The organism is Thermodesulfobacteriota bacterium (assembly GCA_040755095.1).
Lineage (GTDB): Bacteria > Desulfobacterota > Desulfobulbia > Desulfobulbales > JBFMBH01 > JBFMBH01.
Window position 1 is genome coordinate 1 of sequence record JBFMBH010000001.1, and the last position, 57,671, is coordinate 57,671.

33 protein-coding genes are annotated in these 57,671 nt (G+C 68.5%); 26 read left to right on the top strand and 7 right to left on the bottom strand.

The annotated features are described in order from the left end of the window. The 21 genes from AB1634_00005 to AB1634_00105 form a co-directional block, all read left to right on the top strand. Positions 1 to 3,989: PKD domain-containing protein (locus AB1634_00005; GenBank protein ID MEW6217899.1), on the top strand; the 3,989-nt coding region annotated here is incomplete at its 5' end. Positions 3,990 to 4,327: 338 nt separating this feature from the next. Next, positions 4,328 to 5,539 (top strand): hypothetical protein, encoded by a 1,212-nt coding sequence (locus AB1634_00010; GenBank protein ID MEW6217900.1) that lies wholly within the window; start codon positions 4,328 to 4,330, stop codon positions 5,537 to 5,539. A 279-nt stretch (positions 5,540 to 5,818) separates the two neighbouring features. After that, the gene (locus tag AB1634_00015) at positions 5,819 to 6,682 is read left to right on the top strand and encodes a PHP domain-containing protein (protein MEW6217901.1); all 864 of its coding nucleotides are present in this window, start codon (positions 5,819 to 5,821) and stop codon (positions 6,680 to 6,682) included. 109 nt (positions 6,683 to 6,791) lie between these two features. Then, positions 6,792 to 8,180, top strand: coding sequence for a sigma-54 dependent transcriptional regulator (locus tag AB1634_00020; protein ID MEW6217902.1), 1,389 nt, complete (start codon positions 6,792 to 6,794; stop codon positions 8,178 to 8,180). A gap of 13 nt (positions 8,181 to 8,193) precedes the next feature. Next, positions 8,194 to 9,063, top strand: coding sequence for an Hpt domain-containing protein (locus tag AB1634_00025; GenBank protein ID MEW6217903.1), 870 nt, complete (start codon positions 8,194 to 8,196; stop codon positions 9,061 to 9,063). A gap of 479 nt (positions 9,064 to 9,542) precedes the next feature. Then, positions 9,543 to 11,984, top strand: coding sequence for a multicopper oxidase domain-containing protein (locus tag AB1634_00030; protein MEW6217904.1), 2,442 nt, complete (start codon positions 9,543 to 9,545; stop codon positions 11,982 to 11,984). 11 nt (positions 11,985 to 11,995) lie between these two features. Further along, complete coding sequence (locus AB1634_00035; protein MEW6217905.1) at positions 11,996 to 12,586, top strand: cohesin domain-containing protein; 591 nt, start codon at positions 11,996 to 11,998, stop codon at positions 12,584 to 12,586. Between the two features lie 203 nt (positions 12,587 to 12,789). Beyond that, the gene (locus AB1634_00040) at positions 12,790 to 13,647 is read left to right on the top strand and encodes a protein-glutamate O-methyltransferase CheR (GenBank protein ID MEW6217906.1); all 858 of its coding nucleotides are present in this window, start codon (positions 12,790 to 12,792) and stop codon (positions 13,645 to 13,647) included. 2 nt (positions 13,648 to 13,649) lie between these two features. Beyond that, complete coding sequence (locus AB1634_00045; GenBank protein MEW6217907.1) at positions 13,650 to 14,765, top strand: chemotaxis response regulator protein-glutamate methylesterase; 1,116 nt, start codon at positions 13,650 to 13,652, stop codon at positions 14,763 to 14,765. Next, positions 14,762 to 17,122: a chemotaxis protein CheA gene (locus AB1634_00050; protein ID MEW6217908.1), complete on the top strand. Its 2,361-nt coding sequence runs from the start codon at positions 14,762 to 14,764 to the stop codon at positions 17,120 to 17,122. The genes AB1634_00045 and AB1634_00050 overlap by 4 nt, the downstream gene beginning before the upstream one ends. A 3-nt stretch (positions 17,123 to 17,125) precedes the next feature. Further along, a complete protein-coding gene (locus AB1634_00055) occupies positions 17,126 to 21,541 on the top strand; it encodes a response regulator (protein MEW6217909.1) in 4,416 nt (1,471 codons plus the stop codon). A 3-nt stretch (positions 21,542 to 21,544) separates the two neighbouring features. After that, positions 21,545 to 21,961: a response regulator gene (locus AB1634_00060; GenBank protein MEW6217910.1), complete on the top strand. Its 417-nt coding sequence runs from the start codon at positions 21,545 to 21,547 to the stop codon at positions 21,959 to 21,961. After that, complete coding sequence (locus tag AB1634_00065) at positions 21,954 to 22,445, top strand: chemotaxis protein CheD (GenBank protein MEW6217911.1); 492 nt, start codon at positions 21,954 to 21,956, stop codon at positions 22,443 to 22,445. The genes AB1634_00060 and AB1634_00065 overlap by 8 nt, the downstream gene beginning before the upstream one ends. Positions 22,446 to 22,459: 14 nt before the next feature. After that, a complete protein-coding gene (locus tag AB1634_00070) occupies positions 22,460 to 23,332 on the top strand; it encodes an HDOD domain-containing protein (protein MEW6217912.1) in 873 nt (290 codons plus the stop codon). Then, positions 23,329 to 23,724 (top strand): response regulator, encoded by a 396-nt coding sequence (locus tag AB1634_00075; protein MEW6217913.1) that lies wholly within the window; start codon positions 23,329 to 23,331, stop codon positions 23,722 to 23,724. Before AB1634_00070 ends, AB1634_00075 begins: the two co-directional genes overlap by 4 nt. Continuing rightward, on the top strand, positions 23,714 to 24,196 hold the full coding sequence (locus tag AB1634_00080; GenBank protein MEW6217914.1) for a chemotaxis protein CheX: 483 nt from the start codon (positions 23,714 to 23,716) through the stop codon (positions 24,194 to 24,196). Before AB1634_00075 ends, AB1634_00080 begins: the two co-directional genes overlap by 11 nt. A gap of 137 nt (positions 24,197 to 24,333) precedes the next feature. Then, positions 24,334 to 24,858, top strand: coding sequence for a chemotaxis protein CheW (locus tag AB1634_00085; protein ID MEW6217915.1), 525 nt, complete (start codon positions 24,334 to 24,336; stop codon positions 24,856 to 24,858). Positions 24,859 to 24,907: 49 nt separating this feature from the next. Continuing rightward, positions 24,908 to 27,130, top strand: coding sequence for a methyl-accepting chemotaxis protein (locus AB1634_00090; protein ID MEW6217916.1), 2,223 nt, complete (start codon positions 24,908 to 24,910; stop codon positions 27,128 to 27,130). A gap of 146 nt (positions 27,131 to 27,276) precedes the next feature. Continuing rightward, positions 27,277 to 27,660, top strand: coding sequence for a DUF948 domain-containing protein (locus tag AB1634_00095; GenBank protein ID MEW6217917.1), 384 nt, complete (start codon positions 27,277 to 27,279; stop codon positions 27,658 to 27,660). Between the two features lie 55 nt (positions 27,661 to 27,715). Further along, positions 27,716 to 28,105, top strand: a complete 390-nt coding sequence (locus tag AB1634_00100) for a YtxH domain-containing protein (GenBank protein ID MEW6217918.1) — start codon at positions 27,716 to 27,718, stop codon at positions 28,103 to 28,105. 82 nt (positions 28,106 to 28,187) lie between these two features. Further along, complete coding sequence (locus AB1634_00105; protein MEW6217919.1) at positions 28,188 to 29,387, top strand: hypothetical protein; 1,200 nt, start codon at positions 28,188 to 28,190, stop codon at positions 29,385 to 29,387. Positions 29,388 to 30,303: 916 nt separating this feature from the next. On the opposite strand, the gene AB1634_00110 is transcribed toward AB1634_00105, so the two are convergent. Continuing rightward, positions 30,304 to 31,131 (bottom strand): NAD(+)/NADH kinase, encoded by an 828-nt coding sequence (locus AB1634_00110; GenBank protein MEW6217920.1) that lies wholly within the window; start codon positions 31,129 to 31,131, stop codon positions 30,304 to 30,306. Positions 31,132 to 31,143: 12 nt separating this feature from the next. Further along, complete coding sequence (gene proC, locus AB1634_00115; protein MEW6217921.1) at positions 31,144 to 31,968, bottom strand: pyrroline-5-carboxylate reductase; 825 nt, start codon at positions 31,966 to 31,968, stop codon at positions 31,144 to 31,146. A 478-nt stretch (positions 31,969 to 32,446) separates the two neighbouring features. Between proC and AB1634_00120 the strand changes: the two genes are divergently transcribed. The 3 genes from AB1634_00120 (at position 32,447) to AB1634_00130 (ending at position 47,710) form a co-directional block, all read left to right on the top strand. Next, a complete protein-coding gene (locus AB1634_00120; GenBank protein ID MEW6217922.1) occupies positions 32,447 to 35,068 on the top strand; it encodes a hypothetical protein in 2,622 nt (873 codons plus the stop codon). A gap of 61 nt (positions 35,069 to 35,129) precedes the next feature. Next, positions 35,130 to 39,404 carry a hypothetical protein gene (locus AB1634_00125; GenBank protein MEW6217923.1) on the top strand — a complete coding sequence of 1,425 codons (4,275 nt, stop codon included), beginning with the start codon at positions 35,130 to 35,132 and terminating at the stop codon, positions 39,402 to 39,404. Between the two features lie 164 nt (positions 39,405 to 39,568). Beyond that, a complete protein-coding gene (locus AB1634_00130) occupies positions 39,569 to 47,710 on the top strand; it encodes a DUF2341 domain-containing protein (GenBank protein MEW6217924.1) in 8,142 nt (2,713 codons plus the stop codon). A gap of 129 nt (positions 47,711 to 47,839) precedes the next feature. Here AB1634_00130 and lpxC read toward each other — a convergent pair whose 3' ends face one another. The 3 genes from lpxC to AB1634_00145 all read right to left on the bottom strand — a co-directional run bounded on the left by lpxC (position 47,840) and on the right by AB1634_00145 (position 51,350). Beyond that, the gene (lpxC, locus tag AB1634_00135; protein MEW6217925.1) at positions 47,840 to 48,784 is read right to left on the bottom strand and encodes a UDP-3-O-acyl-N-acetylglucosamine deacetylase; all 945 of its coding nucleotides are present in this window, start codon (positions 48,782 to 48,784) and stop codon (positions 47,840 to 47,842) included. A gap of 248 nt (positions 48,785 to 49,032) precedes the next feature. After that, positions 49,033 to 50,073 (bottom strand): tetraacyldisaccharide 4'-kinase, encoded by a 1,041-nt coding sequence (lpxK, locus tag AB1634_00140; protein ID MEW6217926.1) that lies wholly within the window; start codon positions 50,071 to 50,073, stop codon positions 49,033 to 49,035. Next, on the bottom strand, positions 50,070 to 51,350 hold the full coding sequence (locus AB1634_00145; protein MEW6217927.1) for a glycosyltransferase N-terminal domain-containing protein: 1,281 nt from the start codon (positions 51,348 to 51,350) through the stop codon (positions 50,070 to 50,072). The genes lpxK and AB1634_00145 overlap by 4 nt, the downstream gene beginning before the upstream one ends. Here AB1634_00145 and AB1634_00150 point away from each other — a divergent pair. Beyond that, positions 51,349 to 52,152 (top strand): 16S rRNA (uracil(1498)-N(3))-methyltransferase, encoded by an 804-nt coding sequence (locus AB1634_00150; protein ID MEW6217928.1) that lies wholly within the window; start codon positions 51,349 to 51,351, stop codon positions 52,150 to 52,152. The two genes, AB1634_00145 and AB1634_00150, sit on opposite strands and share 2 nt — an antisense overlap. On the opposite strand, the gene murJ is transcribed toward AB1634_00150, so the two are convergent. Further along, a complete protein-coding gene (gene murJ, locus AB1634_00155) occupies positions 52,100 to 53,698 on the bottom strand; it encodes a murein biosynthesis integral membrane protein MurJ (GenBank protein ID MEW6217929.1) in 1,599 nt (532 codons plus the stop codon). The two genes, AB1634_00150 and murJ, sit on opposite strands and share 53 nt — an antisense overlap. Positions 53,699 to 54,057: 359 nt before the next feature. Here murJ and fusA point away from each other — a divergent pair, with 359 nt between their 5' ends. Next, positions 54,058 to 56,136, top strand: a complete 2,079-nt coding sequence (fusA, locus tag AB1634_00160; GenBank protein MEW6217930.1) for an elongation factor G — start codon at positions 54,058 to 54,060, stop codon at positions 56,134 to 56,136. A 100-nt stretch (positions 56,137 to 56,236) separates the two neighbouring features. Here the strand turns inward: fusA and purM are convergent, their stop codons facing one another. Further along, a complete protein-coding gene (gene purM / locus AB1634_00165) occupies positions 56,237 to 57,289 on the bottom strand; it encodes a phosphoribosylformylglycinamidine cyclo-ligase (protein MEW6217931.1) in 1,053 nt (350 codons plus the stop codon). Positions 57,290 to 57,671: the final 382 nt, after the last annotated feature.

A 57,671-nucleotide genomic window follows, 5' to 3' on the forward strand; every position in this document is an offset into this window, starting at 1 on the left:
TGCCGGGCTACGAAACGAAGGCCTACAGCCTCACCCTGGCGGCCAACACCCTGACCGAGGTCGGCCAGGTGGCGCTGGCGCCGGCGGGTAGCGCCGGCCCCTTGCCGGATCTGGCCATCGCCGGCCTGGAGATGAGCGGGGTGGCCCAGGATCCGCACACCCTGAGCCTGAGCGGCACGCTGGCGGTCTTCGTCACCAACCAGGGCGAGGGCGCGGCCCAGCCCTTTGTGGATGCTGCGGCCTTCTCGGACAGCAATCGCAACGGCCTCTATGACCCGGCCGTTGATCTCCTCCTGGGCCGGGCCAGCACCGTCATGGCGCTGTTGCCCGGCGCCGAGATGCTGGTCAACATCCCGGTCACCGGCAGCCTGCCCTACCGGGATGCGCCGATCCTGGTCTGGGTGGACAGCCTGGGGGCCGTTGCCGAGACGGACGAGGGCAACAACGCCCGCTCCTCCGGCGCTTGCGCCGCCGATGCCACGCCGGGCGTGGACCTGACCCTGGCCCGCCCGGAGCTGGTCGACCACCAGTCATCCCTGAGCCTGTCGGTGCGGGTGGGCAATGCCGGCGCAGCCACGGCATCGACGAGCACGGTAGCGGTGTACGAAGGCGATCCGGCTGTTGGCGGCATCCTGCTCGCCACGGTGTCAGTGCCGGCCCTGGCGGCGGACAGCTTCCTGGATGTCCTTCTGCCAGAAATGGCCGGCATCACCGGCGGCGCTGCCATCCATGCCGTGGTGGACCCGGACGGCCTGGTGGACGAATGCCGGGAGGACAACAACCAGATCTCGGTGCCGGCACCGGCCGTGTATCCGGATCTGACCGCAAGCGATCTCGCAATCACGGATAACGGCCTCGGTACGCCGTTCACCCTGAGCTGCCGGATCGGCAATGGCGGCAACATCCCGTCCCCGGACCAGATCCTGGTGGCGGTCTACAACGGCGATCCCTATGCCGGCGGCATCCTCCTGGGCACCACCGTCATCGGACCAGTGGCCCCGGGGGCCACGGTCACGGCCCAACTGCCGACCGCCGGGGCCATCGCCACCGGGGATCTCCTTTCCGCTGTGGTGGATGCGGACGACCGGCTGACCGAGCACACCGAGTGCAACAACCTGACCCAGGCCACGGCACCCGGTGGCGGCCGGGGGGCGATCACCGTCGCCACCGATGCGGCCCAGTACGGCCCCCGGTCGCCGGTGCAGCTTTTCGCCCAGGTCACCAGCACCAGTGCCCTGGCCGCCACCTTTGCCGCCGAACTGACCATCGAGGACGCTGGCGGCACGGTCCTGGCCACCTTCCCCGGCCAGGCCACCGGGGCGCTGGCCCCGGGCGCTGCCGCGCTCCTTTCCGCCGCCTGGGAGACCGCCGACCTTCTGGCCGGCAGCTACCGGGTGCGGGGCCGGCTCGTCGATGGCCAGGGCCAGGACATCCACGAGGCCGTCGCCGCCTTTGCCATCAGCCATGCCCAGGCGGACGAGCCCCAGGTGTCCCTGCGGATTGCGACGGACCGGACCGTCTACGGGGCCAACGACACCGTGCGACTGGAGAGCCTGGTCCAGAACCTGACCACCAACCGGGTGATCGATGCAGCCAGCCTGCGGCTCCGGATCGAGGACCAGAGCAGCCAGCAGGTCTTTGCCGACAGCCGCGATCTGGGCCAGCTGGTGCCGGGGGCCATGATCACCAGCACCTCGCTCTGTTCCGGCCAGGCCATGGCAGGCGGCTCCTACCTCGTCTTGGCCGAGGTGGTGGCCGGGGCTGCGCAGACGATTCTGGCCAGTGACCAGGCCCAGTACGAGGTGCGAATCCCCCCGACCCAGTCCCTGGCGGCCCAGGCCGCGGTGCTCCATCCCCTCTTGGCACCCGGGGCTGCCCAGGAAAGCGTGGTCACCATCACCAACACCGGCAGTCTGCCCGTGAGCGGCCTGGCCCTCCGGCAGTTCCTGGCCGCCATCGACGGCCAGACCAGAATCGGCACCCGAACGGCGGTCCTGGATCTGGCCGCCGGCCAGTCCCAGACCCTGACCGAGACCTTTGCCACCGCAGGACTGGCCAGCGGCGAGTACGACTTCGTGCTGCAGGCCTTGCTCGACGGCAACTGGGTGACCCTGGCCTTTGCCCCCTTCCACATCAACCGCCGGCCGGTGGCCCATGCCGGCCCGGATCAGCATGTCTTCATCGGTGATCTGGCCTTCCTGGACGGCTCGGCCAGCACCGACGCGGACGGCGAGGCCCTGGGCTATCTCTGGCGCATCCTGGCCGCGCCCCTGGACAGCTTAAGCCAGCTGTCCGACCCCACGGCTGCGATGCCGACCCTGGCCATCGACCGCCACGGCGCCTACCTCCTCCAGCTGGTGGTGGGGGACGGCCACGAAGAGAGCGCGCCGGATACGGTGCTCCTCACGGTGGGCAACGTCCGGCCGGTGGCTCATGCCGGGCCAGACCAGCCGGTCTTCATCGGCGACACCGTCATTCTCGACGGCTCGGCCAGCAGCGACGTGGACGGCGACGGCCTCAGCTATCAGTGGACGATCCTCGAGGCGCCGGCCGGAAGTCTCAGCACCCTTGCGGATCCCACGGCAGCCATGCCGTCTCTCATCATCGATCGCCACGGCGAGTACCGCATCGGGCTCACGGTCCAGGATGGGATCGACGCCAGCGAGCCGGATACCGTGCTGCTGACCGTGGGCAATGTGCCGCCGGTGGCCCATGCCGGTCCGGATCAGGAGATCGGAAGCGACCTCGCGGTCCTGGACGGCACGGCCAGCCGCGATGCGGACGGCGATGCCCTCACCTGCTCCTGGAGCATCCTCCATCAACCGGCGGACAGCACCGCGCTCCTCTCCGACCCGGCCGCGGCCCAGCCAACCCTCTTCGTCGATCAGCCCGGCCAGTACATCCTGCAGCTCATCGTCCACGACGGCTACGAGCCCAGCGAGCCGGATACGGTGGTCCTGGATGTGGTGAACATCCGGCCCCAGGCCGAGGCTGGACCCGACCGGACGGTGATGGCCGGCGAGACGGTGCCCCTGGACGGCACCGCCAGCCAGGACGCCAATGGCGATCCCCTGTCGTACCGCTGGAGCATCACCAGCCGGCCGGCCAACAGCGTGGCGGCCCTTGCTGATCCGGCCGCCGCCCAGCCGAGCTTCACCCCGGACCTTGAGGGGGTCTACATCGTCCAGCTGATCGTCAGCGACGGCCTTCTGGACAGCCCGCCGGACACCACGACCATCGCCGTCGCCAACCGGCCGCCGGCCCTGGAGCCGATCACGGCCATCCTGGATCCGGTGGCGGTCCAGACCCAGGTCTGCGCCAGCGCCGTCTTCCATGACCCGGGTGAAGAGGACCTGCCGGCCGCGGTCTGGGACTGGGACGATGGCACCGTTACGGACGGCCTCTTCAGCACGAGCGATGGCGCCGACACCGTGGCCGGCTGCCACAGCTATGCCGCGGCCGGGGTCTACACCCTGGCCCTGACCCTGACCGACGATGACGGCGCCACCGCCCAGGCCGTCTTCCAGTACGTGGTGGTCTACGACCCGGAGGCCGGCTTTGTCACCGGCGGCGGCTGGATCGCCTCGCCGGCCGGCGCCTATGCCCTGGACCCGACCCTGACCGGCAAGGCCAGCTTCGGCTTCACGGCCAGATACCACCGGGGCGCCACAGTGCCCACAGGCCAGACGGAATTCCAGTTCAGGGTGGCGGGGCTCAACTTCCACAGCACCAGCTACGACTGGCTGGTGGTGGCCGGTGCCAAGGCGAAATACAAGGGAGACGGCGCCATCAACAGCGCCGGCGGCTTCGGCTTCCTCTTGACCGCCACCGACGGCCAGCTCGCTGGCGGCGGCGGGGTGGATACCTTCCGGATGAAGATCTGGGACAAGGCCACCGGCACGGTCATCTACGACAACCAGCCCGGCGAGGCCGACGATGCCGAGGCCACGACCGCGCTGGGCGGCGGCAGCATCGTCATCCACCGGTAGCCGGTAGCCGGCCGGCGACCGCCTACCGGCGGGACCGCAACAGGGGCGGGGCACAGGTCCTATGACTTCCATGGACCCATGGACCCATGGGACGTATAGGACCTATAGGACTTATGGGAGGCCACCATGGCCAACTTCCGGCGTTGTACCCATTCGGGTGCGCCCGGCGCATGGCAACCCACGAATCCTATGATTCTCATAGCTCCCATAGCTCTCCTGGGCGCACGGGACTTATGGGACCTCTCCATCGGCCACCAGAGCGGACTTCCGGCGTTGCATCCATTCGGGTGCGGCCGGCGCATGGCAACTCTCAAGCGGCATCACAAGGAAGAACGGCGATGACTCGTTTCATGCGGACTGGCCTGGTGGTCCTGTCAACAGTGTGCAGCCTTGCGGTCTGTCCACCCGGGCTGCGGGCGGAGCTGCTGGTGGCGCCGGGGTATGCGCTGGAGGTGGTGGCCCAGGCGCCGCCGTGGCTCTGGATCGCGGACCTGACGTTCAGTCCCGCCGGCCGGCTGGTCTACTCGGTGGGGGCCGCGTCCCGGGTGCCCTGCGACAGCTACATCGGCATGATCGAGGACGACGGCACGCCGGGGGTCTTTGCCGAGCCCTGCATCGACAACCCGATCTCGGTGGCCTTCAAGGAGATGACCGGCGAGCTGCTCTTCTTTGCCGAGGGCGCGGGCTACAGCGACTACCTCTACAGCATCCCCTTTGGCGGCACCAATGCCGATCTGGCCCTCCTGGCCAGGACGTTCGTCCTGAACCGGGATCTGGTGGCAGATACGCAAGGCAACCTCTTTTTGGCCGACATCTATCGCGGCGCCATCTTCAAGATCGACCCCTACAGCCGGGTGACCATTTTTGCCGGCGGCACGTCCAACCAGGGGGACGGGTTCCATCTGGATATTGACGCCAACGACGTCCTCTACTTCACGGATGCGGTGGCGGGCAATGTCTACACGATCACCCCCGGCGGTCAGATGAGCCTCCTCACCGCCGCCTTCGAGGCCCCCAACGCCATCGCCGTGGACCCGGAGCACATGGTCTATGTCTCCGATGGCCTTACCGTCTATACCCTGTCGCCAGCCGGCGAGATCGCCACCCTGGCCACCGGGGAAAAGGTCACTGCGCTTGCGGACGGGCCGGATGGGGCGATCTATGCCCTGACCATCGGCAGCACCATCTACCGCATCGTGGCCGATCCCTGTGGCGCCTTGGCCATCGAGGATTTCCACGGCGAGCCAGCCCGGTTCAACCCCCTGCCCCTGGCCGGCCAGCGCGTTCACCTCGCCGCCACCATCCTTGCCCCGGCCGACCAGCCGGTCTCCTGGAGCCTGGTGGTCAACGGGCAGACGGTGGCTGCGGGCACGGGGCCGGAGGTGCAGGCCGCCTGGGACGGCCGGATTGGGGAAGGCGTCCATGACCTGGTCCTGACCGCCACCACCCAGGACGGCGCCTGCCAGGCGGAAAAGACCTTGCAGGCGGCGATCGAATGGCAGGACGACTGCCGGCTGGCGGTGTCCTTTCTGCCTGACGTTGCGCCCTGAAGACCGGGGGCCATCACCGACACCATTCTCCGCACTCCTGCCGCGTTCGCCACCGGGAGGGCCCAACTGGTCAATTCCAGCGCGCTCCCCCCGCCGCCACGCTGCCCCGGCAAGGAACCCGCCCGCCGCCTGTCCAGGCCCCCCCGCAAAAAACATATCCGCCCCAGCCGCGGCCTTTTCCGGCCCGTCGAAAGGACACCGCTGAACGGCACAGACCTTGAGGTGTCCCTGCCCGGGATTGGGTTTGACAGCCAGCCGCTGTCCGGCTACTTATGCCCCATGCCCGGCGTCGATCTCCATCTCCATTCCACGTGCTCGGACGGCACCCTCACCCCGGCGGCCCTGGTCGCCCTGGCCCGGGAGGAAGGGCTTGCTGCGGCCAGTGTCACCGACCACGACTCGGTGGCCGGGGTGGCGGCAGCTTTGGCCGCCGGCCAGCTGCTGGGTGTGGAGGTGCTCTCCGGGGTGGAGATCGGCAGCAGCCAGGATGGCGTCCCCTTCCACCTGCTGGGCTATGGCTTTCGCCCGGAGGACCCGGGTCTTCAGGCCCGGCTGGCCCAGCTGCAGGAGGGCCGGCAGCAGCGCAACCTGGCCATCATCGAGCGGCTGGCGGGCCTGGGCATCGGCATTCGCCTGGAAGAGCTGCAGGCAGAGGCGGCCGGCGGCCAGATCGGCCGGCCGCACTTCGCCCGCCTGCTCCAGGCCAAAGGCCATGTCCGGTCCGCGCAGGAGGCCTTCCACCGCCTGCTGGGCCGGGGCCGGCCGGCCTACGCCAGCCGCTTCCGCTTCCCGGCCGCCGAGGCGATCGCCTTTCTCCAGGCGGCTGGCGGCATCGCGGTCCTGGCCCACCCGGGCTCAATCGGCCTGGCCTCCTTCCGGCGCCTGGAGCGCTTCGTGGGCAAGCTGGCGGCCGCCGGTCTCGATGGCCTGGAGGCGTACTATCCGGATCACGATCCGGCCATGGCCGGGCGCCTGGTGCGTCTTGCCACCAGCTGCCGCCTGGTGGTGACCGGTGGCTCGGACTTCCACGGGGCGGCGCGGCCCCAGGCCGCCATGGGGCGGGTGGGCGGCAAGACCCTGGTGCCCGAGGCGGTCATGGGTCCGATCCGGGAACGCTTGACGCGGCGCCGTCGGTCCGGCTAACCTTTGCGGGCACCCCCGACCCGTTCAGTCCGACGTCCCTGTCCTCCCTCGGCGCAGGCGCCATCCTGGCCCCAACGGCAGGGGCTTACCCCCACGAAGCTCTTGGCCCATGCACACGGTTCTCATCGTCGACGACGAGCCCAACTACCGGCTGATCCTGGCCGAGCTGCTGCGGGACGAGGGCTTCGAGGTCCTGACCGCGGCCAGCGGTGAGGCAGCCCTGGGGGTGGCCCGGGAGGCGGACCTGGACATGGTGGTCACCGACATGCGCATGCCGGGCATGGACGGCATCGACCTCATGAAGGCCATCAAGTCCATGGACCGGGATCTGCCGGTGATGATCATGACGGCCTTCGGCGAGGTGGACAAGGCCGTGGAGGCCATGCGCGCCGGCGCCTACCACTACCTGGTCAAGCCCTTCAAGAACGACGAGCTGGTGGTCAACGTCCGGAAGGCCATCGAGCTGTTCGGCCTGGTGCGGGAGAACCGGCGGCTCTTGGCCGAGCTGCGGGATCGGTACGGCTTCGCCAACCTGGTGGGCAAGACCCCGGCCATGCTGGCGGTCTATCACCTGATCGAGAAGGTGGCGCCCACCCCGGCCACCGTGCTCATCACCGGCGAATCCGGCACCGGCAAGGAGCTGGTGGCCCGGGCCATCCATTTCCACAGCAACCGCAAGGACGCCCCCTTTGTCTCGGTCAACTGCGCCGCCCTGGCCGACTCCCTCCTGGAGTCCGAGCTGTTCGGCCACGAAAAGGGGGCCTTCACCGGCGCCGTGGCCTTGCGCAAGGGCCGCTTCGAGCTGGCGGACTCCGGCACCCTGTTCCTGGACGAGGTGGGCGATATGTCGGCGGCCCTGCAGACCAAGCTCTTGCGGGCGCTCCAGGAGCGCTCCTTCGAGCGGGTGGGGGGCACGAGGAGCCTGACCGTGGACGTGCGGGTGGTGGCGGCCACCAACAAGGACCTCAAGGACGAAGTGGGACGGGGCAGCTTCCGGGAGGATCTCTACTACCGCCTCAATGTGGTGCACATCCAGCTGCCGCCGCTGCGGGAGCGGGCCGACGACATCCCTTTGCTGGTGGCCCATCTTCTGGCCAAGCACACCAGGATCATGGGCCGGCCGGGGCTTACGGTGGCGCCGGAGGCGTTGCGCTACCTGATGAGCCTGCCCTGGGAGGGCAATGTCCGGGAGCTGGAGAACACGGTGGAGCGGGCGGTCATCCTGGCCTCCGGCAGCACCATCCAGAAGGAGGACCTGCAGCCGGCGGGCGGCGAGGCGCCGCCCCGCTCGGACTGGTCGGCTGGCCCCGACCTGGACCGGCTCCTGCCCAGCCATGTCCCGCTGCCGGACGTCCTGGCCACCGTGGAGGAGCACCTCATCCGGCGGGCCCTGGCCAACGCCGGTCAGGTGCAGGCCCATGCCGCCCACGAGCTGGGTATCGCCAAGAGCCTGCTCCAATACAAGATGAAGAAGTACGGCATCGCCAAGCGCAGTTGAGCCGAGGATACCCATGGACGCCGAGATCTTCCGCGAAGAGGCCAGCGAGCTTCTGGACGACATCGAGGAGACCCTCATGGAGCTGCGGGAGGCGTCTCCGGTGCCGGAGCAGCTCAACCGGCTGTTCCGGGCCTTCCACACCATCAAGGGGTCGGGGGCCATGTTCGGCTTCGACGGGGTAGCCGCCTTCACCCACGACGTGGAATCGGCCATCGACGCAGTGCGCCAGGGCACCTGCCCCTTTTCCCCCCCGCTGCTCGATCTCCTGCTCGCCAGCCGGGACCAGATCCTGCGCCTGATCGACGAGGGCGCAAAGCCCAGCCCTGCCACCGCGGCCGAGGGCGCACGCCTGCGGGAGGCCCTCATTGCCTGGCGCCAGCCGGCCGCCGCCGCCCCGCCCTCCAAGCCGGCACCGCCTTCTTTGCCGGCCGCAGCCCCGGCCCCGGCCGTCTCGGCGGCGCCTGCACCGGTGGTGCCGGCGGCCCCTGGCGTCCGGCCGTTGCGCATGCTGGTGGTGGAGGACGAGTTCGTCAGCCGGTATCTGCTCCAGGAGTTCCTGGGCCGCTACGGGGTGAGCCACGTGGCGGTGGACGGCTACGAGGCCATCCTGGCCTTCAAGGCCGCCCACACCGAAAAGAGGCCCTACGACTTGGTCTGCCTGGACATCATGATGCCGGGTCTGGACGGCCGGGAAGTAGCCAAGGAGATGCGCCGCCTGGAGACCGAGCTGGTGGCTGCCGCCCCCTGCCGCATCGTCATGACCACGGCGGTCAGCGACAGCGACATCGTCCTCGACATGTTCCAAAGCCAGCTGTGCGACGCCTACATGGTAAAGCCCATCAACTTCCCCCGCCTCGCCGAGCTCATCGACCGCTTCTTCTGATCGCGCCGGCCAGGGTCACCCCTGGCAGCCACCCCTGCCCGCTCTTCCTTGGTCCCACCGTCCTGCCAGGTTGGACGTCCGTCCTGCCCCACAGGAACGCTCACGCCCCCCCAAATGCTACCCTGCTGCCCTGCCGGGCCGGTCCGGGCCAGGCCCGGGCCCGGCAACTCGTTCTCAAGAGCCAACGGCCACCATGGCGGTTTTTCGGCCGTCACGCCGCTCAATCGGATGCGTCGATGCGTGGGATGGGTGGAGGCGACAGCCGCAACCCAGCACCCGGCCGGGGCGAGATGGGTTGCGCTGCGCTCCACCCATCTACCCTGCTGCCTCTTTTTTTGCCGCCCGGGCTCATCGCCCTGCCAGGCACCGATCTTGCTTCGAGGCTCTGGCAGGATCGACGGCGGTTCACGGCGTTGGAGACGAGCCGCCGGGCAGCACAGCAACCCACACTCAACCTGAATCGGGGAGGCAAGACGGTTATGAGAACAAGACGTGGCTATTGGCAGATGTTGCTGGCCGTCAGTCTGGCGGCCGCCAGCGCGGCGCCGGGCCAGGCGGCGCCGTTGCCCGGGGGAAGCCTTGACCCCCAATCCATCCCCAAGTACGTGATCCCGCTCGTCATCCCGCCGGAGCTGCCGCCGAGCAGCGTCCAGCCGGGCGCCCCGGCCGCCGACTACAACATTGCGGTCCGGCAGTTCCAGCAGCAGATCCTGCCCGGCGGCATCTGGAACACGGTCAACGGCCGCGGCGACACCTTTGCCCCCACCACCGTGTGGAGCTATGGCCGGGCGGAAGACACCCCACCGGCCGTGGCACCGGTTCCCGGCACCACCTTCAACTACCCGGCCTTCACCGTGGAGGCCACCTCAGGTGTGCCGACCACCGTGCGCTGGATCAATGGCCTGGTGGACGCCAACGGCGGCTACCTGCCCCATCTCCTGCCCGTGGACCAGACCCTGCACTGGGCCAACCCGCCCCAGGACTGCATCGACGGCACCCCCCGCACCGACTGCCGGGGCCAGAGCAGCGCACCCTACACCGGGCCGGTGCCCATCGTTACCCATGTGCACGGCGCCCACGTCGGACCGGAAAGCGACGGCTATCCCGAGGCCTGGTGGCTGCCGGCAGCGAACAACATCCCGGCCGGCTATGCCACCCAAGGGGGCTTTTTTGACCAGTACGACCGCACCAACGCGGTGCCCGGATCCGCCTATTTCGGCTACCCCAACGATCAGCCCGCCACCACCATCTGGTACCACGACCATGCCCTGGGCATGACCCGGCTGAACGTCGTGGCCGGCCCTGCCGGCTTCTGGCTCATCCGCGGCGGCCTCTACGGGGATGCCTTCGTCCTCGACGCAGCCAGCGGCCTGCCGGCGGTGCTGCCGGGACCGGCGCCGGTCAACGGCGCAGGAGACCCCAACTTCGACGGCGCGCACCGGGCCACCATCCGCGAGATCCCCATCGCCATCCAGGACCGGGCCTTCAACGCCGACGGCTCGCTGTTCTATCCCGACAACCGCGCCTTCTTTGAAGGCCTGGATCCGGCTTCCCTCAACATCCCCTTCATCCCGGACCCGGCCTCGGACGTCTCCCCGATCTGGAACCCGGAGGTCTTCTTCAACACCATGGTGGTGAACGGCACCACCTGGCCGGCCCTGGAGGTGGCGCCGGCCAGATACCGCTTCCGGCTGCTCAACGGCTGCACCGCGCGCTTTCTCAACCTGGCGCTCATCCTGCAAACCCCGGAGGGCGGCGAGCTGCCCTTCTTCCAGATCGGCGCCGAGCAGGGGTTTCTCCCCGCCGTGGTGCGGATCCAGACCGGCACCAGCACCGTCTATGACGGCACACCCGGCGGCACGGTGGTGCCGGTTCCCTCGGCTGACCAGGCCCTCCTGATGGCCCCCGCCGAACGGGCCGACGTGATCGTCGATTTCTCGGCCCTGCCGGACGGCACCCGGGTGCGGATGATCAACACCGGGCCGGATGCGCCGTTCGGCGGCTTCCCGGCCGATCCGGTGGCCGACCCGGCCACCACCGGCCAGGTCATGGAGTTTGTGGTGCGCAACAGCCTGCTGCAGCCTGGAGACGCCACCACCACCGCTCCGGAGGACCTGCTTCTGCCGGCGGAGCCCCCTCTGGGACTGGCGGCGACCACCCGGCAGCTGTCCCTCAACGAAATGGATTCCGCGCAGGTCTGCGTGACCGTGGACCCGGCCACCGGGGCCATCACCGCCGTGCCCGGGGACATTCCCCCCTGCTTTTCCGCCGGCGCGTTCCCCTTCGGACCCCGGGAGGCCACCCTGGGGACGGTCATGGCGGGCGGCATGGCCATGCCGATGATGTGGATGGACGCGGTCACCGAGGCGCCGCGCCTGGGGGACACCGAGGTCTGGGAGCTCTATAACCTCACCATGGACGCCCATCCCATCCACCTGCACCTGGTGCGCTTCGAGACCATCGAGCGTCAGGCCCTGGCCGTGGACCCGGCCACCATGATGCCGATGGCGATGGCGGATCCCATGAGCGCCCCGGTGCCGGCATTGCCCCACGAAGAAGGCTTCAAGGACACGGTGGTGGCCTATCCCGGCGAGGTGACCCGGATCAAGGCCAGGTTCGATGTCTCCGGCCTTTTTGTCTGGCATTGCCACATCGTCGATCACGAGGACAACGAGATGATGCGGCCCTATGTGGTCCGGCGGACGGCGGACATCAACAGCAACGGCTGTGTGGACCGGGACGACCTCATCGCTCTCATGCAGGCCATGCGCAGCAGCCTGCCGGCCCACGCCCGGATCGAGTACGACCTCAACGACGACGGCAGCCTCGATATCGTCGATGCCCGGTACCTGGTGGCCCGATTCACCCGACCGCGCGGCCAGCGGTGCGCGGCGCCGGCCATGCCGGTCAAAATGCGCTAACGGGGTGCCTGATGATGAAAAGATTCCTTGCAATCATCGTATTGGGGATAGCACTCCTGGCCACCGGCGCAGCCGGCGCCAGCACCCTCAGCCTGGATCCGGTGCTGAGTGAGACCGTGGTCGGTGGCCCGGTGGACTTCAGCGTCCACATCGCCGGCCTGGGCACCGGCCTGCCGCCCTCCCTGGGCGCCTTCAGCTTCCGTCTGGTCTATGATCCGGCCCTTCTGGCCTTCGACAGCGTCGTCTTCGGCAGCGCCCTGGGCGATCCGGGCCTGGGCGAAAGCCTCCAGCTGGTGGACGCCAGCCTGCCGGGCAGCGTGCTGGCGGAGAGCCTGTCCCTGCTCTCACCGGCCGAGCTGGATCTGGGCCAGCCGGGCGCCTTCACCCTGGCGAGCCTGCGCTTTCTTGGCCTTACCCCAGGATTCGGCGAGGTCCATCTGGCCGGGCTGCTGCTGAGCGACGGCTGGGGGTGCACCCTGCAGCCCACGGTGCACGGCATCTCCTTTGTCGCCGTGGATCCGGTGCCGGTACCGGCCACGGTCTGGCTGCTCGGCGCGGTCCTCCCTGGCCTGGCCTGCCTCCGGAGGCGAGCTGCCGCCTGAGACCCCTGCCGCACCGGCAGGAGCGCCACCCACAGGCAGCCCCGGATCGTCCCGGGGCTGCCTGTTTGTTTGGCACCCCGCCGGGCCACCCTCATCTTGACACCGGAAAGAGCGCCGTTGTGTAATGACGGTACGACTCGGCTCCAGCTGCCGGCGCTGTTGGCCGGTGCCACCATCTCGACGCTGCCGCTCGGGGAGGGCGCATGGGGATTCACGGCGGCCTGCTGCCCGCGGGCCTCATGGCGATCAGCGACCAGGAGCTTGGCCTCATCCGCAGCCTGGTCCGCGAGCGCTTCGGCATCAACCTCACCGAGCAGAAGCGGGCCCTGGTGGTGGGCAGGCTCCAGAAGTTTCTCCGGGAGCAGGGCTTTCCCAGCTTCCGGGCCTTCTATGACCATCTGGTGAGCGATGCCTCGGGCCGGGCCCTGGATCAGCTGATCAACCGCATCTCCACCAACTACACCTTCTTCAACCGGGAAAGAGCCCACTTCGACCTGCTGGCCCGGACGGTGCTGCCGGGGATCATCCGCCAGGAGGAGGCAGCCGGCAGCCGGGATCTGCGGCTGTGGAGCGCCGGCTGCTCCTCGGGCGAGGAGGCGTACCTCCTGGCCATCCTGCTCATGGAGGCCCTGGGCGTCGCCTACCCCCAATGGCAGGCCGGGGTTCTGGCCACGGACATCTCGGAGCGGGTGTTGGCTGTGGCCCGGCAGGGCGTGTATGCTGAAGATTCCCTCGCCGACCTGCCGGATTCCTACCGCAAGCGCTACTTCCAGCGCCTGGCCGACGGCCGCTGGCAGGTGGCGGGCCGCCTGCGGCAGGAGGTCACCTTCCGGCGCTTCAATCTCATGAGCCATACCTTTCCGTTCAAGAAGCCTTTCCAGGTCATCTTCTGCCGCAACGTCATGATCTACTTCGACCGCCCGACCAGGGATGCCCTGGTAAGCCGCTTCCAGAGCGCTCTGGAGCCGGGAGGCCTGCTCTTCATCGGCCACTCCGAATCACTGGGCCGGGAGCAGGGCCTGTTCCGCTACCTCATGCCGGCGGTCTATCAGCGGCTCTAGCCATGGCCCTGACGCCGAAGCGCCGCATCCGGGTCCTGGTGGTGGACGACTCCTCCCTGGTCCGCAGCATCCTCAGCCAGGGCCTGGCCCAGGATCCGGGCCTCGAGGTGGTGGGTGCGGCCCCGGATCCGTACGTGGCCCGGGACAAGATCGTCGAGCTCTCTCCCGATGTTCTGACCCTGGACGTGGAGATGCCCAGGATGGACGGGGTGGAGTTCCTGCGCCGGCTCATGCCCCAGCACCCCTTGCCGGTGGTCATGGTGTCGGCGCTCACCGCCCGGGGCAAGAGGATCACCCTCGAGGCCCTGGAGGCCGGGGCGGTGGATTTCGTCACCAAGCCCTCCACGGACGTGGCCCGGGGGCTGGCCGCCATGCTCCTGGAGCTGCGCACCAAGATCAAGATCGCTTCCACCGCCAACGTCAGCCACTGGAAGGGCCGGCGGACCGGGCTCGCCGCCGCCGCCCTGCCCGCCCCGGGGGCCCTGGCAGAATCCACGGACAAGGTCATCGCCATCGGCGCCTCCACCGGCGGCACCGAGGCGATCCGCCAGGTGGTCGCCGCCCTGCCCGTGGCTTGTCCCGGTGTGGTCGTTGTCCAGCACATGCCCGCCGGCTTCACCACCATGTTTGCTGACCGGTTGAGCTCCCTGTGCGCCATGGAGGTCAAGGAGGCACAAACCGGCGACCGGGTGAGGCCGGGCCGGGTGCTCATCGCCCCCGGCGACTTCCAGATGAGCGTGGTGCGCTCCGGCGGCGTCTACCAGGTGGAATGCCGGCGGGGGGAGAAGGTGTGCGGCCATTGCCCCTCGGTGGATGTGCTCATGCACTCGGTGGCGCAGCAGGTGGGTGCCAATGCCGTGGGCGTCATGCTCACCGGCATGGGCCGGGACGGCGCCGCCGGCATGCTGGCGATGCGCCAGGCCGGGGCCCGGAACATCGCCCAGGACGAGGCCTCCTCGGTGGTCTTCGGCATGCCCAGGGAGGCGTTCGAGCTGGGCGGCGCCGAGCGGCTGGTGCCCCTGGCCGACATCGCCGCCCAGGTCCTGCGCCTGGTCGCCGACTCACCCCGGCCGGCGGCCGCCGGCCGGGACCACGACCCAACCAGGAAACGGATATGACCCTGCCCCCCACAAGCGAAATGCTGGAGATCTATGCCGAGTTCGTCCTCGAATGCCGGGATCTCTTGGACCAGCTGGAGCCGGACATCCTGGCCCTGCGGGAGGTGGCCGTAAGGCCCGAGGCCATCCCTCCGGAACAGCTGGATGTCCTCAACGCCATCTTCCGCCTGTTCCATTCCATCAAGGGAGGGGCCGGCTTTCTCAACCTGACCCGGCTTGCCTCCACCGCCCATGCGGCCGAGAGCCTGTTGGATCTGGTCCGCACCGGCCAGCTCCTCCTGGCGCCGGGCCACATCGATCTTCTGTGCCGCACCTGCGACTTCATCCGCTCCGCCCTGGACCAGGTGGCCGCCGAGCTCAGTGACGAGGCCAGTGCCCCGGAGGCGGCGGCGGTGGCGGCGGATCTCCACAACGCCACTGCCCTTGCCGCACCGGCGCCACCGCCCCGGGCCACCCCGCCCCCCCCGGCCCCAGGCCCGGAGCCGGAGCCGGCCGCCCCGGAGGAGGAGACCCCTCCGGAGCTGATTCTGACCATCACCCCGGAGATGCGGCAGCGCTTCGTCCAGGAGGCAGACGAGATCCTCCAGGAGGTGGAAGGTCTGCTCCTGGACTGGAGCAAATCGCCGGCCAGGGTCGAGCTGGTCCATGAGCTCTTCCGCCGCCTCCACTCCTTCAAGGGCAACTGCGGCTTCATGGGCTACGGCGATCTGGAAAGGCTCAGCCACCGGGCCGAGACCATCCTCGATCTTGCCCGCCAGGGCCAGCTGGCCAACCAGGCCCCGATCGCTGCCACCCTCTTGAACCTCCTGGACGTATGGAAAGGGGCGGTAGCCGCCATTGCCACCGACGGCGCGGGCGAGATCATTGGGGTGGATCTCTACCTGGAGCTGCTGGACGATCTGCTGCCCGCCGGGCTGCGGCTGTCCTCCGGCAAGAAGCCCCTGGGCGCGATCCTGGTGGAACGGGGGGTGGTGACGGCCTCCGATGTGGATCTGGCCCTGGCCCGCCAGAAAGCCCCCATCGGCGAGATCCTGGTGGAGATGGGCGCCGCCACCCCGGAGCAGGTCTCCGAGGCCCTGGCGGAGCAGGCCGTGGCGCCGGCGGCCGGTCCGCCCCGCACCGAGGCGCCCCTGGCGGCCGCCATCCGGCGCCAGGACATCCGGGTGGATCTGGACAAGCTGGACAGCCTCATCAACCTCATCGGCGAGCTGGTGATCGCCGAGAACATGATCCTCCACTCCCCGGATCTCGCCGGCCTGGAGCTGGACCGCTTCAACAAGGCGGCCCAGCAGATGAGCAAGATCGTCAAAGAGCTCCAGGAGGTGGCCATGACCATCCGGATGATCCCGGTGGCCGGCCTCTTCCGCCGCATGACCCGCCTGGTTCACGATCTGTCCGGCAAATGCGGCAAGAAGGTGGATCTGGAGCTGGTGGGGGTCGAGACCGAGCTGGACAAGACGGTGATCGAGACCATCACCGATCCCCTGGTGCACCTCATCCGCAACTCCCTGGACCACGGCCTGGAGCCGCCAGAGGAGCGGCAGGCCAAAGGCAAGCCGGCCACCGGCCGGGTGACCCTGTCCGCCAGCCACGAGGAGGGGGAGGTCTGGATCACCATCGCCGACGACGGCCGGGGCCTGGACCGGAAGAAGATCCTGGCCAAGGCCGCGGCCCGGGGCCTCCTGGCCGGCGACGGCGCCGAGCTCTCCGACCGGGAGGTGGCAGGCCTCATCTTTCTGCCCGGCTTCTCCACGGCGGACCAGGTCACCGATGTCTCCGGTCGCGGGGTGGGCATGGACGTGGTCAAGCAGAATCTGACCAAGATCAACGGCAAGATCGACGTCACCTCCCAGCCCGGCCAGGGCACCCGGATCGTCCTGCGCATCCCGCTCACCATGGCCATCATCGACGGCATGCTGCTGCGGGTGGGCGCGGCCACCTACATCCTGCCCATCCTGGCCATCCGGGAGTCCTTCCGGCCGGCGGCCCAGGCCATCACCGTCTCCCCGGACGGCCAGGAGCTGGTGATGGTCCGGGAGCATCTCATCCCGGTGCTGCGCCTGCACGACCTCTATGGGGTCACCCCGGACAGCCCGCGCCTGGACGAAGGGATTCTCATCGTCCTGGAGGCCCAGGCCGCGACCATCTGCCTGTTCGTGGATGAGATCCTGGGCCAGCAGCAGACGGTGATCAAGGGCCTGTCCGGCTACATCAGCCACATGGGCAGCCTGACCGGCATCTCCGGCTGCACCATCCTGGGCAACGGCGAAGTCTGCCTGATTCTGGAGGTGGGGGCGCTCATGGAGCTTTCGGGCGCCCGCCGCGGCCTGGTGGACCGGAGGGCGCCCGGGGCCTAAGCCATGGCCGAGATCAACCTGCGCCCCCGCCTTCTGGTGCCGCTGGTGGCTGTCTTCGCCGGCATCGTTTTCCTGTCGGTCCTGGTGGCCGTCTGGCTCTGGAACCGGGAGCTCGATCGGGCGAGCGACCTGAGCCTCCATCTGGTCACCCACGACTTCGCCCAGACGGTGGCCGAGGAGGAGCAGCTGCTGGACGCCCTTGCCGCTGCCATCATGGCCAACGGGCCGGTACGCCAGGCCTTCCTGAGCCGGGATCGGGGCCAGCTCCTGGCCCTGGTCGAAGACCTGTACCGCGAGCTGGCCCGGGCCAAGGGGATTGCCCACCTGGTCTTCCACGATCCCGAGGGCCGAGCCTTTCTGCGGGTCCAGCGACCGGATCTCTTCGGGGACGCCGCCGCCCGGCCGACCCTGGCAGCGGCCCGCCAGGCCGCTGGCCACAGCCTGGGCCTGGAGCTGGACCAGGACGGAGACGTCACCCTGTGCCTCGTCCGGCCCTGGCTCCACAACGGCGAGCTGCTGGACTTTGTCGAGCTGGGCCTCGGCTTGGCCGCGCTCCTGGAGCATCTTGGCGCCTATGTCCATTTCCTCGCCAGCACCCGGGTCTATCTGGTGCTGGACAAGGCAGAACTGGCCGGCCTGCCAGGGGCGGCCCGGCAGCGGCTGGCCCCCCGGGCCGGGGACTGGGAGCGGCTGCCCGGCTCGCTCCTGCTGGGCTCCGAGAGCGCCGACCTGCCGGCTCCCATCCTGGGGCTCCTCGCCGCCCGGCCGGAGCCGGGCGCCGGCTACCAGCGCCGCACCGCCGGCGCCCGCCTGTTTGCGGCCAGCGTCCAGCCGCTGCCCCCCATGGTCCTGCCCAGCTCGGCCCGGCTGGCGGCGCTCACCGATCTGACGGCGATCAACCGGCATTTCCAGCGCCTGGCACTGCTCCTCGCTTTGGCCGGCGCGGCAGGCCTCGCCTTCCTGATCTTCCTCTTCTCCCGCCACCTGCGGCGGACGGAAGAAAGCCTGCGGGAGTCCCGCCAGGCCCTGGTGGCGGAGGCCGCCCAACGGGAGGCCATCCACGAGCAGCACATCCGGGAGCTGCAAGAGACCCAGGACTTTCTGCAGACGGTGATCGACACCATCGGCGACAGCATCACGGTCATCGACCGCCAGTATCGCATCCTGATGGCCAACCGCGCCGCCCGGCTGGCGGCCGCCTCCCTGGATCCGGTGGCTGACCGCCTCACCTGCCACCAGGTCTCGCACCACCGGGACAGCCCTTGCGACGCCGGGGAGCATCCCTGCCCGGTGCGGCTGGTGGCAGCTTCCGGCGAGCCGGCCTTCACCACCCACGTCCATCTCGATGCCGCCGGCAACGAGCGGATCGTCCAGGTCACGGCCTGGCCCCTGCGCAACCCTGAAGGGGAGATCGACCGCTTCATCGAGACCGGCCACGACATCACCGACCTGGTCCTGGCCCAGGGGCGGCTTGCCACTGTCTCCCGCGCCCTGGACCAGAGCCCGGCGGCCGCCCTGATCACCGACCGGCAGGGTGTCATCCAGTACGCCAACCACTGCTTCTACCTCCTCGCCGGCCTGCCTGAAGACTCCCTGACCGGAAGACTCGTCCAGGACCTGCCGGCAACGGGCCTGGGAACGGATGAGCGCCAGCAGCTGGTGGCCGCCCTCGCCAGCGGCCGGACCTGGCAGGGGGCGGTCCTGCACCGCCGGCCGGACGGCGACCTCCTGTGGATCGCGGCCAACGCCTCGCCGATCCGGGATGACCAGGGCCGGACCAGCCATTATGTGGGTCTGTTCGAGAACATCACCGAGCGCAAGCTGGCCGAGGAGGGCCTGCAGCGGGAGGCGGCGGTGAATGCCGCCCTGGTGGCCCTGGCCAGAAGCCTCCTGGCCTCGGACAGCCTGGATGACGTGGCCAGCCTCACCCTGGCCAAGGCCCAGTCCCTGACCGGGAGCGCCATTGGCTATGTGGGCCACATCGATCCGGCCACCGGCAATCTGGTCTCCACCATGCTGTCCCGGGAGGTGTGGGACCGGTGTCAGGTGCCAGGGGACTACCGGGAGGGCCAGCCGGTGGTGTTCCACCAGTGGGGAGGGCTGTGGGGCTGGGTGCTCCAGAACAGAACCTCGGTCCTCACCAACGAGGTGGCTGTCGATCCCCGCTCCCGGGGGGTGCCGGAGGGCCACCTGCCGATCCAGCGCTTCCTGTCGGTGCCCGCCATGATCGGCCGCACCCTGGTGGGCCAGATCGCCCTGGCCAATGCCGAGCGGGAATACACCACCCAGGACCTCAAGGTCGTGTCCGGGCTGGCCGCCCTCTACGCCCTGGCCGTGCAGCGGCAGCGGGCGGACCGGGAGCTGCTCCGGGCCAAGGAGCGGGCCGAGGCCGCCAGCCGGGCCAAGGACGAGTTTCTCGCCAACATGAGCCACGAGATCCGCACCCCCTTGAACGGCGTCCTGGGCATGACCGAGCTGGTCCTGGACACCCAGCTGGACAAGCTGCAGCGCCGCTACCTGACCATGGCCAAGACCTCTGCCTACAGCCTGCTGGGGGTGATCAACGACATCCTCGACCTGTCCAAGATCGAGGCCGGCCGCCTGGAGGTCGAGGCCATCCCCTTCGACCTGCCGGCCCTGGTGGACGAGGTGGTAACGGCCCAGGCCCTGGCGGCCCACGACAAGGGCCTGGAGCTCAACCGCCGCCTGGCGCCCGGGGTGCCGGCTCAGGTGGTGGGCGACCCCACCCGGCTGCGCCAGATCCTGGTCAACCTCATCGGCAATGCCATCAAGTTCACGGCCGCCGGCGAGGTGACCCTGGAGGTGCTGCCGGATCAGGGACCGGCCACGGCCCCGGTGCCGCGGCTCTCCTTCCAGGTCCGGGACACCGGCATCGGCATCCCGGCCGACAAGCTCGATCGGCTGTTCAAGCCCTTCTCCCAGGTGGACGGGTCGTTTACCCGCCAGTTCGGAGGCACCGGCCTGGGCCTGGCCATCTCCCGGAAGCTGGTGGCCATGATGGGTGGCGACATCGGTGTCCATTCCCAGGTCGGCCAGGGCTCCACCTTCCTTTTCGAGCTGCCGCTCCGGCTGCCGGACCGGCTGGTGTCGCCGGCCCCACCCGCGCTCACCCAGACCGGGGTGGAGCCTCCGGCCCTGGCTGGGGTCAAGGTGCTGGTCGCAGCCGACAACCGGACCAGCCGGCAGATCCTGGCCGAAACCCTGGCCGCCTGGGGCATGGACGTGGGGGTGGCGGGCTCCGGCGAGGAGCTCTTGGCGCGGCTGCACTCGGCCACCGCCGAGAGGCCCTTTGCCGTCGCCCTGGTGGATCTGGGGCTCAAGGACCTGGATGGCTTTGCGGTCACCGCGGCGGTCACGGGCGACCATGCCTTGGCCGCCACCCGGATCATCCTCATGACCTCGGCCGGCTTCCGGGGCGACGCCGCCCGCTGCCGCGCGGCCGGCGCCAGTGGCTACCTCACCAAGCCGATCCGGGACCGGGAGCTGGCCGCAGCCATCGACCGCTGCCTGGCCGACCGGGGCGAGGCCGGCCTGGTGACCCGGCACGATCTCGCGCCCAGGGAGGAGGGGCCAGCCCCAGCCCAGCTGCCCCTTTTGCAGGGCCGGGTTCTCCTGGCCGAGGACAACCTGGTGAACCGGGAGCTGGCCTGCGACCTCCTGGCCCGGCGTGGCCTGTCGGTCACCACCGCCGCCACCGGCCGCGAGGCGCTGGCCGCGTGGCAGCAGGAGGATTTCGATCTGGTGCTCATGGATGTGCAGATGCCGGAGATGGATGGCCTGGCGGCCACCGCCGCCATCCGCCAGCTGGAGCGCGCCACCAGCCGCCACGTGCCGATCGTCGCCATGACCGCTGCCGCCATGGCCGAGGACCAACAACGGTGCCTTGATGCCGGCATGGACGACTACCTGACCAAGCCCGTGAGCCTGGAGGCCTTCCAGGCCATTCTCGACCGCTACCTGAGCCGCGGGCCGGGACCGCTGCCGGCAACCGGCACCGGGAGCCAGCCTCCGGCGGGGGCCGGGGCATCGCCTCCCGCGGATCTGACCGTCCTGACCGCCACCTTGAACGGCAACGTGGAGATCCTGGGCCGCCTGGTGGCCCATGTTCAAGCCGAAAGCCCGCAGCGCCTGGCTGCCATTGCCGCCGCCATCGGGGCGGGTGATGCTGCCACCCTGGCCCGGGAGGCCCACACCCTGAAGGGCATGATCGGCAACTTTGGCGCCCCGGCGGCCCATGAGCTGGCCCGGCAGCTGGAGATGCTGGGCCGTGCAGGAAGCCTGGCCGAGGCGCCGGCAGTCCTGTCCCGGCTCGACCGGGAGCTGCAGCGGCTGGACCAGTACCTGACCGAATGGACCAGGCAACGGGCGCTTGCCAACCCCTCTCATGCGAGGAGCTGACCCATGCGGATCCTGATCGCCGAAGATGACTTCGTCAGCCGTGCCGTGCTCCAGGAGATGCTGGCCCCTTTCGGTGTCTGCCACAGCGCCGTGGACGGCCGCGAGGCCGTAGCCGCCTTTGCGGCCGCCCTGGACCGGGGGGAGCCCTACGACCTGGTCTGTCTGGACATCATGATGCCCGGCCTGGACGGCCAGGAGGCGCTGCGGGAGATCCGGCGTCTGGAGGCCCAGCGGGGGATCGGCGGCCGGGCCCTGGTCAAGGTGGTCATGACCACGGCCCTGGACGACGCCAAGAACATCATGCAGGCCTTCATGCAGGGCCACTGCGAGGGCTATCTGGTGAAGCCCATCGACCGCAAGCGGCTCCGGGACGAGCTGGCCCGTCTGGGCCTCATCCCCCCAGGAGCGGCCGGTGGCTGACACCATCGTCATCGGGGTCGGCGAGCTGGCCGCTTCCCGCACCCCGGGCACGGTGCTCAAGACCTTTGCCCTGGGCTCCTGCGTGGCGGTGGTGCTGCTGGACCCCCGCACCCGCAGCGTCGGCATGGTGCACGTGGCCCTGCCCAGTTCCGACATCAGCCCGGAGCGGGTCCAGGATCGACCCGGCTACTTCGCCGACACCGGCATTCCGGCCCTCGTGCAGGCGATGCGGGGCGTTGGCGCCGCCGGCCTGCCGGCGGGCCTGATTGTGAAGCTGGCCGGCGGGGCCAACGTGCTCGACCCCAACAACACCTTCAATATCGGCAAGCGCAACATCCTGGCGGTGAAGAAGATCCTGTGGGGCTTCGGCATGGGGCCCCGCGCCGAGGATGTGGGCGGGCACATCAGCCGCACCGTGTCGGTGGCCGTCGACACCGGCGCCGTCATCCTGAGCTCCCATGCCAAAGGGGAGTGGCGACTGTGAACGGAGGCGAAAGGGTGGACGAGATCCTGGCCGCGGTACGCCGGGTGCCGCTTTTGTCGGTGCAGGCCGGCCAGCTGCTCAAGGTCACTGGCGATCCGCGCCACGCCCCCCGGGATGTGCTCCGGATCATCGAGACCGACGCCATCCTCACCGCCCAGGTGCTCCGGGTGGTCAACTCGGCGGCCTTTGGCCGGCCGGCCGCGGTGACCAGCGTCGAGCGGGCCCTGGCCCTGGTCGGGGAGAGCCTGGTGGTGGGCATCGCCCTGTCCAAGGCGGCAGACTCGGTCTTTGCCAGCCCCCTGACCGGCTACCAGGGCCAGCGGGGCGATCTGTGGCGCCACGACCTCTTCACCGCCCTGGCGGCCCGATCCCTGGCCAGCCACACGACAGAAGCAGTCGACCCGGACCTGGCCTTCACCGCCGGCCTGCTGCACGACATCGGCAAGGCGGTGCTGTCCGATTTCCTTACCGCGGCAGGACCCGAGGTCCTGGCCGGCCTGGCTGCGCTTTCGGGCCAGCCGGCCCCGGACTTCTGCGCCCTGGAGGCCGCGGCTACCGGCGTGAGCCACAGCGCGGTCGGCCAGGATCTGGCCGGCCACTGGCAGCTGCCCGAGCCGCTGCCCTCGGTGATCGGCGGCCACCACCGGCCGGCTGCGGCCGCCCCCGGAATCCGCACCCTGGCCTACACCGTGCACCTGGCCGACCAACTGGCCATGATGGCCGGCATCGGCACCGGGGCCGACAGCCTCCACTATCCCCTGGATCCGGAGTATCCCCGGCATGTCCGGTTGTCGGCCCAGGAGCTCTCCCAGCTGTTTCTGGCTATCCAGGAGGAGTACCGGGCCATCGCCGCCTCGCTCCGGCCCGGCCAAGGAGACCTGCCATGATGCGGATCGCCATTGTCGACGATTCGGCCACCGCCCGCATGTTTGTTCGCCGCTGCCTGGCGATCATCGGCTTGGCAGAGGCGGAATTCGTCGAGCTGGCCAACGGCCAGGAGGCCCTGGCCTGCATCCGCGAGCTGCCGGTGGATCTTCTGGTCACCGACCTGACCATGCCGCTCATGGACGGCGAGACCCTGCTCAAATGGATGAAGGCCAACCCGAAGCTGTGCTCCGTGCCGGTCCTGGTCATCACCTCGGCGGGCAATCCGGCCAAAGAGGCGGAGTTGACCGCCCGGGGCGCCCTGGCGGTCCTGGCCAAGCCCATCACCCCAGCCGGCCTTATGAAGGCCTTGGCCCACCTCGTACCGGCAACGGAGGACGATCATGGCCCCTGAATGCGCCTCCTGGCAGGAAGGGATGATCCAGGCGGTCACCGCCACCATCGAGAACCTGGCCTTCACCGAGGTGCTGCCGCAAGCCCCCGGCGAGGCGCCGCCGCCGGCCGCCGACTGGCCCTGGACCCGCCTGCCGGTGCGGGAGCCGGCGGCCGGCGAGCTTTGCCTGGCCATGAGCCCGGATCTTCTGGCCGGCCTGGCCGCCACGGTCTACGGTCCGGTCATGGGCGAGATCGGACCGGCCCAGGAGAACGATCTCTTGGCCGAGATCCTCAACACCATCGCCGGCCGCTTTCTGGCCGACATCCTGCCCCCGGGCGAGGTCTTCCGCCTCGGCCTGCCGGAAGCCGGCAGCGGCCCCCCGGCCCTGCCAGGGCCCCCGGCCTGCACCTGCCACTTTGTGGCCGAGGATGAGCCGTTTGCGGTCACCGTGGCCGGCGCAGCGCTCCTGGCCCTGCGGCAGACCGGATAGCTCCGCAGGGGGCCGTGGTCGGGTCGGGCGCGTCCGACAGGTGCGCCGGGTCAGACCGGTCAGACCCGGGCCTTCCCTTGACGACCAAATGGCCAAGCCCATTCCCGAACCGCGGTTCAACTTCAGGAGGAGAAACGATGGCCAAAGACAAACAGGCAGTGGGGTTGGACGACGATCTCTATGACGAGGACGAGGAGGATACCCAGAAAGACAAATACCTCACCTTCCACCTGGCCGGCGAGGACTACGGCATCGAGATCCGGTACGTCACCGAGATCATCGGCATCCAGCGCATCACCGAGCTGCCGGACATGCCGGACTTTGTCAAGGGGGTGATCAACCTCCGGGGCAAGGTGATCCCGGTCATGGATGTACGCACCCGCTTCCGCCTGGCCACCCGGCCATACGACGACCGCACCTGCATCATCGTCGTCAACATCAACGACACCACGGTCGGCCTGGTGGTGGACGAGGTGCGGGAGGTGGCCGACATCCCGGCCGAGCAGGTGGAGCCGCCGCCCCGCACGAGCAAAGGCGCCGGCAGCCGGTTCATCCAGGGCATGGGCAAGATGGGCCAGGAGGTGAAGATCCTCCTGGACGTCAACAAGCTGCTCTACGAAGAGGAGCTGGCCCAGATCAGCGCCGCCACGGAAGCCGCCTGAGGCCTGGCGCCTCCGGGACCGTCATTCCTTCGACAAGGAGACCTGAGCGATGCAGATGAAGCTTGGCATGAAGATCGGTCTGGGATTTGGCGCCCTGGTGCTCATCGCGGGCATCCTCGGCGGGGTGGCCATTGTCCAGATGGGCAGCGTCGACAACCTGGTCGACCAGATCCAGAACGAGTATGTGCCGGAGGTGGAAGAGGCCAACGACATCGAGCGCACCTCCCGGGCCGCGATGTACGCCATGCGGGGCTACGGCTTCACCGATGACGAGGCCTTTCTCAAGGAGGCCCGGGAGTCCCTGGCCGAGCTGCACAAGCACATCGGCGATGCCGGTGAGCTGGTGACCGGAGCCGTGCATCTCGTCAAGCTCAAGAGCCAGCTGGAGCGGATCGAGGGCAGCCTCAAGGAGTACGAGGGACTGGTCCAGGAGACGGTCGCCGCCAACGACAGGATGACCGAAGAGCGGGCCCGGATGGGCACCGTTGCCAAGGCCTTCATGGACGGCTGCTACGACTTTCTGACCAACCAGAACGAGAAGATGGCCAAGGACATCAGCGAGGGCAAGGAGCACGCCAAGCTCCTGGAGCGGCTGGACAAGATCACCTGGGTCAACGACATCATCGATCTCGGCAACGGCGTGCGGCTGGCCAACTGGCAGAGCCAGGCCACCCGCCAGCTCAAGGGCATCGAGGAGGCCATGACTGCCTTCCCCAGGATCGAGGAGAAGCTGGCCGCCCTGGCCCCGATCACCCGCTCCGCCGAGAACATCCAGCAGCTGAAAGAGGTCCGCGCCGCGGCCGAGCAGTACCGCCAGGCAATGACCAGCCTGATGGCCACCTGGAAGGCCCTGGACAGCCTGGGCCAGAAGCGCAACGAGGCGGCGGCCAGGGTGCTGGAGGCCGCCGAGGCCATGGCTCTGGCGGGGATGGAAGGCACCACCGGCAAGACCGACGAGGCGGTCGCATCCCTGGCCAGCGCCACCACCACCCTCTACGTTGGCCTCCTCATCGCCCTGGTGGTGGGAATTGCTGTGGCCTTCTTCATCACCAGCTCCATCACCCGGCCCATTGCCAAGGTGGTGAAGATGATCGCCGAGATGGAAAAGGGCCATCTCGACGACCGGCTGCGCCTGGAGCGGGGCGACGAGATCGGCCAGATGGCGGCCACCATGGACGCCTTTGCCGACTCCCTGCAAAAAGAGGTGGTGGATGCCATGCAGAAGCTGGCCGCCGGCGACCTCACCTTCCAGATCCAGCCCAAGGACGACCGGGACGCCCTGCGGGGCGCCCTCAGGAAGACCGGCGACGACCTCAACCAGATCATGGGCCACATCGCGGTCACCGGCGAGCAGGTCAGCTCGGCGGCGGGCCAGGTGTCCAACGCCTCCCAGGCCCTGTCCCAGGGCGCCACCGAGCAGGCCTCTTCCCTGGAGGAGATCACCAGCTCCATGACCGAGATGGGCTCCCAGACCAAGCAAAACGCCGAGAACGCCAACCAGGCCAACCAGCTGTCCAGCCAGGCCCGGGACGCCGCCGAGCGGGGCAACCATCAGATGCAGGAGATGGTGCAGGCCATGGGCGCGATCAGCGAGGCTGGCCGCAACATCTCGAAGATCATCAAGGTGATCGACGAGATCGCCTTCCAGACCAATCTGCTGGCCTTGAACGCGGCGGTGGAGGCGGCCCGGGCCGGCCGCCACGGCAAGGGCTTTGCCGTAGTGGCCGAGGAGGTGAGGAATCTCGCCGCCCGCTCGGCCAAGGCAGCCCGGGAGACCGCCGAGCTTATCGAGGGCTCGGTGGCCAAGACCGAAAACGGCACCCGCATCGCCAACGACACCGCCCAGGCACTCAACGAGATCGTGAGCGGGGTCACCAAGGTGGCCGACCTGGTGGGTGAGATCGCCGCCGCCTCCAACGAGCAGGCCCAGGGCATCTCCCAGATCAACGAGGGCCTGGGCCAGATCGACGAGGTCACCCAGCAGAACACCGCCAACGCCGAGGAGTCCGCCTCCGCTGCCGAGGAGCTGTCCAGCCAGGCCAACCAGCTCCGGGAGCTCTTGCGGCGCTTCCGGCTGCGCACCGAGGCCGGGGCCGGCATGCTGGCCGCCGGCATGACCGCCGCCCCGGCCATGGCCAGCGGCGGCGGCACCGGCTGGGGCAGCACCCCGGCCCGGGCCGCCCACGCCCTGCCCGGCCCCCGCAAGGCTGGCAAGGCCGTCAAGCCCAGCGAGGTGATCGCCCTGGACGACAAGGAATTCGGCCGCTACTGATCCCCTGCGCTGATGATCTGGCAGGCTGCCGGCCCTCGCCGCCGCCCGCCTGCCCCTCCCGCGCCCCGCCCCGAAAAGCCTTGAACCCCGGCCGATCTGTCAGGTAGATTGCCGCTGGGTCCACCAATGGCCCCGGAGGCGGCTCCATGACTGTCAGCGACTTCTTCTTGGGCATCCTGGCCCTGTCCGGACTGGCGTTGGCCATCGCCGCCGTCCCCGCCTTTTTGCGCCTGGGCCGGGCGGCCGGGGCGGTGGAGCGGCTGGCCAGTCGCCTGAGCCAGGACCTTCTTCCCCTGGGCCAGCGCCTGGCCAGCCTGGACCACGAGATCCACGACCTGGCCGGTCGCTGCCGCCAGGGTCTGGACAAGACCGACCAACTGTTGGGCCGGGCTACCGCCACCGCCGACCGCCTGGAGCGCACCAGCGCCGTGCTCCTGAACGCCCTGGCTGCGGTCGCACCCCAGGTCGGGGGCCTGGTGGCCGGCTGGCGCGCCTTTGCCGCCGCGCTCCGCCGGGGCAAAGACCGCTGAGCCACCCTGGCGCCGCCAGCCCCTTTCCCCCTCCTTCCCCTTGCCGGAGGTTGCCATGTCCGTGTCTTCTTCCCATCGCTCCAGCCGCTTTCCCTGGTTCGTCGCCGGCGCCGCCCTGGGGGCTGGCCTGGCCCTTTTGCTGGCCCCGGCCACCGGCCGCGAGACCCGGCAACGCCTGGCCCGCCTGCGGGACGAGCTGGCCGACAAGGCCTGCGATCTGCATCAGGATCTGTGCCGCTGCGGGGAGGATCTTCTGTCCCGCAGCAAAGAGACCTTGGCCCAGAGCGAGGAGGTCAAGGCCCGGGGCCAGGAGCTGGTGGCCCAGGGCCGGGAATATCTGGACGAGAAGAAGCGGACCCTGGCCTCCGCCATCGAGGCCGGCCGGGAGGCCATGGCCCGGGAAAAGGAGGCCCTGGCCGCCTCGCTGGAACAGGGTGAGGAGTAGGCCGCCTACCGCCGGGGCCTTCTCGGGGTCGGGGTCGCTATCGGAATCGGGATCGGATCTTGAGTATCAGAGCTGGCGGCAGATGAAAATCCACGAGATCTGGTTTCAGGGCTACAAGGCCTATGGTGGGGATGGCACGGACGCTCAGTTCCAACGTCTGCGGCTCGCCCCCTTGACGCTTGTGCTCGGCAAGAACAACAGCGGCAAGAGCGCGGCCATCCGTCTGCCACGCCTCCTCCTTGGAGGTCTGGAGTGCGATGACGGCAGGGTGTTGCCCGTCGAGGTCCGCGGCATGCGCTACGGAAGCGGTTTCCTTGATTTGGTCCACGGCGGCGCCTTCTTTCGACGCCCTGTGTTTCGAATCCTTGCCTCCCATGGGGACCTGCCCCTTGACCTGACAGTCACTCTCTTCAGCCGCAGCGCTCTCGCCGCTGACGAGCCCCCCCAGGTGTGGTCGTATCAGATGCACGCCCCAGAGAGCCTTGACATGGCTGGACCGGGTGAAGCCCATGGAACGGGAACGATCTTCAAGGGCCTCCTGCCCCCGCGTGCCCGGTGGAATACCTGGCGGAAGGCAGCAGGGGCCGTGCTCGGCGAAATGATCCATCTTGGCCCCACCCGCGCTTCGGTGCTGTCTGCCTATGCCAATGAGCAGGTATTGGGCCGACTCGGCCTCCGTGGTGTTGAAGCTCCCCAGTTGTTGCGCCAGGATGGTGAGCTGGCTGACCAGGTGGGCTCCTGGTTCTCCGCGCACATGGATGGCTGGCGTTTGTTGCTAAAAAAGGACCCGGACAGCTTCAGCCTGGGCCTCCGCCGCAGCAGCACCCTGGAGACCAATCTGGCCCAGGGGGGAGAAGGCGTCCAACAGGTGCTGCCGGTGGTCGTCCATCAGCTGTGGCGCCAGCGACATGCCTCCATGCCATTCTTGGATGTCGTCGAGCAGCCTGAGCTGCACCTCCATGCCGCGGCACAAGCCCCTCTCGCCGACCTGTTCATCGACACAGCCATCATGGGGCCCGGCCAACTGCTCGTGGAGACCAGCTCCGAGCCCATCCTTCTGCGGGTGCAGCGTCGGGTGGCCGAAGGCAAGATTCGCCCTGAGCAGGTGGCGCTCTATTTTGTCGAGATGACGGACGAGGGCAGCCAGCTCAAAGCGGTCGGCCTCACCGCTGACGGTGAGGTCGATTGGTGGCCTTCAGGGGTATTCGAGGAAGACTTCGTCGAGGTCGCCGCTATCCGCCGGGCGCAACGTGCACGCAGTGGGCACGGGGACCATCCGTGAGGTTCATCCTGGCAGCGACCGCCCTGAATGGCGATGATGAGCTGCTTGGGCTCATTGATCGCCTGGTCGACCGGATAGCCGAGGAGGTCCACCGTGTGGAAGTCCCGGATGCTGACCTGCTTGAGACCTCGCAATGGTACAACTCCGCCCGGATGGTACGGCGCAAGATTCTGACCAAAGCGGTGGCGGTCCCTCCCCGAAAGCAGCCGCCATCCAGGGGTCCGCACGCGGCGGCCGTCCAGGTCCGGAATATCACCGAGGCGCGGGTCGCGGACAAGCTGGCCCATGCTCCCTTGCTGGTGCTGGTCGAGGATCGGGAGGCGGATGGAGTGCTGCTGGAGATCCTGGTGGAAGAGCTCGGGTCCCCGGAGACCCAAGCTTTGTGGCAACGAGGGCAGACGGTTACCCCCCGGGCCATCCCGACTGCGGGCGCTGGTGTGCGTACTGCTGGCGAGAGAGCCCTTGAGGCCAGACGGGTCTCCGCTGGGCCTGGATGGTGCCGCCAGCCTGCTGCTGCAGCGCGGGCCGGGGGCAATGGCCACCGTGTGCGCCTCCGTCAGCGACGGCGATCTCCGCCGGAGTCCTGCCAACCGGATTCTCGATGTTGACCCAGCCCGCTCTGGGCAGGCCAAAAACTGGCTTCTGAACCTGGATCCCCGGGTCCAAAACCGGGTTCTGGAAAGCCACGCCATCGAGCCGGACTCCCTCCCCCTTCTGGAGGCCGGTGACCATGACGGCTTCTTGAAACGGCGCTTGGCCTTCCTGTCGCATTTGGAACGGAACTTTATGGCGCAGGTGTCCGTCTCCCCCCCTGAATCCAGCCAGCCTGCGCCCTCACCCGTCGATGCCGAGGATGATGACCTTTTCGCCCCCCTGGACTGACGAGACCATGCACCTGGGGAGGGCAGGGGCGTCTTCAGCTGGCGGCGGCGGGCCGGCCGCCCCAGTTGAGCTTGCCCCGGAGGATCTCAAAGTAGGTCAGACTGGGTGAGCCGATGAGCTGCAAGGGCCGGGGGGAGGCCTGGATCTCCAGGCGATCCTCTTCCCCCATGGACCAGGCGAAGCGGCCGTCGACGATCACCCGTACGTCCTGGGCCGGCCCGGCCATGCGGGTGACCAGCCGGACGCCGGGCGGCAGGAGCAGGGGCCGGCTTTCCAGCATGAAGGGGCAGATGGGGGTGACGACGATGCTGTCGAAGCCGGGATGGACGATGGGGCCGCCGGCGGACAGGTTGTAGGCGGTGGAGCCGGTGGGGGTCGCGAAGATCAGGCCGTCGGCCTTGTAGGTGGTGAGATACTCGTCGTCGGACCAGGTGGACAGACTGACCAGCCGGTCCACATGGGCCTTGCTGATGGCCACCTCGTTGAGGGCGGTCTGCCAGCCGGTGGTGGCAGCGGTCGAGGACAGGCGGGCCTGGAGCATCATCCGTTTCCGGATCGTTGCCCGGCCGGCCAGAATCTGCTCCAGAACGTCGTAGACCTCGCCTGCCCCCACCTCGGTCAGGAAGCCCAGGCCGCCGAGGTTGATGCCCACCACCGGGATATCCAGCTGGCTGGCCATCCCTGCGGCGTGGAGCAGGGTGCCATCTCCCCCCAGGATGACCAGAAGATCGGTGTCGGCCGGGATCCGATCCACGGCCACCGACAGCCCGCGCCGCCGCAGCCAATCGGCCAGCTCGGCTGCCAGCTGGCGTGGCTCCGGCGCCCCCTTCTTGGTGATAATGCCAATGGACGAGACGGCCATGGGGCCAGGTCTTCAGACGCCGGCGGCCAGGTGGCTCCCCAGCTCCCGGGAGCGGTCGGTGGCTGCCGCCACCGCGTCCATGAGCAGGCCGGCCAGGCCGGCCCTCTCCATCACCGCCAGGCCGGCCATGGTGGTGCCGCCCGGCGAGGTGACCATGTCCCGCAACGCCGCGGGGTGCTGGCCTGTCTCGGCCAGAAGCCTGGTGCTGCCGGTTACCGTCTGCAGCACCAGGGTGCGGGCTACCTCCCTCGGCAGTCCCTCCCGCACCCCGGCATCGATCAGGGCCTCGATGATGCGGAGCACATAGGCGGGTCCTGAGCCGGACAGCCCGGTGACCGCATCCATGAGGCGCTCCTCCACCACCACCGCCTGCCCCACCGCCCGGAACAGGGTGAGCACGGTGGAGAGATCCTCCTCGGAGGCCGAACGCCCGGCGGCCACGGCCGAGGCGCCGCTCAGCACCAGGGCCGGGGTGTTGGGCATGACCCGCACCAGACGGCAGCCACAGCCGGCCAGGCACTGCTCCAGATAGGCGATGGGGATGCCGGCGGCGATGGAGATCACCAGATGGCGACCGGACAGGCCCGAGGCCAGCCCGGCCAACACCGGAGCCATCACTTGCGGCTTCACGGCCAGGACAATAATCCCGGCCCAGTCCAGGATGGCCCGGCCGTCCGCAGCCACCGATACCCCGAAATCCCGGGCCAGGATCTCCCGGCGCTCCAGATCCGGATCCGCCACCAGGATCTGGTCCTTGGCCTTGAGATTGGCGGTGAGGATGCCCCGGATCAGGGCGCTGGCCATGCGGCCTCCGCCCACAAAACCGATGGTGTCCATGTCTGTCTCCCTCCCTTGGCTCGGGACAGCGGCAGCCGCCCCTGTTTGGTATCCCTTTTACCACGCCGCCGATGGGTCTGCCAGTCCCGGAGGCCCGCCCTCCTGGCTCCCAGCACGACCGCCAGCCCGTGAAATGGGTTCACCAAAAAGGCAGCCTGGTGGAAGAAGAGTCTGTCTTGTTGCCAAGACAGACATCTTCTACCCTGGAAACATGGCCAGGAATGCGGGGAGAGAGGCCCGGCTTCTGCCCGGTACGATCGACGTCCGCGGCTGCTGGGACCACGTGGTTCCCTTCGTCCTGGGGAGCTGGTCCCGACGCCAGCAGCTGGCCCCCATCCGGGCGCCCTTTCGGGCCTGGGGACCGCCCCCTGCCCGCCACCCGGGGGGTCCCGTCGGCAGTCGACGGGACTCCCCGGGAAATAACAACCCCCGGCCGCACCGTTTGCGCCGTGCTCAAGCCTGAGACGAGGGCATGCCCATGAAGGCCTTCTGGTTTCCACTCCCGCTGGTTGTCCTCCTTGGCCTTGCTTGTCTGCTGCCGCCGGTCGCGGCTGGCGCCGACTACCAGCGCCTGGGCCGGCTGGTGGTGGCCATGCCCACCGCCCTGGCGGTGGACGGCGACGAGAATCTCTATGTGGTGGAGGCCGACCCCGGCCGCCTCACCGTCTACGGCCGGGACGGCAGCCGGCTGCGGGTCCTGTCCGGACTGGCCCGGCCGAGCAGCGTCGCGGTGGCGCCGGACGGCAGCATCCTGGTCGGCGCCAGCGGCACCGAGAGCGTCACCGTCTATTCCCCCGAGCTTGCGCCCCAGCGCCAGCTCGGCCAGGGCGCTGGCGAGGTCAAGCGGCCCCTGGCCATCGCCGTGGCCGCCAGCGGCCGCATCTTCGTCGCCGACGCGCTGGCCGGAAGAATCCTGGTCTATGCCCCGGGCGGCAGCCGGCTGCTGGTGTTCGGCAGCCCGGGCAGCGGCGACGGCCAGCTCAGCTACCCCACCGCCATCACCATCGACGAGGCCCGCCAGGAGATCATCGTCGCCGATCTGCCCCTGGTCAGCTCCCCCATGGGGAACCACCAGGGCGCCCGGCTGCAGGTGTTCGACAACCAGGGGCGCTTCCTGCGCCGCCTGGGCAGCTTCGGCGTCGGCACCGGCCAGTTGGTCAAGCCGGTGGGCCTGGCCATGGCCGGGGACGGTGACCTCCTGGTGGTGGATGCCTACCAGAACGTGGTGCAGCTGTTCGATGCCCTGGGCATGGGCCAGGGCGCGGTGTTCGATCCGGCCCTGCCCCTGGCCACCCCCCTCGATATCGGCGTCGGGCCCCGGTCCGGCCGCCTCTTCGTGGCCGATGCCGAAGGGGTGCAGGTGTTCGGCCTGCCGGGCAGCGTCCACACCGTCACCGCCACCGCGGTGGGCGGCGGCAGCCTGATGCCGGCGGGCGCCATCACGGTGCTGGACGGCGACGACCAGCCCTTCCTGCTGACCGCGGACGAGGGCCATGCCATCGCCAGCCTGGAGCTGGACGGCGTGCCGGTGGCCGGCGTCACCGGCCTGGCGGCCTCTTGCTACACCCTGCCGGCGGTGCGGGCCGACCACGCCCTGACCGCCACCTTCGCCCCCCGGCTCTACCAGGTGGCGGCGGTGGCCCTTGGCCACGGTCGGCTGAGCCCGGCCGGCGTCCTGCCGGTGGCCCACGGCGGCGAGCTGAACTTCACCATCAGCCCCGATCCTGGCTACAAGGTGGCGGCCCTTTTGGTGGACGGCGTCGATCAGGGGCCGGTCAGCAGCTACCGCCTGGCCGACATCGTCGCCGACCACTCCGTGGAGGCGACCTTTGTGCCCCTGTCCACCGTGGTCATCCGGGCCAGCGCCGGCGACCACGGCCGCATCACCCCGGCGGGCACGGTGAGCGTCACCGAGGGCGGCGACCAGGCCTTCGCCATCGTTGCCGACCCGGGCTACGCCATCGCCGACGTGGTGGTGGACGGCGTCTCGCAAGGTGCCCGGGACCGCTATCTCTTTGCCGATCTCCGGGAGGACCACGTCATCGAGGCCTCCTTCCTGGCCACCGTCGTCTGGCAGGAGCTGACCGTCAGCGTCGAGGGCGAGGGCACGGTGGCCAGCCAGCTCTGGGGCATCGACTGCCCCACCGACTGCGTGGCGGAGTTCGCCCAGGGCAGCGCCGTGGCCCTCACCGCCAGCCCGGCAGCCGGCCAGCTCTTCGCTGGCTGGAGTGGCGACTGTACGGGCGGTGCGCCAACCTGTGTCCTGACCATGACCGGCCGGCGGGCCGCCGGCGCCCATTTCCTGCCCGCCCTGCGCAGCGAGACCTTCGAGTCCGGGGACTGGCGGACCTTCCCGTGGCTCACCGGCGGCGCCGCCCCCTGGCTGCTCCAGGAGCAGGGGCCGCACCGGGGCCGCTATGCCGCCCAGGCGCCGACGGGGCTGGAGCCGCATGCCATGGCCTATCTCGAGGTCCGGCTGCAGATGCTGGAGCCCGGTCCCCTTTCCTTCTGGCTGCGGATGACGGACGCCACCGGCAGCGACCAGCTGCGCCTCCTGGTGGACGGGGTGGAGAAGGGGGCCTGGTCCGGGGATCAGGACTGGCGGCAGGCCCAGATTGCGCTGGCCGCTGGCAGCCATCTCTGCCGCTGGGAGTACCGGCGGGCGGGCGGGGCCGAGACGGCCAGCGCCTGGCTGGACGACATCGTCTTCCCAGTGCTGGCGCCCCTGCCGGCGCCGCTGCCGGATCTCAAGGCCAACGACAGCGACGGCCCGCTGGTGCTGCGCCGGGGCGAGCCCCTGCGGCTCTCCTACGGCCTGGCGGCCGGCGAGGCCCTGGGCCAGGGCTCCGACTGGGTGCTGGCCCTCCGCTCCCCCTGGGGCTGGTTCTTCTACGACCAGGCCCGGCAGCTCTGGAGCCAACGGGCGGCCTTCAGCTACCAGGGGCCGCTCACCGACCGCCATGCCCACACGCCACTCCTCCAGACCACCGGCCTGCCGCCAGGGGGCTATGTCTTCTACTTCCTGGTGGACACCACCATGAACAGCCGGATGGACGAGGATCTGGTCCTGGATACCGTGGTGGTCAAGGTGGGCAAATAGGATGCCGTGCGCCCGGAGTGATGACCGTGGGGCCAATCGGATCGGTTGAAGGAGAATGGGCATGAGCAGCGTGGCGCGGGCGGTTCTGGCAGGCATCCTGGGGGGCCTTCTCCTCGCCGGCTCGGCGGCAGCCGACCGGTTCGGCTCCGACTATCCCCACAACCTGAGCACCAACACCGCCTGCCCGGGGTGCCACTACGTCGTCAGCGACACGCCGCCCCCCTGGGTCAACAGCGCTACCCCCTATGACAGCCTCTGTCTGAGCTGCCACAACCAGGTGGTGCTGCCGCACCTGGTGGTGAAGACCCACTCCAGCGCCAACACCACCAACCGCTACGGCGTCTGGGCCATCGAATGCCGCACCTGCCACTGGCCCCACCACCAGCTCCAGTACCAGACCTACGGCGCCGCCCAGGCCACCGGCATCTCCACCGGCATGACCTCGGCGCCGCCGGACCAGGAGCACCCGTACGGCTCCGGCACCCTGACCATGGCCGGCGCCGGCTGGGCCGAGGACCAGTTCAACGACTCCATCCTCGTCCCCAACACCGCCAACCCAAGCTACAACGCCCGGATCCTCGACACCACCAGCGACACCCTCACCGTCAGCCCGGCCATCGACCTGACCAAGGCAGCGGTGGGCAACACCTTCGCCATCTTCTATGGCAAGCTGATCAAAAACGAGATCACCACCCCCAACAGCGGCAAGAAGACGGTACGCCTCTTTGCCACCAGCGGTGCCAACTCCTATGCCGACGGCGATGCCAACCGCGACGGCGTCTGCGAGGTCTGCCATACCCAGACCAGCCATTTCCGGAACGATGGCAGCGCTGCCGACCAGCTGCACAGCAATGTCGGCGGCGGCCAGGCAGCCAAGAACTGCATCGCCTGCCACCCCCACAGCGGCGGCTTTGCCCATGGCGGCGGCGGCGCTGGCGGCTCTGGCTGCGACTCCTGCCACGGCCACGACGACGGCTTCGGCGGCGAGGGCATCGGCGGCAAGGGCACCTACGCCACCCACTCCACCCACACCGAAAACGATGCCGACGACCTCCGGGGCCCGGCCGTGGGCTGCGGCGCCTGCCACGACACCAACGCCTTCCCCAACTTCAAGGACGGCGCCACCACCCTGGCGGCCACCACCGTCTGCAACAACTGCCATTCGCCGGGCGGCTCCTACGACGGGGTCAACAACCAGACCTACGGCGCCAAGGCCAACTGGCGGACGGGGATCTACGAGCCCAACGGCGCCCTGAAGGCGGGCAAGGAGCTGTGGTGCATCAGCTGCCATGACGAAACGCCCGCCAACAGCGCCCAGGACGGCTCCGGCGTGCCCGCCCCCAACAAGGCCGGCGACGGCACCACCTACGGCTACTACCTGACCGGCCACGGGGTCAGCGGCAGCTACCCGGCCACCCTGCACGGCCAGAACGGCCCGGCCTATGCCTGCACCGCCTGCCACAGCTCCACCAGCGCCCACTTCTCCGGCGCCCTGGGCGATGCCCTGCGCCTGGAGACCGTGCCCGACGACGGCCTGGCCTCCACCTCCACCATCTCCGAGGTCTGCCTCGACTGCCACCAGAAGGGCCAGGCGTCAGCCGGCGCCCTGGGCTTCGATGCCACCGCCGAGGCCAGCATCCACTCGGGCGCCGTCTCCGGCCGCTACAACACCAACGCCGCCACCGCCTTCCCGGCCTACGGCAACAGCGCCGACTACGCCACCAGCCCCGGCTACCAGTGCGAAGACTGCCACGAGGTGCACGGCACCAGCAAGCTGGCCATGGTGCTGCCCACCATCGACGGCAAGGTGGGCGGCGCCAGCAACCCGGTGGCCATCACCGGGCTCGAGGCCAGCGACACCGATCTTCGGGATCTCGACCCCAGTAACGCTGCCAACAACGGCGTCTGCGACGCCTGCCATGCTGCCGGCGGCGATCCCCATCCGGACACCAACCATGCCAACAACCACAACTGGGGCCAAAACGGCAACTCCTGCGTCACCTGCCACGCCCACACCGACAGCTTCGCCCACGGCGGCGGCGGCGGTGCTCCTGGCGGCGGCTGCGGCTCGGCCGACTCCTGCCACGGCCTCCAGGACGCCCACCCCGCCCACGTCGCGGCAGCCGGCAATGTCGGTGCCCCCTGCGGCCGCTGCCACGACACCGGCAACATGCCCCGCTTCAAGGACGGCGGCAGCAGCCAGTTCAACACCACCGTCTGCAGTGACTGCCATCACGACGGCACCTTCGTGGCCACCGGCCTCCGGATCGCGGCCCATGCCGTACCGGCGTGGGAGTCGGCCACCGAGGTCGACTGCACCGGCTGCCACGACTCTGGACCGGTCTATGCCAACGCCGCGCCCAAGGCCAACTCCCATGCCGCCCACAGCGGCTTTGGCTGCAGCAGCTGCCACGCCAACACCACCGCCACCGGCAACAGCATCAGCGGCCAGGCCAACCACCTGAACAACGCCTACGACCTGGCGGCCGGCGCCGGGATAAGCTTTGCCTACACCTTCGACGCCAACGGCTCCACCTGTGCCACCATCTCCTGCCACGGCGGCACCACCGCCCAGTGGGGCCAGTCGGCCTGCCTCGGCTGCCACTCGGTCTCCCTGGGCAACCGGGCCCCCATCACCGGCCAGTTCGCCGGCAGCTCCCACCATGTCCAGGGGGTGACCGTCGAGGGCCAGCACTGCTACCAGTGCCACTGGGAGGCCAACAGCGACGGCAGCATCAACCTCGCCTTCCACGGCGGCACCGCCACCCCCGGTGCGGTGGTCAATCTGGTCCTCTACGGCGCCGGCAGCAGGCCCACCGCCTACAGCGAGGCGGCCACCGGCATCGGCTACCTCGCCGACGGCGCCCGCGCCCAGATCGCCAAGCTCAACCTCCACTGCCTGTCCTGCCACAGCGACCAGAACAACGACACCGAGCCCTTCGCCGACTGCAACACCCCCCGCCAGTATGCCTGGGACCGCAGCTCCATCGCCGCCCGCTACTCCCAGACCGGCACCACCACCTGGGGCAAGTACACCACCAGTTCGTACCCAAAGGTGGCGGCGAAGAACCTCATCAAGTCCTTCTCGGCCCACGGCAACGCCATAAGCAACCAGGGCGGCTTCGATCCGGCCACCGGCCTCGACGCCACCATCGCCAACACCCGGGGCGGCTTTGCGAACGTCCTGTGCTTCGACTGCCACAACGCCCACGGCTCGGCGGCCGTGGGCAGTACCTCCAGCTACCGCAGCTTCGCCGGCGACCAGAGTGGCGGGCTCCTCAAGAACACCTTCGCCGGCAAGGGCGGCTACACCGTCTCCTACCTTCCGCAGGCCAATACCGACGATGCGGACCGTAGCCCTTACAACACCGGCGCCGATCTCTGCTTCGACTGTCACATGACCGCCACCATCGGCCAAACCCCCTGGGGCTATCAGCAGACCTTCGGGGCCTCGAAGCCAATCATGGGCTACAAGGACGGCTTGCGTTTCGGCACCAGTTACAGCGGCACCAAGCAGCGCTTCCCCTTCCGGGGGGGCCGCACCAACCAGGGGGGCCACATGATGGCCTCAAGCAGCCTCAAGGGCCTCAACGGCACCAGCGAAGGGGACGAGGCCGCGCACCAGATAGGCGGCCTGTGCACCCCCTGCCACGACCCGCACGGCGTCTCCCTGACCCTGGGCATGAACCAGGGCTATGGCGTGCCCCTCTTGAAGGGCACCTGGCTCACATCGCCCTACCAGGAAGACTCGCCCGAGATGACCGGCACGCCCTCCACCGATGGCTGCCAGTCAGGATGTTCCGGCTATGACAACACCCAGGACCGTCACTGGCACACCGACCGGGTGACCTTTGACACCAACAGCAATATCCACGACGCCGGCGGCACGATCACCGAGGAGGACGAGGTCTTCGCCGGACTCTGCCTCCGGTGCCACACCAAGGCCAATCTCACCGACGGCATCAACAAGAACACGGCCTGGAAGACCGTGGACCGGATCCATGAAACCGTGCGGGGCTGGGGGAACAACCAGGAACACACCTTCCCCTGCTCCAAATGCCATGTGCCCCACAACTCGGGCTTGCCCAGACTGATGCAGACCAACTGCCTCGACTTCAACCACCGGAAGCAGGTGCTCAAAGGCGGCATTCCCAGCTACGCCGGCAATCCCGACCACGGCCACGGCTTCTTCCCGGGCTTTGCCGTACGAACAGTGGATCCCGCCAGTCTGGGAGGGTGCCACGAGGTGGACGGGGCCGCAGGCGGCGGCGGGCCCTACACCGGCGGCAACACCTGGCCCTTTGTCGAGCTGTGGAACGAGGTGACGCCGTGGTGATTTCGTCCTGGAATCCGAGAAACGAGGCTGTTATGGCAACTCTGTACAGGTCACAACCAGTCCTGGTTTTCACAACAGTCTTTCTCCTGGCTTTTGCAGGCCTCGCTGTTTCCGCCCCTCCCAACACTCCCAGCAACTCTTCGCCGGCCAACGCCGCCACCGGAGTGAACCTGACCCCAACCCTGAGTGCCTCCGCCTTTTCCGATCCGGATGCCGGCAATACCCACAGCACCTCCCGCTGGCAGGTACGAAAGAGTTCCGGCGCATACGGCGATGCGAACAGCTATGACAGCGGCACCATCCTGGATCTCACCAGTCATATCTTCAACGACAATGTCTGGCGGTCCGCATACCGGCGGACCGTCTCGCTTCTGCCGGCCACCTCCATCCCCGATTACCAGGTCAAGGTGGAACTGTCCCATGGAACCTTTGACTACTCCAAAGTGGCCGGCGCCAATGGCGAAGACCTCCGTTTTTTTGATGGCAATGGCACCCCGCTTTCATACTGGATCGAGACCTGGAACACCGGCGGGACCTCCACCATCTGGGTCAAGGTCCCCAATGCCGGGACTGACCAGATATTCCTTTATTACGGCAATCCGGCCGTGGCAGCGGCAAGCGACGGCAAGGCGGTGTTCGATCTTTTCGACGATTTCGGGGACGGCACCCTGGATGCGGGTTTATGGGAGAGCAGTGGGATGAGCGAATCCGGCGGCTATGCCTACGGCTCCAGCAACAACAGCGGCTGGCGCTTTATCCGGAGCATAACCGCATTCGACGACAACGTCGTTCTGAAGGCCAAGGTGCGCATGGTCGGCGACCGGGGCGGCCAGGGCTCGGACTTCCTGGGATTCTACGATCAGGCGGCGGGAACGCCAGCCAATGCCGCTTCCGCCTTGCCTGCGACGACCAAGCACATCGGTTTCGGCGAGGGCTGGTGCGCTGACTGGATGCAATGCCCAGAGCAGGCCAACGGCAGTAACCGTTCAGGAGTCAACTCCGGCATCGGTGGTGGCAGCGATATTACGGTCACCGTGCAGATCACGCGGCAGGGAACCAGCACAGATTTCTCGATTTCACAGCAGGGAGGCGGCAACCATGCAACCACGTTGACCAGCTATTCACCGACCGGGACCTCTCTGGACATCTTTCTGGGGGTGGTGGACACCAACTCCTCGTATGGGGCGCTGGACATCTATGTTGACCAGGTCCTGGTCCGAAAATACGTAGCAGGCGAGCCGGTTGCCAGCCTTTCCAGTGAATCGACTTCGCCAAAGGCCGCCTTGATGCCGGGCACCACCTATTCCTGGCATGTGCAGTACCGTGACAATACCGGCCTGTGGTCTTCCTGGTCCGACGAGACCTCGTTCACCACCTTCATCAACAGCGCGCCCCAGCTCCCCGCGGCTTCCTCGCCCAGGAACACCACCATCGACAGCGCGCTCCCGACCCTGACCTCCTCGGCCTTTTCCGACCCCAATCCGGGCGACAGCCACGGGGCCTCCCAGTGGCGGATCTCCACTGCCAGCGGTGATTATACCGGCGGCAACCTGGTGGTGGATTCCGGCGAAGACACGGACCATCTCACCACGTATCCCCTGGCAACCGCGCTCGCTTCGGCAACCACCTATTACTGGCAGGTGCGGCACCGGGACATCAGCGGCCTGTGGTCCGACTGGTCCGCCGAGGCCAGTTTCGACACCGTGGCCAATTTCCTGCCCGATACGCCCGTGAACAGCAGTCCGGCCGCCGGCGCCACCGGGGTGTCGCGCACCCCGACCCTTACGGCCTCGGCCTATTCCGACGGCGATGGCGACCCGCACCGGGCCAGCCAGTGGCGGATCAGCACGGGCACGGGTGCGAATTTCGACGCCAACATCCTCTACGACACCGGACCGGTTTCCGGCCAGGCGAGCCATACCCTCGACGCGACCCTGTCCCCGGACACCACCTATTACTGGCAGGTTCGCTATCAGGACGACCAGGGCGCCTGGACCGGGTATTCCGCCGAGACCTCGTTCACCACCGAGTCCTTGCTGTCGACCTACGTGAAATTCCACTGGAAGTTCGACGAGACCAGCGGCTCCACGGCCTACGACACCGCGGGCAACCACAACGGCTCGGTCACCGATGCCGTCTGGAACGCGAGCGGCAGGCACAACGGCGCCATCTCCTTTGACGGTTACGACTCCCGGGTAACCACCTCGTTCAGCGGCTGGCAGCCCGCTTCCTACTCGGTGGAGTTCTGGATCAAGCCAGCGAATTGCGTCAATAACAACCAGCGCATCATCTCCCGGGACCAGTGGGGGCAATGGGCATTTTACTTCGGCACCGATGCCGGCTGCAACCTGTGGGTTGGCGCCGACGGCACCCAGGCGTTCAACCCCCCGGGCACCCTGGACCTCAATGTCTGGCAGCATCTGGTCTTCACCTATGTCAACGCCACCGCCACCGGCATCTTTTACAAAAACGGGGTTGCCTTGGGCTCGTCGTCCAGCATGACCCTACACAAGCCGTGGACGGAATTCTTCGTCGGCCAACAGTACCAAAACACGCTCAACGGCATGGTGGACGGCGTGGTCGTCTACACCCGGGCACTCACCGCGGCCGAGGTCCAGGGCCGGTACCAGGAAGGGGCCGGCCCCATGCTCTCCAGGCCTCCGGCCCAGCCGGTCAACACCTCTCCGGCCGACGGCGCCACCGGCATCACCATCGATACTGGCCTGACTGCCGGCGCCTTCTCCGATCCGGACGGCAACAGCCACCAGGCATCCCGCTGGCGGATCCGAACGGCGGCCGGCGCGTACGGCGACGGGGCCTCCTATGACAGCGGCGTCACCGGGGACCTGACCGCCCACACCCCGTCTTCCTACGTGATGGTGGAGAACATCCAGTACTTCTGGCAGGTCCAGTACCAGGACAACACCGGCGCCTGGTCCGCCTGGTCCGAGGAGACCGATTTCACCATCCGCGGCAACAACCTCCCCAACACCCCCTCCGCGGTCTCGCCCAAGGACACCAGCGTGGTGACCAGGCGGCCCAGTCTTTCCTCTTCCGCCTTTGCCGACCCGGATGCGGGCGACACCCACCGCGCCTCCCAGTGGCGGGTCTCCACGGCAAGCGGCGATTATGCCGGTGCCAACCTCCTGCACGACAGCGGCGCCACCCAGACCGACCTCACCGGCTATTCGGTGCCCGCGGATCTCACCGTGGAGACGACCTACTACTGGCAGGTCAGACACCAGGACAACGGCGAAAAATGGTCGGCCTGGTCGCAGGAGGCCGCCTTCACCACCCCGGCGAACCTGCCGCCCCGGCAGCCGGTCAATGCCTCGCCGGCCGACACCGCCACCGGGGTATCGAGAACCCCAACCCTGATCGGTTCGGCCTTCAGCGATCCCGAAGGCAGCGTCCATCAGGCGAGCCAATGGCGGCTCTCCACGGCGTCGGGCCCAGGCTTCGAGGCCGCCCTGGTCTATGACACCGGCCCCATTGCCGAAACCATCCGCACCCAACACCTGGTGGCCACGACCCTGTCGTCGGGTGTCACCTGTTACTGGCAGGTACGGTACCAGGACGGGGAGGGGCTGTGGTCGGCCTACTCCGAAGCCACCTCCTTGACCCCCATTGCGACCGCCGCCGCCTATGCACCGGATGGCAGCGGGTATATCCGGGACTGGTTGCTCCTTGGTTACTATGCAGCCGCGGGCTGTTCGGACACCGGCAGCAGCTACATCAATGAATCAGGCAGCACGCCGGCTGTCGGCGACGGCCCGTATTCCGGGAAATACTGGACGGCGCACCACGATACGGACAACCTGATCGATTTCGATTCGATCTATGGCGGCGACAACCGGCTGGCCTATGCCGCGGTCTATGTTTACTCGGGGAGCACCCGGAGCGCTCAGTTGCGCCTCGGCTCGGACGATGCGATTGCTGCCTGGTTGAACGGAGTCAAGGTCCACAACAATCCAAGCTGCCGTGGGTATTCACCAGATCAGGATGTTGTGGCGGTCACCCTGCTCAAAGGGTGGAACAGGTTGCTCATCAAGGTGACAGACGGCGGGGGAGGCTGGGGCTTCTACTGCCGGTTCACCAACACCAGCGGCACACCGCTCACCGATCTCGGCCTGGCCTTCACCTATAACCCGCTCACCAGCGGCGATGCGCCCGACCGCCCCGTGAACACTTCGCCAGCGGCTGGGGCGACCGGCGTTTCCTGCACCCCCACGTTGAACAGCTCGGTGTATTCCGATCCGAACGGCGATGCCCATCAGGCCTCCCGCTGGCAGATCCGGAAGAGCGATGAATCCTATGGCGGATTCTTCTCGTATGATTCCGGCACGATCAACGACAATCTCACCAGCCATACGGTACCCATTGCCCGGGGCCTGACCCCGGGGGCGACCTATTACTGGCATGTCCAGTACCAGGATTCCGACAACTTCTGGTCCTCCTGGTCTGCGGAGACCAGTTTCACGGTTCGCGGCAACAGCGCTCCCAACACCCCCACGGCCGTATCGCCCAGTGGGGTCAGCGTCACCAGTGCCATGCCGACCCTCGTCTCCTCGGCCTTCAGCGACCCGGACGCGGGCGACGCCCATGCCGCCTCCCAATGGCGGCTCACCAGGGTGAGTGGTGACTACTCGGCCCAAGCCCTGGTTCATGACAGCGGCGAGACCGCCTACAGCCTCACCAGTTATCCCTTGCCGGTGGATCTCGCCCCGGCCGTCACCGTGTACTGGCAGGTCCGGCACCGGGATGCGGGCTCTGCCTGGTCAGCCTGGTCGGCTGAGTCCAGCTTTAGCATGGCCGCCAATCTGGCGCCGGAAAAGCCCTCCAATCAGACCCCTCTCCATGGCGCTATCGAGATCAGCCAATCCCCAACCTTGGCCGCGTCCGCCTTTGTGGATACTGATTCGGGCGACAGCCATCAGGCGAGCCAATGGCGGCTGAGCACGGCAGCAGGCGCAGGCTTCGAGGCCGCCATAGTCTATAATAGCGGCCCATGTGCCGATCTTGTCAGCCACACCGCGGCAACACCCCTGGCCGGCTCGACCGCCTATTACTGGCAGGTGCGCTACCAGGACAACCATGGCAACTGGTCCGACTACTCTGATGAGACCATGTTTACCACCACCCACTCGCTGGAATCGGTGGTGAAGCTCCACTGGAAATTTGATGAGACCAGCGGTTCCACCGCCTATGACACCGCGGGCCATCATAACGGCTCGGTCACCGATGCCACCTGGAACGCGAACGGCAAACTGAACGGCGCGCTCAGCTTCGACGGCTACGACTCCCGGGTGACCACCTCGTTCAGCGCCTGGCAGCCCCCTTCCTACTCGGTGGAGTTTTGGATCAAACCGGCAAATTGCGCCTCTTACAACCAGCGCATCATCTCCAGAGACCAATGGGGGCAATGGGCCTTTTACTTCGGCACCGATTCCAACTGCGGCCTGCATGTCGGCGCGGACGGCACCCAGGCGATTAGCCCCCCGGGCACCCTGGACCTCAATGTCTGGCAGCATTTTGTCTTCACCTATCATGCCTTCAACCATTTGGGCGTCTTCTACAAAAACGGGGTTGCCTTGGGCTCGTCGTCAAGCATGACCGAGCATAAGCCGTGGACGGAATTCCTTGTCGGGCTACAGTACCAAGACACGCTCAACGGCATGGTGGACGAGGTGGTGGTCTATGAACGTGACCTCACCGCCGCCGAGGTCCTGGCCCGCTACCAGGCCGGAGGTGCTCTGCTGTCAACGCCTCCCAACCAGCCGGTCAATGTGTCGCCCGCCAGCGGGGCTACCGGGCAGGCCATCCTGCCGACCTTCTCCGCATCCGCCTTTTCCGACCCAAACCCCGGCAACCGCCACAACGCTTCGCGCTGGCAGGTGCGCCCCGACGACGGCGCCTACGGGGACATGGACTCCGTCGATTCCGGGATCACCTCCCAGGCGTTGACCTCCTTGACCCTCGACCCGGGTCCGGCCTGGGCCGATCCGGCCTGGTCGTACCGGCGAAAGGTCTCCCTTGCACCGGCCACACCAACCACCGACTTCCAGGTCCGGATCAAGCTCACCCCTGCCGCCTTTGACTACGCCCACGCCAAGGCTGACGGCTCCGATCTCCGCTTCTTCTCCACCGGTGGCGCGGGATTGGATTACGCCATCGAATCGTGGAACACCGCCGGCGACTCCACCATCTGGGTCAAGGTGGCGGACAGCTCCACCAGTGCCATCTATCTCTACTACGGCAACCCGGCCGCCAGCCCGGCCAGCGCCCCGGCGACGGTATTCGATTTCTGGGACGGTTTCGACGGCACGAGCCTCGACAGCGCCAAGTGGCCGCAGTCGTCCGGGGCCGTCGTGGCCGGGGGCATCGTCACCCTGAATGCCCAGACCGACGACCAGGCCGGCGCCGAACACTTCATCTATGCCGCCGGCTCCTCGGTCTCCATCAACTCCGTCATCGAGTTCCGGCACCACTCGGTGGCCACCAACAGCCGGGACCGTTTCGGCATCACCGACCGGAGAACAACCCTTTATCTGAACAGCGCCAACTACATCGGCATGCAATTCTTTTCCGACGGCGTCATGTATGCCGACACCAACAACGGCGGCTCGGCGAGCCAAGTCAGCCTGGGCGGCTACGGGGCATCCTGGCAGACCATCGGCCTGGCCTGGACCACCGGCTCGGCCCGCTACTACCGAGACGACAACCTGCTCTACGAATACACGACCAACGTTCCGACTGCGGACGACACCTTGCATCCCTTCCTGCGCGACATCTCGCAGACCGACTGGGTGCGGGTACGCAAGTTCGCAGCCAGCGCGCCGGTCGCCGGACTGGACGTCGAGACCACCCAGGGCGCCAACCTGAGGCTGCTACACGCCACGACCTATTATTGGCGTGTCCAGTATCAGGACGATACCGGCGCCTGGTCCCGGTTCTCGGCGGAGACCGCCTTCACCACCGTGAACGACGCTGCCCCGGCTGCTCCCACCAGCCTTACAGCCTCGACGGTGCCGCCCTGCCGCATCGATCTGTCCTGGACCGATGCGATCGCCAACGAGACCGGCTTCCGGATCGAGCGCAAGATCGGGGCCGGCGGCTCCTGGAGTGAGATCGCCCTGCTGGCCGCCAATGCGTCCGGCTATTCCGACACCACCGGCCTGGCCGCCAACACCACCCATTTCTACCGGGTCAAGGCGACCAACAGCGGCGGCGATTCTGCGGCCTCGAACGAGGCGAGCGCCACCACCACTGCGATCACCTACTATCAAGATGCCGACAGCGACAGCTACGGCAATCCGGCGGTCAGCCAGGCGGCCTGCAGCGCGCCGGCCGGTCATGTCACCGACAGCACCGACTGCGATGACGCCAACCCGGAGATCAACCCGGCCACCAGCTGGTACAAGGATGGGGACCAGGACCGGTATTCGGATGGCACCTTCCTGGCGCAGTGCACCGATCCAGGGGCCGACTATTATCTGGCCATCGATCTTGCCGCTCCCAGCGGCGACTGCAATGACCACGACCCCGCCCTCCATCCGGCCACCATCTGGCACAAAGACACCGACGGCGACGGCTACTCGGACGGCGGCCGCCGCAGCCAGTGCCTGGATCCCGGGCCGATCTATTACCGGGCCGCCGAGCTGACCGCGGTCAGCGGCGACTGCGACGACAGCAACGCAGCCATCAAGCCCGGGGCCACCGAGGTCTGCGACGGCAAGGACAACGACTGCGACGGCGAGACCGACGAAGGCTTCGCCGCCGACCACACCTACTTCCGGGATGCCGACGGTGACGGCGACGGCGACGCCGCCAGCCCCCTGGCCACCTGCCAGGCCGGCGCCCCGGCCGGCTATGTTGCCACCAGCACCGACTGCAGCGATACCAACGCCGCGGTCAACCCCGGCGCCACCGAGTCCTGCAACGGCGTCGACGACAACTGCAACGGCCAGGTGGACGACGCCTGCACCCCCTGCGCCGCCACCCCGGCGGCCCCTTCCCTGCTGACGGCCACCGCCGTCAACTCCCGCCTGGTCGAACTCGGCTGGACCGTGAATTCCACCTGCGAGGATGGCTTCGTCGTGGAGATGCTCGCCTGGAACGGCCTATGGATCGAACGGGCGACGGTGGGTCCGGCCACGGCCAGCTTCCTGGACACCAACGGCATCCAGCCGGCCACCGAGTACCGTTACAGGGTGCGGGCCTTCCGGGGGGCCAACAGCTCCGCCAACAGCAACGAGGCGGTGGTCACCACCCCCGCCTACACCCCGGGCGATCGCCCCTGCGACTAGGGGCAGGCCGGGGCGGTCCCCCCGGCCCCACGCCCCCTCCCCCCCAAAAAGAAGATCCCGCCCGCGGCCAGTGGCCGGGGGCGGGATCTGTCGTTTTCGGGAAACGGCCCTGCCGCAAGGGCCGCGTGGCTACAGGCGGGCGGGAGCGCTGCAGCTCCGGCCGGCCAGGGCTGCCGGCGGGGTCATGGCCAGGGGCAGCTCGTCGGGGCCGACGATCTCCCAGGCATCCGGCTGCCGGCGGATGGCGGCCAGCAGCTCCAGATGTTGGCGGTGGCCGGTCTTGTGGGCCTGGACATGGCCCAGCAGACAGTGGCCCAAAAGGGCCAGATCCCCCACCAGATCCAGGATCTTGTGCCGGACAAACTCGTCGGCGTACCGGAGCCCCTCGACGTTCAGCACTTCCTCCGGGCTCAGCACCACGGCGTTGGCCAAGGACCCCCCCAGCCCCTTGCCCAGCTGCCGCAGCCGCTCCACCTCGGAAAGGAAGCCGAAGGTGCGAGCGCCGCTGATCTCCCGGGCAAAGGCCTGGGGCGACAGCTCGAGGGAAAATTCCTGCCGGTTGATAAGCCGGTGAGCAAAATCGATGGTGTAGCTGACCTTGAACCCCTCATAGGGAGACACCGCGATCCAGGCATCGCCGTCCCGGACCTCCAGGGGCCTGGTGATCCGCAAGAACCGGCGCCTGAGGCCCTGCCGGCGCACCCCGGCCTTTTTCAGGAGGCGCACAAAGGGCCGGGCGCTGCCGTCCATGATCGGCACCTCGCCCTCGTCCAGCTCGATGACCGCGTTGTCGATGCCCAGACCGGCCAGGGAGCCCAGGAGGTGCTCGGTGGTAGCGACGCTGACGCCGTTGGCGGCGAGGGTGGTGGCCAGCTGGGCGTCCACCACCGCGCTCAGGGCGGCCGGCACCGCAGCCCCTTCCCGGTCGAGACGACGGAAGGTGATACCCGCGCCGGCGTCCGCCGGCCGGATGGTCATGTTGACCCCCCGCCCGCTGTGCAGACCCACCCCGGCCACGCTCACCTCGCGATCGATGGTCTGCTCGTAAAGCCCGAAGGCCGCTCTGATGCCCATGGTGATGCGCCCTTTGTTGCCGCTATGATGAAGGGCGGCACTGGTGTCCTCCCAGTCCAGCGCCGTGGCTGCTCTCCAGCCTGCAGCTGGCAGCCGAAGCAACAATGATGCCACAAGGGCGCTGGCACCGGCACACAGGGCACAAGGAATGGAACAACAAGGCGTTCAGGCCCGGAAGCCTTGCCGGGCGGATGGCTCGGAGGCGGCGGCCCCTGTGGGCAAAAAGACACACCACGGGCTGATGTGACTCAGGGGCCGGCCAGCCAGTCCAGGAACAGGCGGTCGAAGCCCGCCGCCACCCGGGGTGCCACCGTCAGCGCCCGGAGCGGCAAGGGAGAATCCGGCCGGGGTCCGAGCCGGACCAGATCCTTTTCCGTGGTGACCAGCCAGCGGGCACCGCACCGGAGGGCGGCTGCGGTCAGCCGCTCCAGATCGGCGCGGCTGTATGCGTGGTGATCGGCAAAGGCGCGATGCCCGGCCACAGTCACGCCGGCCGCCCGGAGGGTGGCGGCAAAGGAATCCGGGTTGCCGATGCCGGAGAAGGCAAAGGCCGGCAGGCCTTGCACCGCGGCCAGGGATTGCCGCTCCTGGCCCGCATCCACCAGGTCCTTCGGCTGGTAGTGGCTCGCAAAAACCGGGCACCCGGGCGCCAGCCGGTCCAGCAGGGCTGCCAGATCCGGGGCCGGCCGGTCTGCCCCCTGGCCGGTCAGGACCAGCACCTGGGCCCGGGCCAGGGCCGAAGCCGGCTCCCGCAGCAGGCCGCCGGGGAAGATCCGGCCGTTGCCGAAAGGGGTCTCCCCGGCCAGGAGCACGATATCCAGGTCCCGGGCCAGGGCCAGATGCTGGAAGCCGTCGTCCAGGATGACGAGGTCGGCGGCCAGCTCCCGCACGGCGTGCCAGCCGGCCAGGGCCCGGCGGCGGCTGATGATGACCGGCACCCCGGGCAGCAGGCGGGCCATGAGAAAGGGCTCGTCGCCTGCCGTGGCAGCGTCGATAAGGGGCGGGCCGCCCCGGCTCACCACGGTCACCGGCCCGGCCGCTGTTCCCCGGTAGCCGCGGCTGACCACTGCCGGCCGCCGGCCGTGCGCCTGGGCCAGGCGCGCCAGGTGCACCACCAGGGGGGTCTTGCCGGTACCGCCCAGGGTGAGGTTGCCCACCGACACCACCGGCACCGGCAGTCGGGTCACCGCGAACAGTCGCCGGCGGTAAGCCCAGGCCCGCCAGGTCATCAGGCGGCCATAGAGGGGGCCGAAAGGCCGGCCCAGGACCTGCCAGGATGGCGCCTTCACGGCCACAGCCCCGAAAGAAGCTCCAGGTGCCGCCGGGTCACCCCGGCGTGCGCGGCCACCAGCCGCAGCCCAGCCCCGGCCATGGCCTGCCTAAGACCCGCATCCGCCAGCAGCTGGGCCAGCCGGCGGGCCAGCTCCCGGCTGTCCGCCACCCGGAAAGCGGCGCCGGCAGCCTCCAGATCGGCGGCGATCTCCGCAAAGTCCTCCATGTGGGGGCCAAAGAGCACCGGCTTACCCAGGCGGGCCGCCTCCAGGGGATTGTGACCGCGCACCGCAACGAGGCTGCCACCGATGAAGGCGGCATCGGCAAGGGCGTAGAGGGCCACCAGCTCGCCCAGGGTGTCGAGCACAAAGACCTGGGGATCGTCCGGGCACGGGCCCTGGCGGCGACCGCAGCGCCAGCCCTGCCCCGTAGCCAGGGCGGCCACCTCCGGGCCCCGCTCGATCCGGCGCGGCGCGATGGCCAGGCGCAGCCCCGGAAACCGCGGGGTCAGGTCCCGGAGGGCATCCAGGAGCGGCCCCTCCTCCCCGGCATGGGTGCTGCCCGCCACCAGGAGGAAGACGCCGGTGGCCAGGCCCAGGTCCGCCCGGCGCAAAGCGGCTCCGCCGGGGGCCGCCGGAGAGCCGGCCTCGTACTTGAGGTTGCCCAGAGCGACCACGCGATCAGCCGGCGCGCCCAGGTCCCGGAAGCGCTGGCCGTCCTGGCCGGACTGCACGGCCACAACCCGGAAGGCGGCCAGCAGGGGAGCGAGCAGGGGCCGCAGCCTCCGGTAGCGCCGCCAGCCGGCCTCGGAGAGCCGGCCGTTGACCAGAACCGCTGGCAGGCGCCGCCGTAGGATCTCGTGCAGAAAGCGGGGCCAGAGGTCGGTTTCCACCACCACCACCAGGCCTGGCTGCACAAGGCGGAAATAGCGTCGTACCACCGGTCCCAGATCGAAAGGAAAGGGTATGATGGCGTCGGCCACCCCGGCCAGGAGGCGGCCGGCCGCCGCCGCGCCGCTGGCCGTGGTGGTGGAGAAGACGATGGCGACCTCTGGCCGCAGCTCCCGGAAGCCCCGCACCAGGGGCGCCACCGAGGTCACCTCCCCCACCGACAGGGCGTGGATCCAGATGCGGGGCCGGCCCGCCGCCGCCCGGGACAGCAGACCGGCCAGGCCCCAGCCCAGGCGGGCCAGGAACCGCTGCCGGTATTGGGGCCGGGCCAGCACCACCATCGCCAGCACCGGGGCCAGCAGGAGCAGCCCCAGGCTGCCCAGCAGCTGATAGAGGAGGATCATGAATCTCGTTCTCATCGTGGCCGATGATTTCGTGGCTGCCGACCAGGTGCTGGTGACCGGCCGCCGGGCCCGGCACCTGCAGGAGATCCTGGCCGTCGCCCCTGGCAGCCGGGTGCGGATCGGGCTGGTGGATGGCCCCCTGGGCGAAGGGCTGGTGGTGGCCAGCGGCCAGGCGGGGGTGCGCCTGGCCGTGCGCTTCACCGGTCCGCCGCCACCCCGGCCGCGGATCGATCTCGTCCTGGGCCTGCCCCGGCCCCTGCAGCTCAAGAGGATCCTCTTCACCGTGGCCAGCCTGGGGGTGGATCGCCTCTTCCTGCTGCGGGCCGCCGGGGTGGAGAAGAGCTATCTGACTGCCTCGATCCTGCAGGAGGACAGTGTCAAGGAGCATCTCCTCCAGGGCCTGGAGCAGGCCATGCACACCGCCCTGCCCCGGGTTTCGGTGCACCCGCGCTTCCGGCCCTTTGTCGAGGATCTGCTGCCGGACCTCCTGCCTGCCGGCGGCCTGGGTCTGGTGGCCCATCCCGAGGCCGCAGCCGGTCTGGCCGAGGTGGCGCCTCCTCCCCTGACGTGCCCGGTGCTGCTGGCGGTGGGGCCGGAGGGGGGGTGGAATCCATTCGAGCTGGCGGCCTTCGCTGCCGCCGGCTTCTTGGCCTTCTCCCTGGGCCCGCGCATCCTGCGGGTGGAAACCGCGGTGCCGGTGCTCCTGGGCCAGCTGCAGCTCCTGGCGGAGCCGGCCCTGGCCCGGGCGGTCAAAGGGCGCGACGCCCCAGCCGTGCCCGGAGTCGATCGGCCAGAAGCGTAAGCTCAGCCAGCCCCAGAAGATACAGGGTGACCCCGTAGACCAGGCCGGCACTGGCAATGGCCAAGATCAGAAACAGGATCTCGGCCAGCAGGCCCTGGCCGGCGGCCGGCCCCCACCAGGAGAAGGCTACGGCCAGCCAGCCGGCCATGAGACCGGCCGCGGTGGCGATCTTGGCCAGGCCCCGGCCCAGGTAGCCCCAGCCCAGTCCGCCCAGCTTGCGGGTCAGGACCAGACACAAAAACAGGCAGTTGAGGGTCATGGCGCCGGAGGTGGCCAGGGCCACCGACCGGTGCTGGAGCCGCTCGATCAGCACCAGGTTGATGGTGATGTTGGCGGCCACTGCCAGAAAGGAGCCCAGCACTGGAAAGCGGGTGTCGTCCAGGGCATAGAAGACCGGCACGATGGTCTTCACCGCCGCGTAGGCGAAAAGGCCCAGGCAATAGAGCCGCAGGGCCTGGGTGGTCATGGCCGTGTCGGCAGCGGTGAAGGCGCCGTGCTGGAAGATGACTCGCACCACCGGCTCGGCCAGGGTCATGAGCCCCACGGTGGCCGGCACGGTCAGGCACAGGCCCACGGTTAGGGAGGAGACCAGGCTGGACTTGAGGCTGGCGAAATCCCGGGCCGCGGCATGGTGGGCCACCACCGGCAGGGTGGCCACGGCCAGGGCCACCCCGAAAAGACCGATGGGGAACTGCACCAGCCGGAAGGCGTAGTTGAGCCAGGAGACGCTGCCCTCGGCACAGGAGGCGGCAAAATTGGTGTTGATGAAGATGTTGAGCTGGGTGGCGGACAGCCCCACCACCGCCGGCAACATCAGCCGGAAGACCCGGCGGAGTCCCGGATCGGCCAGATCCAGAAGGGGCTGCCAGGGGAAGCCGCAGCGGGCCAGACTCGGCAGCTGCACCCCCAGCTGCAGAAGCCCGCCGGCCAGGGTGCCCACCGCCATGCCGGCGATGGCCGGCTGGCCCAGGGCCGGCATCAGGGCCGCACAGCCTACCCCCACCAGGACCGAGCCCAGGTTGAAGAAGGAGGAGGCGAGGGCCGGCACGAAGAAGCGGCCACGGCTGTTCAGGATGCCCATGACCACCGCAGCCAGGGAGATACTGATGAGAAACGGCATCATGATCCGGGCCAGCCGGCTGGTGAGACTGACCTTGTCGGCAACCGCGGCGAAATCCGGCGCCAGGGCCAGAACCAGGGGCCGGGCCGCCAGCATGCCCAGGCCGGTGATGAGGACCAAGAGGAGGGCCACCGCCACCAGCACGTTGTTGGCCAGCCGCCAGGTGGCCGCCTCCCCCCGGTTGCGGCTGGAGTCGGCGAAGACCGTCACAAAGGCCGAGCTCAAAGCCCCCTCGGCAAAAAGATCCCGCAGGAGGTTGGGGATCCGGAAGGCCACCACAAAGGCGTCGTAAGCGTAGCCGGCGCCGAACAGGCTGGCGAAGACCTGCTCCCGGACCAGCCCCAGAAGGCGGCTGGCCAGGACCGCGATGCCCACCACCCCGGCCGAGCGGGTGATGCGGCCGGTATCAGCGCTGGCTTCCTGCATCCCAATCCTCTCCTTCCCGGCCGGGCTGCCGACATGGGTGTCGCCCACTGTAGCAGGAGTGCCTGCCGCCGACAACGGCAGCTGTCGTCCCCGGTGGCGGGACCTCATCTTCCTTGACTTTGCGAAGAGCTTCCGAATAGTATGCGCACGGTCCGTTTCTCCGGACCCCCGCCACTGGCGTCGCCTCCCGGCGGGCTGCCACCTGGCCCTGCCAGGCGGCCCGGCACCAGGCTCTCCCCACCACCGCTGTCCGCGCCCAGGCGCTTGCCGGGTCAAGACGGAATTGAGCCCAGGCTACTGACTCCGGCCCCCAGGCCTCGGGGCGGCCGGGGCACCCCAAACCCTTGGAGGAGGCGTGCATGCAGGACACGAAGCTGCTTCGGAATGTGGCCTTACTGGGTCAGAGCGGGACCGGCAAGACCTCTCTCGCGGAAGCCCTCCTGTTCACGGCGGGCAAGCTCAGCCGGCTGGGCCGGGTGGACGACGGCTCCAGCGCCATGGATTCCGAGCCTGAGGAGACCCGGCGGCACATCACCATCAGCGCCGCCTTCCACAACTGCGACTGGAAGCGCCACACCATCGTCCTCACCGACACCCCCGGGGAGGACAACTTCTTCACCGAGGCAGCCATTGCCATCCACATGGCCGACGCGGCTATCCTGGTGCTGGATGCCCCGTCCGGAGTCAAATACCAGACCGAAAAGCTCGCCGCCGCCATGCGGCGCCAGGCCCTGCCAGCCATGGTGGTGGTCAACAAGATGGACAAGGAGCGGGCCAACTTCCCGGGGGTGACCGAGGCCTTGAAGGCCGTGCCAGGCCTGAAGCCGGCGGTGATTCAGCTGCCCATCGGCGCCGAGGCCGCCTTCTCGGGGGTGGTGGACCTGGTGGCAGCCAAGGCCTATGTCTTTGACAAAGGCGGCACAGGCAAGGTGCAGCCGGCGCCGATCCCGGAGGACATGGCCGACGAGGTACGGGCGGCGCGGGAGGTGCTCATGGAGGCGGTGGCCGAGACCGACGACGAGCTCATCGAAAAATTCCTCGAGGAGGGTGAGCTGAACGACGAGGACCTGGCCAAGGGCCTCACTGCCGGTGTACGCCGGGGCCAGATCACGCCCGTTCTGGTGGCTGCCGCCACCGCCAATCTGGGCAGCGAGCTCATCCTGAGCGCCGTGCTCGATTTGCTGCCACCGCCGGACGAGCGGTCGGCCCGCGCCGGCACCGATCCCAAGACCGGCAGCGCGGTGGAAAGGCTGCCGGCCGCCGACGCCCCTTTCTCCGCCGTGGTCATGAAGACCATGAGCGACCCCTATGCCGGCAAGCTGTCCATCTTCCGGGTCCTGTCCGGCACCATCACCTCGGACTCCACCGTGACCAACACCAGCAAGGGCGCCAGCGAGCGCCTCGGCCAGCTCCTGGTGCTGGAGGGCAAGAGCCAGCGGCCGGTGGCCGAGGCCGGTCCGGGCATGGTGGTGGCGGTCACCAAGCTCAAGGAGACCGCCACCGGCGACACCCTGGCCGCGGATGCGACGCCGGTCCTCTATCCCCCCTTGACCCCGGCGCCGGCGGTGATGTCCTTTGCCGTCAGCCCCGCCAAGAAGGGGGACGAGGAGAAGGTGTTTTCGGCCATCGGCAAGGTGCTGGAGGAGGACATCACCTTGCGCTTGAGCCGTGAGGTCCAGACCAAAGAGATCCTCATCTCCGGAGTCGGCCAGCTGCACCTGGAGGTGGTGGTGGAGAAGATCCGCCGCAAGTACGGGGTGGAGATGGCCCTGCATCCGCCCAAGGTGCCCTACAAGGAAACGATCAAGGGCTCCACCCGCATCCAGGGTCGCTACAAGAAGCAGTCGGGCGGCCGGGGCCAGTACGGCGACACCTGGCTCGAGATCGAGCCCCTGCCCCGGGGCGGCGGCTTCCAGTTCGAGGACAAGATCGTCGGTGGCGTGGTGCCCAGACAGTATATCCCGGCCGTGGAGAAGGGCATTGTCGAGGCCATGAGCGAGGGCGCCCTGGCCGGCTACCCCATCGTCGACGTCAAGGTGGCCCTGGTGGACGGCTCCTACCACACCGTCGACTCCTCGGAAATGGCGTTCAAGATCGCCGCCTCCATGGGCTTCAAAAAGGGCATCCTCCAGTCCAGCCCGGTGCTGCTGGAGCCGATCATGAACATGACCATCACCGTGCCCAAGGACTGTGTCGGTGACGTGATCGGTGACCTCAACAGCCGGCGGGGCAAGGTGATGGGCATGGACTCCGGCCCGGACGGCGAGTTGGTCACCGCCCAGGTGCCCATGGCCGAGGTCTTGACCTACTCGCCGGATCTGACCTCCATCACCGGCGGCCGCGGCTCCTTTGTGCTGGATTTCTCCCACTACGAGGAGGTGCCCAGCCACCTCACCGAAAAGATCGTCGCCGCCGCCAGCGAGGCCAAGGGCTCCTAGACCCCGGCTGGCCCGAGACGCAAAACGCCAACAGCCCGACCCCGGCTTGCTGCCGCGGCGGGCTGTTGGCGTTTTCCGGCGGGGCGAGCGCCCCCTGGGGTCAGATGATGTGCACCGGCTGGATGGCCTGGTTTTGCCGGAAGACGATCTCGCCGATGAGAAATGGCGTCTCGTGGAGGGCACGCAGCTGCTGCATGACGTCCTCGGCGATGCTGTCATCGACGATGATCACCATGCCGATGCCGTTGTTGAAGGTCTGGTGCATCTCCCCGTCGGTGAGGCCGCCCTGTTCCTGAAGGAAGGGGAAGATGGGCGGCACGGTCCAGGAGCCCCGCTCGATCACGGCCCGGCACTCCTTGGGCAGCACCCGGGGCACGTTGTCCACCAGACCGCCCCCCGTAATGTGCACCACCCCGCCGACCTTGAAGTTCCGCTGCAGGTTGAGGATCGTCTCGGAGTAGATGCGGGTGGGACGGAGCAGCTCTTCTCCCAGGGTACAGCCCAGGGGCGCCACCTGATCCTGTACCGACAGCCCCAGCTCGTCGAAGCAGATCCGGCGCACCAGGCTGAAGCCGTTGCTGTGCAAGCCGCTGGACGCCAGACCGATGATCTTGTCGCCCACCTTGATCTCAGAGCCGTCGATGATCCGGGAGCGCTCGGCGATGCCGACCACGAAGCCGGCCACATCGTAGTCGCCCGGCTGGTACATGCCCGGCATCTCCGCCGTCTCGCCGCCGATCAAGGAGCACTTGGCCAGCTCACAGCCCTTGGCGATGCCGCGGACGATGGCCGTGGCCTGCTCCAGATCCAGCGCCGCACAGGCAAGGTAGTCCAGAAAGAAAAGGGGCCGCGCGCCGCTCACCGCCACGTCGTTGATGCACATGGCGACCAGGTCGATGCCAATGGTGTCGTGCTGGTCGCACAGCTGAGCGATCTTGAGCTTGGTGCCCACACCGTCGGTGGAGGCGACGAGCACCGGATCGTCATACTGATCCGCGCCCAAGGCGAACAGCCCCCCGAAGCCACCGATATCGGTGAGCACCCCCCGCCGGAAGGTGCCGGCCACAATGGGCTTGATCCGCTTGACGAACTCGTTGCCCTTGTCGATGTCTACCCCGGCCTGGCGGTAGCGCGGCGAACTGGTATCGGCCATCATGTATCCAAAATATTGAAGGCAAATCGAGATATTACACAGAAGAGACCCCTGCGCCCCGACGCAGAGGCGACTCCCTTTCTAATTTCTCTCCTGGGAAAAGTCAACGCTTTTTCCAGGCCCGGCGCCGGAGGCACTCGCGCACCGGGGGTTAGCTGCCCTTGCCAAGAAGGGAATCGGAGTTACACTAAGGCTCATTATGCGCCGTTTTGTCGAGATCGTCCTGCTGGCCCTGTTCCTGGCCGGGCTGGCCTACCTGGGCAACCGGCCCGCCACCTGACAGGCTCCTGCCGTGGCGCTCCCGTCGGGGGTGCCCCGTCCTGCTGTCCCAGGGACGGTGCCATTGCCCGGGGCAGCAGAGACCACGCCCTGACGGCTGCGC

What these genes read in the sequence shown, in the direction of transcription:
- AB1634_00010 (MEW6217900.1), top strand. Translation starts at nt 4,328, where the DNA reads ATGACTCGTTTCATGCGGACTGGCCTGGTGGTCCTGTCAACAGTGTGC.
- AB1634_00015 (MEW6217901.1), top strand. Translation starts at nt 5,819, where the DNA reads ATGCCCGGCGTCGATCTCCATCTCCATTCCACGTGCTCGGACGGCACC.
- AB1634_00020 (MEW6217902.1), top strand. Translation starts at nt 6,792, where the DNA reads ATGCACACGGTTCTCATCGTCGACGACGAGCCCAACTACCGGCTGATC.
- AB1634_00025 (MEW6217903.1), top strand. Translation starts at nt 8,194, where the DNA reads ATGGACGCCGAGATCTTCCGCGAAGAGGCCAGCGAGCTTCTGGACGAC.
- AB1634_00030 (MEW6217904.1), top strand. Translation starts at nt 9,543, where the DNA reads ATGAGAACAAGACGTGGCTATTGGCAGATGTTGCTGGCCGTCAGTCTG.
- AB1634_00035 (MEW6217905.1), top strand. Translation starts at nt 11,996, where the DNA reads ATGATGAAAAGATTCCTTGCAATCATCGTATTGGGGATAGCACTCCTG.
- AB1634_00040 (MEW6217906.1), top strand. Translation starts at nt 12,790, where the DNA reads ATGGGGATTCACGGCGGCCTGCTGCCCGCGGGCCTCATGGCGATCAGC.
- AB1634_00045 (MEW6217907.1), top strand. Translation starts at nt 13,650, where the DNA reads ATGGCCCTGACGCCGAAGCGCCGCATCCGGGTCCTGGTGGTGGACGAC.
- AB1634_00050 (MEW6217908.1), top strand. Translation starts at nt 14,762, where the DNA reads ATGACCCTGCCCCCCACAAGCGAAATGCTGGAGATCTATGCCGAGTTC.
- AB1634_00055 (MEW6217909.1), top strand. Translation starts at nt 17,126, where the DNA reads ATGGCCGAGATCAACCTGCGCCCCCGCCTTCTGGTGCCGCTGGTGGCT.
- AB1634_00060 (MEW6217910.1), top strand. Translation starts at nt 21,545, where the DNA reads ATGCGGATCCTGATCGCCGAAGATGACTTCGTCAGCCGTGCCGTGCTC.
- AB1634_00075 (MEW6217913.1), top strand. Translation starts at nt 23,329, where the DNA reads ATGATGCGGATCGCCATTGTCGACGATTCGGCCACCGCCCGCATGTTT.
- AB1634_00080 (MEW6217914.1), top strand. Translation starts at nt 23,714, where the DNA reads ATGGCCCCTGAATGCGCCTCCTGGCAGGAAGGGATGATCCAGGCGGTC.
- AB1634_00085 (MEW6217915.1), top strand. Translation starts at nt 24,334, where the DNA reads ATGGCCAAAGACAAACAGGCAGTGGGGTTGGACGACGATCTCTATGAC.
- AB1634_00090 (MEW6217916.1), top strand. Translation starts at nt 24,908, where the DNA reads ATGCAGATGAAGCTTGGCATGAAGATCGGTCTGGGATTTGGCGCCCTG.
- AB1634_00095 (MEW6217917.1), top strand. Translation starts at nt 27,277, where the DNA reads ATGACTGTCAGCGACTTCTTCTTGGGCATCCTGGCCCTGTCCGGACTG.
- AB1634_00100 (MEW6217918.1), top strand. Translation starts at nt 27,716, where the DNA reads ATGTCCGTGTCTTCTTCCCATCGCTCCAGCCGCTTTCCCTGGTTCGTC.
- AB1634_00105 (MEW6217919.1), top strand. Translation starts at nt 28,188, where the DNA reads ATGAAAATCCACGAGATCTGGTTTCAGGGCTACAAGGCCTATGGTGGG.
- AB1634_00110 (MEW6217920.1), bottom strand. Translation starts at nt 31,131, where the DNA reads ATGGCCGTCTCGTCCATTGGCATTATCACCAAGAAGGGGGCGCCGGAG.
- proC (MEW6217921.1), bottom strand. Translation starts at nt 31,968, where the DNA reads ATGGACACCATCGGTTTTGTGGGCGGAGGCCGCATGGCCAGCGCCCTG.
- AB1634_00120 (MEW6217922.1), top strand. Translation starts at nt 32,447, where the DNA reads ATGAAGGCCTTCTGGTTTCCACTCCCGCTGGTTGTCCTCCTTGGCCTT.
- AB1634_00125 (MEW6217923.1), top strand. Translation starts at nt 35,130, where the DNA reads ATGAGCAGCGTGGCGCGGGCGGTTCTGGCAGGCATCCTGGGGGGCCTT.
- lpxC (MEW6217925.1), bottom strand. Translation starts at nt 48,784, where the DNA reads ATGGGCATCAGAGCGGCCTTCGGGCTTTACGAGCAGACCATCGATCGC.
- AB1634_00150 (MEW6217928.1), top strand. Translation starts at nt 51,349, where the DNA reads ATGAATCTCGTTCTCATCGTGGCCGATGATTTCGTGGCTGCCGACCAG.
- AB1634_00145 (MEW6217927.1), bottom strand. Translation starts at nt 51,350, where the DNA reads ATGATCCTCCTCTATCAGCTGCTGGGCAGCCTGGGGCTGCTCCTGCTG.
- murJ (MEW6217929.1), bottom strand. Translation starts at nt 53,698, where the DNA reads ATGCAGGAAGCCAGCGCTGATACCGGCCGCATCACCCGCTCGGCCGGG.
- fusA (MEW6217930.1), top strand. Translation starts at nt 54,058, where the DNA reads ATGCAGGACACGAAGCTGCTTCGGAATGTGGCCTTACTGGGTCAGAGC.
- purM (MEW6217931.1), bottom strand. Translation starts at nt 57,289, where the DNA reads ATGGCCGATACCAGTTCGCCGCGCTACCGCCAGGCCGGGGTAGACATC.